Source organism: Rhizobium sp. L1K21 (assembly GCF_024055895.1).
GTDB lineage: Bacteria > Pseudomonadota > Alphaproteobacteria > Rhizobiales > Rhizobiaceae > Ensifer_A.
Genome location: NZ_JAMXLE010000009.1, coordinates 115344 through 158808, shown reverse-complemented (window position 1 = coordinate 158808; position 43465 = coordinate 115344). Strand labels below are relative to the sequence as shown.

41 protein-coding genes (1 of these 41 running past the window's edge) are annotated in these 43465 nt (G+C 56.3%); 28 read left to right on the top strand and 13 right to left on the bottom strand.

Annotated elements, in window-relative coordinates; translation table 11 throughout:
* From NHF56_RS20165 to NHF56_RS20155, 3 genes are all read right to left on the bottom strand, one after another.
* Window positions 1–797, bottom strand: a 797-nt coding sequence (locus tag NHF56_RS20165) for an integrase (protein ID WP_252807969.1), incomplete at its 3' end; no start/stop codon positions are given.
* A gap of 440 nt (window positions 798–1237) precedes the next feature.
* The gene (locus tag NHF56_RS20160; RefSeq protein WP_252807967.1) at window positions 1238–1738 is read right to left on the bottom strand and encodes a hypothetical protein; all 501 of its coding nucleotides are present in this window, start codon (window positions 1736–1738) and stop codon (window positions 1238–1240) included.
* Between the two features lie 373 nt (window positions 1739–2111).
* Window positions 2112–3032 (bottom strand): LysR family transcriptional regulator, encoded by a 921-nt coding sequence (locus NHF56_RS20155; RefSeq protein WP_252807965.1) that lies wholly within the window; start codon window positions 3030–3032, stop codon window positions 2112–2114.
* A gap of 119 nt (window positions 3033–3151) precedes the next feature.
* Here NHF56_RS20155 and NHF56_RS20150 point away from each other — a divergent pair, with 119 nt between their 5' ends.
* From NHF56_RS20150 to NHF56_RS20960, 7 genes are all read left to right on the top strand, one after another.
* Window positions 3152–4675 carry an ABC transporter substrate-binding protein gene (locus NHF56_RS20150; protein ID WP_252807963.1) on the top strand — a complete coding sequence of 508 codons (1524 nt, stop codon included), beginning with the start codon at window positions 3152–3154 and terminating at the stop codon, window positions 4673–4675.
* Between the two features lie 112 nt (window positions 4676–4787).
* The gene (locus tag NHF56_RS20145) at window positions 4788–5756 is read left to right on the top strand and encodes a carbohydrate ABC transporter permease (RefSeq protein WP_252807961.1); all 969 of its coding nucleotides are present in this window, start codon (window positions 4788–4790) and stop codon (window positions 5754–5756) included.
* Window positions 5749–6618 (top strand): carbohydrate ABC transporter permease, encoded by an 870-nt coding sequence (locus NHF56_RS20140; protein WP_252807959.1) that lies wholly within the window; start codon window positions 5749–5751, stop codon window positions 6616–6618. Before NHF56_RS20145 ends, NHF56_RS20140 begins: the two co-directional genes overlap by 8 nt.
* A gap of 13 nt (window positions 6619–6631) precedes the next feature.
* Complete coding sequence (locus NHF56_RS20135; RefSeq protein ID WP_252807956.1) at window positions 6632–7714, top strand: ABC transporter ATP-binding protein; 1083 nt, start codon at window positions 6632–6634, stop codon at window positions 7712–7714.
* Between the two features lie 16 nt (window positions 7715–7730).
* The gene (locus NHF56_RS20130) at window positions 7731–9287 is read left to right on the top strand and encodes a sulfatase (RefSeq protein WP_252807954.1); all 1557 of its coding nucleotides are present in this window, start codon (window positions 7731–7733) and stop codon (window positions 9285–9287) included.
* 174 nt (window positions 9288–9461) lie between these two features.
* The gene (locus NHF56_RS20965; protein ID WP_306431202.1) at window positions 9462–10148 is read left to right on the top strand and encodes a sulfatase-like hydrolase/transferase; all 687 of its coding nucleotides are present in this window, start codon (window positions 9462–9464) and stop codon (window positions 10146–10148) included.
* Window positions 10037–10969 (top strand): sulfatase, encoded by a 933-nt coding sequence (locus tag NHF56_RS20960; RefSeq protein WP_373456350.1) that lies wholly within the window; start codon window positions 10037–10039, stop codon window positions 10967–10969. Before NHF56_RS20965 ends, NHF56_RS20960 begins: the two co-directional genes overlap by 112 nt.
* 98 nt (window positions 10970–11067) lie before the next feature.
* Here the strand turns inward: NHF56_RS20960 and NHF56_RS20120 are convergent, their stop codons facing one another.
* Entirely contained in the window at window positions 11068–13530 is a 2463-nt protein-coding gene (locus NHF56_RS20120; RefSeq protein ID WP_252807952.1) for a glycoside hydrolase family 3 protein, read from the bottom strand.
* A 537-nt stretch (window positions 13531–14067) separates the two neighbouring features.
* Here NHF56_RS20120 and NHF56_RS20115 point away from each other — a divergent pair.
* Entirely contained in the window at window positions 14068–15573 is a 1506-nt protein-coding gene (locus tag NHF56_RS20115; RefSeq protein WP_252807950.1) for an ABC transporter substrate-binding protein, read from the top strand.
* Between the two features lie 65 nt (window positions 15574–15638).
* Here the strand turns inward: NHF56_RS20115 and NHF56_RS20110 are convergent, their stop codons facing one another.
* On the bottom strand, window positions 15639–16577 hold the full coding sequence (locus NHF56_RS20110; protein WP_373456349.1) for a LysR family transcriptional regulator: 939 nt from the start codon (window positions 16575–16577) through the stop codon (window positions 15639–15641).
* A 123-nt stretch (window positions 16578–16700) separates the two neighbouring features.
* Between NHF56_RS20110 and NHF56_RS20105 the strand changes: the two genes are divergently transcribed.
* From NHF56_RS20105 to NHF56_RS20055, 11 genes are all read left to right on the top strand, one after another.
* A complete protein-coding gene (locus NHF56_RS20105; RefSeq protein ID WP_252807946.1) occupies window positions 16701–17642 on the top strand; it encodes an ABC transporter permease in 942 nt (313 codons plus the stop codon).
* On the top strand, window positions 17639–19399 hold the full coding sequence (locus tag NHF56_RS20100) for a dipeptide/oligopeptide/nickel ABC transporter permease/ATP-binding protein (protein ID WP_252807945.1): 1761 nt from the start codon (window positions 17639–17641) through the stop codon (window positions 19397–19399). Before NHF56_RS20105 ends, NHF56_RS20100 begins: the two co-directional genes overlap by 4 nt.
* Complete coding sequence (locus tag NHF56_RS20095) at window positions 19396–20208, top strand: ATP-binding cassette domain-containing protein (RefSeq protein WP_252807942.1); 813 nt, start codon at window positions 19396–19398, stop codon at window positions 20206–20208. Before NHF56_RS20100 ends, NHF56_RS20095 begins: the two co-directional genes overlap by 4 nt.
* A gap of 1 nt (window position 20209) precedes the next feature.
* Window positions 20210–21988, top strand: a complete 1779-nt coding sequence (locus NHF56_RS20090; RefSeq protein WP_252807940.1) for a sulfatase — start codon at window positions 20210–20212, stop codon at window positions 21986–21988.
* 6 nt (window positions 21989–21994) lie between these two features.
* Window positions 21995–23860, top strand: a complete 1866-nt coding sequence (locus NHF56_RS20085; RefSeq protein ID WP_252807938.1) for a sulfatase — start codon at window positions 21995–21997, stop codon at window positions 23858–23860.
* Entirely contained in the window at window positions 23857–25506 is a 1650-nt protein-coding gene (locus NHF56_RS20080) for a glycoside hydrolase family 3 protein (RefSeq protein WP_252807936.1), read from the top strand. Before NHF56_RS20085 ends, NHF56_RS20080 begins: the two co-directional genes overlap by 4 nt.
* A 33-nt stretch (window positions 25507–25539) precedes the next feature.
* On the top strand, window positions 25540–26235 hold the full coding sequence (locus NHF56_RS20075) for a fumarylacetoacetate hydrolase family protein (protein WP_252807934.1): 696 nt from the start codon (window positions 25540–25542) through the stop codon (window positions 26233–26235).
* Window positions 26232–26879: a maleylacetoacetate isomerase gene (gene maiA, locus NHF56_RS20070; RefSeq protein ID WP_252807932.1), complete on the top strand. Its 648-nt coding sequence runs from the start codon at window positions 26232–26234 to the stop codon at window positions 26877–26879. Before NHF56_RS20075 ends, maiA begins: the two co-directional genes overlap by 4 nt.
* Before the next feature lie 18 nt (window positions 26880–26897).
* The gene (locus NHF56_RS20065) at window positions 26898–28004 is read left to right on the top strand and encodes a cupin domain-containing protein (protein WP_252807930.1); all 1107 of its coding nucleotides are present in this window, start codon (window positions 26898–26900) and stop codon (window positions 28002–28004) included.
* Window positions 28001–28609 carry a maleylpyruvate isomerase N-terminal domain-containing protein gene (locus NHF56_RS20060; protein WP_252807928.1) on the top strand — a complete coding sequence of 203 codons (609 nt, stop codon included), beginning with the start codon at window positions 28001–28003 and terminating at the stop codon, window positions 28607–28609. The genes NHF56_RS20065 and NHF56_RS20060 overlap by 4 nt, the downstream gene beginning before the upstream one ends.
* A 109-nt stretch (window positions 28610–28718) precedes the next feature.
* Window positions 28719–29645, top strand: a complete 927-nt coding sequence (locus NHF56_RS20055) for an SUMF1/EgtB/PvdO family nonheme iron enzyme (RefSeq protein WP_252807926.1) — start codon at window positions 28719–28721, stop codon at window positions 29643–29645.
* A 584-nt stretch (window positions 29646–30229) separates the two neighbouring features.
* Here NHF56_RS20055 and NHF56_RS20045 read toward each other — a convergent pair.
* Window positions 30230–31900, bottom strand: a complete 1671-nt coding sequence (locus NHF56_RS20045) for a hypothetical protein (RefSeq protein WP_252807924.1) — start codon at window positions 31898–31900, stop codon at window positions 30230–30232.
* A gap of 179 nt (window positions 31901–32079) precedes the next feature.
* Window positions 32080–32343 (bottom strand): WGR domain-containing protein, encoded by a 264-nt coding sequence (locus NHF56_RS20040; RefSeq protein ID WP_252807922.1) that lies wholly within the window; start codon window positions 32341–32343, stop codon window positions 32080–32082.
* Between the two features lie 138 nt (window positions 32344–32481).
* On the opposite strand from NHF56_RS20040, the gene NHF56_RS20035 reads away from it, so the two are divergent.
* The 4 genes from NHF56_RS20035 (at window position 32482) to NHF56_RS20020 (ending at window position 33721) form a co-directional block, all read left to right on the top strand.
* The gene (locus tag NHF56_RS20035; protein ID WP_252807973.1) at window positions 32482–32691 is read left to right on the top strand and encodes a hypothetical protein; all 210 of its coding nucleotides are present in this window, start codon (window positions 32482–32484) and stop codon (window positions 32689–32691) included.
* A gap of 83 nt (window positions 32692–32774) precedes the next feature.
* On the top strand, window positions 32775–33044 hold the full coding sequence (locus NHF56_RS20030) for a hypothetical protein (protein WP_252807920.1): 270 nt from the start codon (window positions 32775–32777) through the stop codon (window positions 33042–33044).
* Between the two features lie 66 nt (window positions 33045–33110).
* Entirely contained in the window at window positions 33111–33401 is a 291-nt protein-coding gene (locus NHF56_RS20025; RefSeq protein ID WP_252807918.1) for a type II toxin-antitoxin system ParD family antitoxin, read from the top strand.
* On the top strand, window positions 33398–33721 hold the full coding sequence (locus NHF56_RS20020) for a type II toxin-antitoxin system RelE/ParE family toxin (RefSeq protein WP_252807916.1): 324 nt from the start codon (window positions 33398–33400) through the stop codon (window positions 33719–33721). The genes NHF56_RS20025 and NHF56_RS20020 overlap by 4 nt, the downstream gene beginning before the upstream one ends.
* Window positions 33722–33976: 255 nt before the next feature.
* Here NHF56_RS20020 and NHF56_RS20015 read toward each other — a convergent pair whose 3' ends face one another.
* The 6 genes from NHF56_RS20015 to hpaR form a co-directional block, all read right to left on the bottom strand.
* Window positions 33977–34789 carry an ABC transporter ATP-binding protein gene (locus NHF56_RS20015; protein ID WP_252807914.1) on the bottom strand — a complete coding sequence of 271 codons (813 nt, stop codon included), beginning with the start codon at window positions 34787–34789 and terminating at the stop codon, window positions 33977–33979.
* 8 nt (window positions 34790–34797) lie between these two features.
* The gene (locus tag NHF56_RS20010) at window positions 34798–35832 is read right to left on the bottom strand and encodes an iron ABC transporter permease (RefSeq protein WP_252807912.1); all 1035 of its coding nucleotides are present in this window, start codon (window positions 35830–35832) and stop codon (window positions 34798–34800) included.
* On the bottom strand, window positions 35829–36863 hold the full coding sequence (locus NHF56_RS20005; RefSeq protein ID WP_252807909.1) for an iron ABC transporter permease: 1035 nt from the start codon (window positions 36861–36863) through the stop codon (window positions 35829–35831). Before NHF56_RS20005 ends, NHF56_RS20010 begins: the two co-directional genes overlap by 4 nt.
* Window positions 36863–37825: an ABC transporter substrate-binding protein gene (locus NHF56_RS20000; RefSeq protein WP_252807908.1), complete on the bottom strand. Its 963-nt coding sequence runs from the start codon at window positions 37823–37825 to the stop codon at window positions 36863–36865. The genes NHF56_RS20005 and NHF56_RS20000 overlap by 1 nt, the downstream gene beginning before the upstream one ends.
* A 214-nt stretch (window positions 37826–38039) precedes the next feature.
* On the bottom strand, window positions 38040–38411 hold the full coding sequence (locus NHF56_RS19995; protein ID WP_252807906.1) for a hypothetical protein: 372 nt from the start codon (window positions 38409–38411) through the stop codon (window positions 38040–38042).
* A 24-nt stretch (window positions 38412–38435) separates the two neighbouring features.
* Complete coding sequence (hpaR, locus tag NHF56_RS19990; protein WP_252807904.1) at window positions 38436–38900, bottom strand: homoprotocatechuate degradation operon regulator HpaR; 465 nt, start codon at window positions 38898–38900, stop codon at window positions 38436–38438.
* 120 nt (window positions 38901–39020) lie between these two features.
* Between hpaR and NHF56_RS19985 the strand changes: the two genes are divergently transcribed.
* The 5 genes from NHF56_RS19985 to NHF56_RS19965 form a co-directional block, all read left to right on the top strand.
* Window positions 39021–39410, top strand: coding sequence for a 5-carboxymethyl-2-hydroxymuconate Delta-isomerase (locus NHF56_RS19985; protein WP_252807902.1), 390 nt, complete (start codon window positions 39021–39023; stop codon window positions 39408–39410).
* Window positions 39411–39472: 62 nt separating this feature from the next.
* A complete protein-coding gene (gene hpaE / locus NHF56_RS19980) occupies window positions 39473–40987 on the top strand; it encodes a 5-carboxymethyl-2-hydroxymuconate semialdehyde dehydrogenase (RefSeq protein WP_252807900.1) in 1515 nt (504 codons plus the stop codon).
* A gap of 84 nt (window positions 40988–41071) precedes the next feature.
* A complete protein-coding gene (hpaD, locus tag NHF56_RS19975) occupies window positions 41072–41926 on the top strand; it encodes a 3,4-dihydroxyphenylacetate 2,3-dioxygenase (protein ID WP_252807898.1) in 855 nt (284 codons plus the stop codon).
* A 62-nt stretch (window positions 41927–41988) separates the two neighbouring features.
* Window positions 41989–42969, top strand: coding sequence for a 3,4-dihydroxyphenylacetate 2,3-dioxygenase (hpaD, locus tag NHF56_RS19970; RefSeq protein ID WP_252807895.1), 981 nt, complete (start codon window positions 41989–41991; stop codon window positions 42967–42969).
* Between the two features lie 35 nt (window positions 42970–43004).
* Window positions 43005–43465, top strand: the 5' portion of a protein-coding gene (locus NHF56_RS19965) for an ester cyclase (RefSeq protein WP_252807894.1). 25 nt of this gene lie beyond the right edge of the window; only the first 461 of its 486 coding nucleotides appear in the window; the start codon lies at window positions 43005–43007; its stop codon lies off the right edge, out of view.

Here is a 43465-nt window from a genome sequence, read left to right as displayed (position 1 = left end):
CGGAAGAGGGGGCCGTGGGCAATCTTGGCGAGTTTCATCCAGGTCTCAACGGCAACAACCGGGCAGGTGCGTTCAGACGAACCCCGGCCGATCTCAACTTCACGCCATCCGGTCTTGCCACGCAGCGTAACGACAATGCCTTGATCAAGGATTTCAATCCAGCCGCGGCCATCATCCGTCTGGTCACGCCCGACGTCCAGGGCCACGATCTCGGAGCGGCGCAGGCCGCCGGCAAAGCCGATGAGCAGCATGGCGCGGTCACGCAAACCTCTGAGCGTGCCGCGGTCCAGCGTTTCCAGCATGGCAATCAGCTCTTCAGGCAGCAGCGCTTCTTTTTGACGTGGCGGTGCTGCATGGCTGTTGCGAATACCGGCCAGAACGGTGGCGATATGGCGGTCCTTGCGATCCAGATGCAGGCTGCGTTGGGTATAGTTCCACGAGAGCGATGAAAGCCGCCGCTCGATTGTCGAGACAGCCGCGCCTTTCTGTCCCGCAGCCCCTGACCCAGAGGCCAGTGCCGTGATATAAAGGCCCACTGTCTGCACATTCGGGGGCAGGGGAGACAGTCCCTGACGCCGGCACCAGGCGGTAAAATGCTTCCAGTCTGAGGCGTAAGCCCGGCGCGTATTGGCCGAAGAGGCCGCATCCACGTAACCGCGCGCACGGTCGACCAGGGGTGCCAGGCGGGCAGGGGTGTGTTCCGCGGCGTCTGTGGACAGGCCGGCATCGTTTGAATGTTCCGCTTCCACCGCGCTGAGAGACGGCGCAGCGTGCGGATCGATGTCATTTTCGGGCATTTGCGGCCTCTGAGCGTGGGTTTTCCCTATAATGTACAATATGAACGATAATGCAATCTTATCGGGCTTTTTATGCTGGTTACATCTCGTGCGGAAACATGCGCAAACTGTGATATAAACTGCGCACGTGTTTTATGCTTTCCAGCATGAACTCGCGTCAGATTTAATCCCGCGCAGCAAACTTGCCGGCACTGCATCTGCCCCGCTGGTCTCTACATTTCTACAGCCGCCGCCACCTAGACCATCAATTCCCGCATCAAACCTCGATTATAGGAATCCATCGCGAGTACGGCGTGAAATAGATCTATTGAAATTGGCCTATCTTCGTAAGAAATCACCGTGATGAATACGGCGGCAAAAAGGAATGTTTGACGTTCGCTGGGAGTGATTAGCCGCAAGAGTCGGCATTGTGTTCTTTTTCGCGAATGTCCCCAGCCGCTTCACTGAAGACTATGAGCTTGACCGAATGGGTATCCAACGCATGCTTCCACAGCCTCGATTGCTTCTTTGGTGCCGTCTAAGGAGTAGTCAAAAAACGTAACATTATTCTCGTCGAGGTAGATTGAGAGCACTAAGCTTCTCCACCGTCGAAGGCCTTCAACAAAATCTTCGGACAAATAATTCCAGGTGAGCACGTCGCCAACCTCAGTAGCGAAGACACTTGACTGCCCGGTCCATGTTTTTGCCCCAAGTTTAATTTGTGTCTTGTAGGTCCCTTCTGGAATAAGGCCTTTCTTGAAACGAAAGCCGACGAACTCATCATCAGCGCTGGACGAAACGGTTATCCGCCCGTCGATCCGGTAAGCGCCGCAACCGTCTTTATCTTCCCAGCCGTCCCAATCGGGATTGTCGAAGTGAAAACCTTCCTGCTTTGCGGGGGAAGCGGAAACTGAAGCCAGCGCCAAGAATGCCGAAAGAAAATACTTAGTTTTATTGCGCACGCGAGCATCTCACAATATGCCAGCTGTTTTAGGTAAGTAGAAATTCTCTTTTGCTCGAAAGTCAATATGGGTTATCAGTCTTCGAATATATCACTTTTGCTCAGGTGAGCTTAGTCCTTGTCGACAAAGTGCGGTAGCCAAATTTTTACGGCTGCCAATGACAGGAATGCCTCGATTGATTTTCTGGTCTTGTGGTACCGGGTTGCTGTGCGACGGAACCCCTTCCTGTGCTCGGCGGACACTTCAATCGCCCTGGAGTCGAGGCGCTTTATCTTTGGCAAGCGCCCCAAACAGCGCTCACCCTCTTGATAGGGCTTCCAATGACAAATGGAGACCGGCGACCAGAGCCAATCTAACCGCAAATCTTGCAGTATCATTCGTTTTCGCTGAAATGCTGCTCACATAGCCGTGAGAGTTCCGCAAGCGGCGGCCAATCAGCCATTTCTTCACGGAAAATAATTCCTGAACGGATCATGCGGCCTGCAAACTCCACAGGCAGAGAGACAATCTTCGGAAGGTTCGCGCCCTTGACAGCCGCTTCCGGCAATATGCAGAGGTAATCACCCTTTTGCAGCAGGCCAATTACGGAAACAAAGGATTCCGATCTTATCCTTATGTCGGGCGCCCTTCCAAGGCGCTCTATCGCTCCATGCACCGTTTGAAGCTCATATACCGGGTCCGTGCTGTAGACAATCCACGGGTATTCAAGGAGCCGATCGGCATTGATTGGCTTGTTATTGGCCGCTCCATCAAAAATGGGATGGTCTTCGCGTGCAACCACCCGGTCATAGACGGTTGTGAATTGCCTCGTGATAAGCCGCTTATCGTGACTGGAAGGCAATTCAATTCCACCAAACACGGCATCGACACGTCCTTCAACAATATCCTCAACTGTCGATTTTATGACGCCGCTTCCCACTTCAATCGAGAGTCCGGGGAAGCTTTTTTGCAAGGCAGTGATGATGTCCGGTAGAACCACCGCTCGCCACAATGGGCCGGCACGAAGATGCAGAGTGCCGGTGGTTTGCTGCACGGGCCGGGTTAGATTTTTCTCTGCCAACTCCCACTGGCGGGTCAGCCGACTGACCTCGGAAATAACCCGCGCTCCAAAATCTGTTGCTTGCACACCGCGCGAGTGACGGGTAAGCAGGCTGTCGCCAAAGTATTTTTCCAGCTGTGCAATTGAACGCGTCAAAGCCGGCTGGGTGATATGCAGGCGAGCGGCCGCCCGACGCATGCTCCCTTCTTCCACAACAGTGCGCAAACGCATGAGATGCGTCATCTGATCAAGCATTAGTGATTACCTATTCTTATCGCGGAGGAGATTAATTGAATTATCTCCGAATAGCACATTTGACTAGAGTTAATTTGCAAGCTTCGGCGATTGGAGGTCGTCGTTGAAAGGGAGGAAAAATGTCGAACAGAATTTATGCCGGCTTAAGTCGCCGCACGCTCTTGGGATCTGCGGCCTATCTCGGACTGGCGATGGCTGCGGGACGCGCCTTTTCGCAAGCGTTTGGAGACGGTGGCGGTCTTCCGCCAGCCGATGGTTCTTTGCGGTGGCTCGACTCTGGCGGCCAAAAAGGTGTTTTTATAAAAGAGTACCTTACCAAATACGGTGAAGCCAGGGGTATCGAGGTTGTTTATGACGGCCTGCCCTGGAAAGAAATAGCATCCGTGCTTCCGCTCGGCATCCGCAACGGCTCAGCACCGGACACGTTTAACCTTCCCATCGGAATGGAACCTTCGGTGGCAATTTCTGAAGGTTGGCTCCAGCCCATAGACGATCTCATTCCTGATTTCGACAATTGGAAAAAGGCTTATCCGAATGGATCTTTTGTTGAGGGCATCAATGTCTTTGGCGGCAAGACCTATGGTTTTCCGTTCTCTACGGAGCGCCGCTTCAACAACGCCCTTCTCTTCAATCAGGATATGATGAATGAAGCCGGCTACGATCATATCAATGCAGACCGTGCTCTCACGTTCGATGAGATGCGGGAGGCAGCACGCAAGATTACCGAAAACTCGGGCGGTCGCTCATTCGGCTTTATCATAGGTGGTGCACAGGAGCCACGCTGGGGCAACACGGCCACGATGTTGGCTCAGCGGGGCGGTGCCACCGTCGGAAGCAGCGGCTTGCTAGAAGGCATGGACCTCAAGACAGGTGAATTCGCTTTTGACCATGATGCCTATGTCGCCGGGGTTGAGCTTCTGCTGGCTATGAACTCTGATCGGTCGGTGTTTCCCGGATCATTGACCATCATCGCGCCCCAGGCCCGCGAATTCATCACCCAGGGTGCTGCGGGAATGATTATTCAGGGCCCGTGGAATATTCCGATCTGGGAGGAAAAGACACCGAATTTCAACTTTGGCGTCTCCCCGGGACCCGCCCCCGACGAAGCATCTCTCGACAATCCGGTCTGGGTCATGCAACTGCCGAATTCAACGAACATGATGTGGCTGAACGCCAAGGCCAACAATGCGCAATATGCCGGAGATTTCTTCCATTGGCTGGGCTCACTCGAGGGGCAGTTGGCTTATGCCAACGTGGCAAGCTGTGCAGACCCCGCGATCTTTCCAGAGACGATCAAGCTGGCACAGCTGAGTGAACGCGCCGTCACCATGCTTCAAATGGCCGAAAAACGGGTACGCATTGCGCCGAACCCGTTTGTGCGCAACCCCGAGCTTTCAAAAGTGGCAGCCGCCTATGTCGATCCGACGCCCAATCTGGCGCAGGCGGTGCAGGGTCTGTTTGCGGGGCAGCTCACCGATGTCAAGGCGACGCTGAAAAAGGCATCCGATGCTCGCAACAAGGCGCTTGACGAAGCCATCGCAAAGGCAAAATCCGACGGCGCAAATGTCAGCCGTGACGATTTTGCGTTTGCGGCGTGGGAAGAAACGAGGGACTTCGGTCCCGAGGACTACGCAAAGCAGTGAGGGAAGGCGCAGTCACAAAGGTACCTCCCACCAGGACTGCGGGCCCGCTCGGGATTTTGAACCCGGGCGGGTACCTCCCTGAACGTCCGGAGTAAAAAAGGTCAAATCATCCATGGCGGTCAATCATGAAGTCGCTGCGAGCGTGAAGCTGACGAGAACCGACAGGCTCGCTGCAAGAATTTGGAAATCCAGGCTGGATTATGCCTTTCTCATTCCGGGTCTGCTGGTATTCGGTGCTTTCATATTTTGGCCTATGATCGCCTCCTTCTACTATTCTGCGCTCAACTGGACAGGCTTTGGCGAGAACGCTGAGTTTGTCGGGCTGGCGAATTACCGGGAATTGTTGCAGGACGAATTCTTCTATGCGGCCTTCCGGCGCTCATTTGCTTTCATGCTTGCTACAGTGCCGCTGCAGATGATCCTCGGCCTGATTCTGGCCATTGTCCTGAACAACAAGCTGCTTCGCCTTTCAACCCTGTTCAGGGCGATGATATTCCTGCCGGTGGTCTCTCCGGTTGCAGTTATAGCCATCGTGATGGTGCTCATGTTGAGCCCCTTTAACGGCCCGATAAACGGGTTTCTGCTGGACGCGCATCTGGTGGACCGCGCCGTCGATTTTTTGGGATCGCCACAGATAGCCCTTTGGACACTCGCCGGCATTTTCGTATGGAAATGGACCGGTATTACGCTCATTTATTGGCTTGCTGCTCTGCAGACTGTTCCTGCAGAACTCTATGAAGCAGCCAAGCTCGATGACGTTAAGACGCGGCAGGTGATCTGGCATATCGTGTTGCCGATGATAGCTCCATTCGCAGTGGTTATCGGACTCATTTCTGCAATTGCGGCGCTCAACGTGTTCCCATTAATCCAGGCAACGACACAGGGCGGTCCATTCTTCTCAACCGAGGTGATGGAGGTCTACATCTTCCGCACAGCTTTTGCGCCTGCCTCGGGCCAGTTCCCACGCCTTGGATATGCGTCTGCTGCGGGTGTCCTCTTTGGTCTTTCCATCATGGTTCTTACAATCTTTCAGGCGATCGCGGTGCGGCGGACCCGCCGCAAGGAGGCAGAAGATGTCTGATACGGCGGTAGCCTCTTCGCGATCGCAAAAGGTTTTCCTGACGCCGCGACGCAAGCGTCAGATCACATCCATCATTCTGGCGGGCATTTGCGCGGTCTGGGTCTACCCCCTGATCTGGATGATCGCAGCATCGTTCAAGCCGAATTCGGAACTCTTTTCCAATCAGAGCATGATACCGATTGACCCGACTTTGGAGAATTATATTCGTGCATGGACTGAAGCCAACCTGCAGCGCTATTTCTTCAATACATTGTTCGTCACGGTCGGGTCTGTGGTCATTACCACCTTGGCTGCGGCACTTGCAGGCTATGTGCTTGGGCGCCGTGCTTTCCCGGGAAAGTGGGTTTTGATGGGGTTGATGGTCTTCACCCTGTTTATCCCGCAAGGATACACCATTATCCCCATCTTTCAGCTTCTGACCAACCTGGGCATCGGGCAGTCCCTTTGGGGTCTCATGCTGGCCACCTGCGGGCATAACATTGTTATTTTCATGCTCTTGTTCGCTGGCTATTTCACCCAGATACCCAAAGAACTGGAAGAGGCAAGCCGGATGGACGGCGTCGGCCCGGTCAAGACATTCTGGTATGTCATGCTGCCCTTGGCGAAACCGATCGTCGTGACTGTGGTGGTCATGCAGGCCTTGATGGCTTGGAACGACTTTTTGCTGCCATTGGTCATCACGCTCGCCAACCCCGCGATGCGAACGCTCAGCGTCGGCATCTACTCCTTCAAGGGAGAGCACTTTGTCGATTGGGGTGGCATGACGGCATCCTCGACGATTGCGATTGTCCCGATCGTCCTCCTGTTTTTATTCCTGCAACGCTATTTCATCGACGGCCTCGCCGGTGCGGTAAAAGGCTGATCCGGAGACTGCCATGTCTGGTGTAACCCTTAGAAATGTAAAGAAGAACTTTGGCTCGGTTGAGGTCATACGAGATGTGGATATCACCATTGAGGAGGGTGAGTTCTGCGTGTTTGTTGGCCCGTCCGGCTGCGGGAAATCGACCCTCCTGAGAATGATCGCAGGCTTGGAAGAGACGACCTCTGGCACGATTGAAATCGGCGGGCGTATCGTCAACGACCTGAACCCCAGCCAGCGAGGAACGGCTATGGTGTTCCAGACCTATGCTCTCTATCCACACATGACGGTAGAACGCAATATGGGCTTTGGCCTGCTCATGAATGGGGTGTCCAAGAGCCTTGTGAAGGAGAAGGTGGCGAAAGCAGCCCGCATTCTCCAGATCGAAAAGCTGCTGGATCGAAAGCCCAAACAGCTTTCCGGTGGTCAGCGCCAGCGGGTGGCGATTGGAAGAGCCATTGTGCGAGATCCAGAGGTATTCCTGTTCGACGAACCTCTATCGAATCTTGACGCGGAACTGCGTGTCGCAACCCGGCTCGAGATTGCAAAACTGCACAGCCAGCTCCGGGGTGCCACGATGGTTTATGTGACGCATGACCAGGTCGAAGCCATGACGCTTGCCGACAAGATCGTCGTTCTGAGAGACGGCCGCGTCGAGCAGGTCGGTGCGCCTATGGACCTCTATAACAATCCCGCCAATGTCTTTGTCGCCGGCTTTATCGGTTCGCCAAAAATGAACTTTGTCGATGTCAACCACGGTCAGCTGCCGGACGGTCGCGTGCTTCGGCTCGATGGCCCCAACGCCGCTTCCGTTGCGACGATCGGCTTTCGGTCGGACAGTTTAAAGCCGGCCGATCAGGGGAATGGCATGATTTCCGCGAAAGTGTCGGTCGTGGAGAGGCTTGGAGATGCAGAATATGTCCATTTCCAGACCCCTTGGGAGCAAGAGCTTGTCGCCCGCTTTCCGCCGGAAGCTGAAGTGGGACTAGACGCAACATTCGAGTTCGAATTGTCGGGCAAGATACATTTCTTTGATGCTAACGGCCGCGCGCTTGCAAATGTCATGCTGGCCAGTGGCGCTGTAGCAAAACCTGTGTGAGTGGAGTTAAGCCAATATGCGGCCAAACATAATTTTTATTCTTTCTGATGACCATGCCGCCCGGGCAATCAGTGCTTATGGCGCGGGATTGAACCAAACACCAAACCTTGATCGCCTGGCGAAGGAAGGCATTCGCCACGACGCCTGCTACGTGACCAATTCGATTTGCACGCCTTCGCGTGCTGCCATCCTCACTGGCACCCACAATCACGTGAACTGCGTCACCACCCTGGATACGCATTTGGATAACCGTTGGCCAAACGTCGCCAAGACTCTTCAGCAAAATGGCTACAAGACTGCGATTTTTGGCAAGTGGCACCTGGGTGAGGGCAAGGCTCACGAACCGGCGGGTTTCGATGAATGGGCCGTCGTTCCGGGGCAGGGCGACTACTGGGATCCCGCGTTTATTACCGCTCAGGGTCGCAAGCGTATCGCTGGCTACGCAACCGATATCATTACTGACATGTCGCTCGACTTCATCGGACGGAACAGCGATGGCGAGGAACCGTTCTTTCTGATGTGCCATCATAAGGCGCCGCACCGCAACTTCCAGCCGCACCCGAAATGGGAGCACCTTTGGGAAAGCCAGGATTTACCGCTTCCAGAAAGCTTCAACGACACATACGAGAATAGGGCAAAGGCTGCGGAAGCCGCCAAAATGCGCGTGCGCTCGGACATGAACTGGGAAGATCTGGGTCTCGTTCAGCCCGAGGGTCCGAGCGACGTCGCCGGTGAATTGATGGTTGACGGTTGGTGGGTTCGCAAAGTTCCCGAACTTCGCGCCGGAGAAAGCATCACGGTCGTTGACGCGAAAACCGGTGAGAACTTTACCTTCGACGATCCGCAGGCATTCGCGGAATTCAAATATCAGCGTTACATGAAGCGATACTTGCGGACCGTGCAGTCGATCGACGAAAATATCGGGCGGCTGCTTGATTACCTCGATGAGAACGGTCTCGCGGAGAATACGCTCGTGATCTACTCCTCCGATCAAGGCTTCTTCCTCGGCGAGCATGGGTGGTTCGATAAGCGTTTCATGTACGAGGAAAGTCTGCAAATGCCTTTTCTCGCACGCTTGCCGGGATCAATCCCCGCCGGCGTGACGAGCAGAGACATTTGCTGCAACGTGGATTTTGCCCCAACCTTCCTTGACTATGCCGGTGTCGCAAAGCCGTCCTACATGCAAGGCTGCAGCATGAGACCAGTTCTTGAAATGCAGACTCCGAATGACTGGGAACAGCTCGCCTATCATCGCTACTGGATGCACAATGACGTCATTCATGGTGCCTGGGCCCACTATGGGGTGCGCGATCAGCGCTACAAGCTGATCTATTGGTACAACGAAGATCTCGGTCAAGTAGGCGCGCGCGCGAATGGCGCGCCGCCTGAATGGGAGCTTTTTGATTGCGAGCTGGATCCATTCGAGCTGACGAATGTTGCCGACAAGCCTGAGTACAGCGAAATCTTCAAAACCCTTCTGAGTAAGTTGGATCGCAAGATGGCGGAGATCGGGGATATCCCTCGCCACGATAGTCAGGCGATCCTGAAGGCCAGGCAAGAGAAAGCGGCATAGGCCGGAATAAAAACAGCGCTGGACGCACTTTCGGCAAGTGCTCCAACGCATTCGCGGCGGCGGTTAGAGTGATCCTTGATCCCCGCCCGCCGTCGCGAGCCAGTTTCCGGGCCTCAAGACGCTTGCTGAAACGGCTTCCGAATCCTGCGCTTTGACGACAAAATGGGACTTACGATGCGCCTGATCTTCCTCCTCATGGATTCACTGAACCGCAGCGCCCTGGGTGCGTATAACGGCACGATTGAAACACCGAACTTTGATCGGCTTGAAGCCCGTTCAGTTACGTTTGACCGGCACTATGTCGGAAGCCTGCCTTGTATACCGGCCCGACGAGATATCCAGACTGGAAGGGCGAGCTTTTTCCATCGCTCATGGGGGCCGATGGAGCCCTACGATCAGAGTGTCTGCCAGCTTCTTCGACAGTCAGGTGTCTATAGCCACCTCATCACCGATCACTTCCATTATTTCCAGAACGGTGGCAGCGGCTATCATACCCAATATGACAGCTGGGACTTTGTCCGTGGCCAGGAATACGACACCTGGAAAGCCATTGTTCAACCGCCGCTCGACAGGTTTGCATCAGAATATGATCAACGTCATTACGATGCAGGCAAGAAGAAGATGCGCGTTCAACACATGGTCAATCGTCTCTACGAAAAGACGAGGACGACTTTCCAACGCCGCGCTGTTTTGCATCTGCATTCGAATTTCTTCAGGCCAACAAGGACGCAGACAATTGGATGCTGCAATTGGAACTATTTGACCCTCATGAGCCATTCCATGCTCCAAAGCGCTTTCGCCGCAAGGGTGATAGCACCTGGGAAGGTGGCGTTCTCAATTGGCCGGACTATGTGCCCGTGAACGAAACAGAAGAAGAAATTGCTGAAATTCGTGCGTGCTACGCGTCCCAAATCCGGATGCTGGACGAGTACGTTGGTCGTCTCCTCGACATCATGGACCAAGAAGAGATGTGGGACAATACGGCCATCATCATGTCCACCGACCATGGCTTTCTGCTTGGTGAGCATGGGTGGTGGGGCAAAAGCCGGATGCCCTATTACGAGGAAATGTCACACATTCCGCTGATGATTTGCCACCCCGGTTACAAAAACTCGGCCGGCCGGCGATCACAAGCCCTGACGCAAACAATTGATTTAATGCCGACCATTCTCGATATCTTCGGCATTAAAGCTGGAAAGCACGTGACAGGACAGTCGCTTCTGTCGCTGATGAACGCAGATACCGCATCCTTTGAAGACCGCATCGTTGCCTTCGGGCTTTTTGCAGGACCGATTGGTGTCACTGATGGCCGCTATGTGATGTTGCACTATCCACCGGATGTTCTTGGAGAGGGGCTATTCGAGTACACGCTTATGCCGCAACATATGGTGCGACCGTTTGCGCCCAAAGAGCTTGCAACAGCAAAGCTCGTCAAGCCTTTTGGTTTTACAGATGGGATTCCTTTGTTGCGAATGGATGCAAGGCGTGACGCTGCACGTCCACCCAACCTAGGCGGATCATTCATGGAGCAGGGCTTCCGGCTTTACGATCTGAAAAGCGATCCTGAGCAGCGTACGCCCATCCGTAATCAGGCAGTTGAAGCTCGGCTTTATCAGGGCCTTAGAGACTATATGGAAACGCATGAGGCACCTGGTGAAGCCTATGTCTGGCACGGTCTGTGAGACCAAAGTGCGGGGCATTTCCAGCCGAAGCGTGTTCGCTTCGGCGCCGGAGAATGCTGCAAAAAAGGTGAATAGATCTTTCTCATGCAATCCGCTTTTCAGCGGAACGTTACATCGAGCGTGGATGCAGGCATGTTTATGCTGGCTTCTGCCCGGATGTCGGTGGCTGAAAAGCCGGCCGATATGGTGAAGCTTCCGTCTTCTAACCGCCAAAGGCGCTCGGTCACGTCGAAAAAGGCGAAGGCGCGCAGCGGCAGGTCGAAGGTCAGTTTCCGGCTCTCGCCGGGCGCAAGCCGCACCTTGGCAAAGTGTTTCAGTTCCCGCACCGGTCTGGGGATGCTCGCCTCGTCGTCGCCCGCATAGATTTGTACCACGGTGGAGCCAGCACGTTCACCCGTATTGGCAACGCTGACGCGGGCCGTTGCACCATGCTCTGCGCGCGTGACCTCGAGCGCTCCCATCTCGAATGTCGTGTATGAAAGACCATGGCCGAATGGGTAGAGCGGCTCAATCCCGAGCTTTTCATAGTGGCGATAGCCGATGAACACCCCTTCGCGATAGCGCACCTTGCCATCGAGGCCGGGATAATGTTCGGGGTCCTGGCTGAAAGTCGGGTTGTCGCGCCAGCTCCGCGGGAATGTCTGTGGCAGCCTTCCACCCGGCTCGGCGTCGCCGAAAAGCACATCGGCAATGGCATTGCCGGCTTCTTGGCCCGGATACCAGGCCTGAAGGATCGCGGCGACACGATCCGCCCACGGCATCTCCACCGGTCCGCCTGTTTGCAGAACAACCACCGTATGTGGATTGGCGGCCGCCACGGCCGCGATCAAATCATCCTGCCGTCCGGGAAGCGTTATGCCTTGAAGGTCACTGCCTTCGGTGTCCCATTCGCCTGAGCGGCCCACAAAGACGATGGCTGTCTCCGCATTGCGGGCGGCTTCTGCTGCGGCCTCAATATCGGCGTCACCAAGCGGTCGGCCAATACCGGCTCGAAGGGCTGAAAGGTGAAGCGCTGCCCCATCCTGGCGGGCAAACTCGATGACGATTGAGTAGGTGCGTCCGGATTCCAGTTCGATTTCACCCACCACTTCGTCGCAACCTTCTTCAAAGAAGGTGTGGCCACGCGTCCATCCGTTCCAGGCATCTGCTACCAGCTTGCCGTCGACAAACATTTTCGACAGCCCGGCTGAGTGGATGCCGAGGCGGTGTCGCCCGGTGTGTTCGGGCGTAAACGTGCCGGTCAGACGGGCGGAGAAATTGTCGGAATCGACCCTACCGTCGGCGACCGGCGGTATCCAGAATGTGTTTGCTTCACGTAGCATGTCGACATGCACTGGCTCGCCCGAAAGCGTCTTGTTGGCAAAGAATTCAGCTCGGATGTCGCCCTTCCAGACCGGTTCCCAGCGATGGTTGGTGCAACCTTCTGCGTAGGACAGCCGGCTCTCGCTCAAACGGTCTACGAGTGCCTGCCAGGGCGATATCGCATAATGGGGGTTGAGCTGTGCTGAACCGCCGCCCATGATCCTGGCGATCTTCGCGTTGGGGCCGATCACGGCGATCTTTGCGCTTGATGGTGTAAGCGGCAGGACACCGTTATTTTTTAGCAGGACTGCCGCTTCGGCACCCGCACGCCTTATAAGAGCGCGGTGGGCGGGGCGGTCTTCCGACCGCTCGACAAACGGGCCGCGGTCGGAAAGCGAACCGGTACGGTGCATCAATCGCAGCACGTCGAGTACTCGTGTGCGAAGTGTTTCCTGCGAGACCTCGCCGGTTTCGACAGCCTCGATCAATCGCTCTCCGCGGGTGCGGGCGGGGCCTGGCATTTCAAGATTGAGCCCTGCATTGACACTCGGAGCGGCGGAGTGGGTTCCGAACCAGTCGGACATGACCACGCCGTCGAACCCCCAATCCTTGCGCAACACGTCGGTCAGCAGCCAACCGTTTTCCGAGGCGTAAGTCCCGTTCAGGCGATTGTAGGACGACATCACAGACCAGACGCCGGCCTTTTTAACAGCGTCCTCGAAGGGCCGCAGATAAACTTCACGCAACGTACGTTCGTCGATCTGCGAACTCATTGTGGTGCGCTCGATTTCGGATTCGTTGCCCGCAAAGTGTTTGATGGTTGAGGCTACGTTTCGGCTCTGCAATCCCTCAATGTAGCCGACTGCGAGCGCTGCGGTCAGTTCGGGGTCTTCGGAGTAACATTCAAAATTGCGGCCATTGGTAACCGAGCGATGGATATTGACGGTTGGCGCCAAAGAAACATGTGCGCCCTTCGATTTGACCTCTTCCGCGATCGCGGCACCGATTTCGCGTGCCAGCTCTGGATCGAAGCTTGCGCCGATGGCAATCCCCACCGGAAAAGCGGCCGATTTTGCGCCGCCAACGAGCGAGCCGGAGCCCCGTGCGCCATTCGGGCCGTCCGTCACGCGCAGCTTTCCGATACCCAACCGCTCGATAGCGGGCAACGACCAGAAATCCTCCCCGGAAAGCAGTGATACCTTTTCTCTGAGGGTCATCTGATCGACCAGCGATTCGAGGTCAATTGCTTGCACGTTCATTACACTCTCTCCCAAGGTTTCCGCACCGGCCTTTTTCGCCGGCAATCCTCCTGGATTTCGGTTCGGTTACCGTCCGCAAGAGGGTGTTTGTCGTCCTGGTAGCCAAACGCCCTGCTCCGCTCACGAGATGGATGACTGACCGCAAAATCGGGTGGAGAACATGGCTGCGCGCGCAGCGGAAATATGCCGGGAAAGTCATCTGAACCAACGCCGCCCGGTGTTCCCGGCAAAGCGCGTTCAACCTCCCACATATGATCCAGACTCCTCCGTCTTTCTCAAATGCCTAGCATTGTCGATATAGCCTCGAGAAATACCAAAATTCGTCGCAGCGATAATGCAGGTTAATACCTCTTGTTGATCGAAACGAGTGAACGCCGTCGTCTCGCCAAGTTGCTTGCGGCAACTTGGCATCTCATGGGTCGAGAAAAAAGAAAAGTTTATCACTGGCACTACTAAATGCATTTCTGCTTATTTGTCGTCGATGATAATTGAGAGACCAGCATCTGTCGGAGGACAGATAAAAGGGAGGTTTTTATCATGCGTTTTCGCTTTATAACGGCTGCGGCCGCGCTTCTTTCAACCGTTGTCTTCGCCCCGGTTTACGCCGAGGTTCGAAATGATGCCGATACGCTTGCTCTTGCGGCGCGTATCGACAACAACAGCTTTGACCGTGCCGAACTGATGTTGGGCAACCAACTTCAATATTGGCAGCCGGTCTTCGACACACTCCTGGTCGAGACACCGGAAGGCGAGATCGTACCGAACCTCGCCACCGAATGGAGCTACAACGACGACAACACGGTTTTGACGCTGAAGCTGCGCGACGGTGTAAAATTCACGGACGGCACGCCGTTCAACGCCGAGGCAGTCAAGGCAAATCTGGAATATTTAGCCGCAGGCAATGGCCAGAACGCGTACATGGCGCGCGGTATATCGTCCTTTGAGATCGTCTCCGACAACGAAATCAAGCTGCATCTCAAGGCACCCGATCCCGCCCTGGTCAATAATTTCGCCGTTGCGGCAGGCGCGATGGCCAGCCCTGCATCACTCGGCAAAGCGGGTTCCGACGTCGTCCCTGTCGGCAGCGGAGCCTATATCTATGACACTGAAGATTCGGTGGAGGGGAGCCAGTACGTCTATCATCGCAATCCGGATTATTGGAATGCCGAGGCTTACCCGTTTGATACAGTCACCATTACGCCAATGACGGACACGGTGGCCCGGATGAATGCGATCACTGCAGGCCAGGTGGATGGTACCGTCGCGGACACCCGCGCTGTCGCCCAGGCCAAAGCCATTGGGCTTCAAGTTCACACCAAAGACGTGAATTGGGCCGGTATTATTCTGGCTGATCGTGCCGGCAAGATCGTACCTGCACTGGGCGATGTCCGGGTACGGCAGGCCATCAACATGGCCTTTGACAAGGCATCCATCCTGAAGTTCGTTGATCAGGGTTTTGGTCACCTGAGCGACCAGATTTTCCCGAAATCGAGCCAAGCCTATGATCCGGATCTGGACAGCTACTACCCTTACGATCCGGAAAAAGCCCGCTCGCTTCTAAAGGAGGCTGGCTATGAAGACGGCTTCGAGATTATCTTCCCGGAAATCAAACCTTTTGCCGCCTTTTACCCGATCATCACGCAGCAGCTTGCCGACATCGGTATCACGGCTACGTTCGAAAGTCTGCCGCCGGGAAGCTCGATTCCCGTTATCCGCTCGGGCAAGTATGCGGCTTATGTCTTTACCTTCGGCGCACATGATGCGTGGACGGATATCCAGCAGCACATTACGCCCGATGCCGGTTGGAACGCCTTGAAGTACAGCGACGACAAGCTGAATGAGATGATCAAGACCGCGCAGTTCTTAAGCGGCGAGGACTATGCTGCCGAACTCAGAAAGATCAATCGCTACATCGTCGAGAATGCATTCTTTGCACCTTGGTACCGTCAGGATACGATCTATCTGACAAATGCAGAAACGAACGCAGAAATGCAGACTACAAACACTGTTCCCTTCATCAGGAACTACAGCAAGGCCAATTAAGCTTCAGCTCTTCACGTCAGTCTTTCGGCCCGCCACAAAGGTGGGCCGTTTTCGTTTGAGCATCGTCAGAGCAAGGAAGTCGATGCATCCGTGTTTTCGAGATACTTCCGGCAGAGTTCAACAAAATTGATCATCAGCGGCCAATCCGAAAGCTCTCGCCGGTGAATCAGGCCCAACGGAATATGTTTGCGCCGAAGGTCGATCGGAACAGGCACCAGCCGGGGATTAGCCGTTGAAGAAATGGCAAGGTCAGAAAGGACGCAAAGGGTGTCGCTGTGCTGCAGCGTTGTCAGTACCGTCATAAGGTCTGAACTTTTCATCCAGACATCCGGCTCGCGCCCGAAACGCTTCGAGATCGACCGGTCAGAATCGTCAGCATAAAGAGCCAGTTCGGAATAGATAATCCAGGGATAGTCGAGAATGTAACGTTCAGCACGAGGACCTTCCTTCTTGAGACATTCGAAGATCGGGTGGTTCTCACGGGCTGTAATGTGGATGTTGATGGTGATGAAATCGTGGCTCAGAAGTTGCGGTTGCTGCCGCCTGTCAATTCGGGTTCCACCGAAAACAGCATCGAGTTTGCCCTCATTCAAGTCGGCGATCACGCGATTTTCCAGAAGCGGCGTGATTTCGATCAGCATTTCGGGATGAAGCTTGCGCATTTCTTCGAATACAGGGGTCAGCAGACCGGATCGCCAGGTCGGCCCAAGGCCAAGCCTGAGGGAAACCTGACGTTGCTCGGCGTCTGCATTCAATTCGCGTTCTGAAATTTCGAGATACCGGTTCAGCCGCAACGTGTTGTTCAGCACCCGCTCACCAAATGGCGTTGGCCTTACGCCACGGGCGTGCCGCTCCAGAAGCTGCCGCCCGAAGCTTTCTTCGAGAATGGCGATCGAACGTGACAGCGCGGGTTGCGTCAGGTTCAGCCTGGCTGCAGCGCTATGCATGCTGCCTTCTTCTACGATGGCCTGGAACCTGAACAAATGTGTGAATTTGTCGAGCACGGGAGCTATTAACTTTGTTTATCTCTCAGTCGCCTTTTTTCATTTTTTCTAGCGCTGCGCAATTGATATATGTCGCGCGGCTTTAAATTGGGAGAAAGCCATAATGAGCGGGAGGCTCTTATCATGACAGCTTATTTGCTGCGCAGGGTCGCATTCGGGCTCGTGCTACTCGTGGTCATGTCAACGATTACGTTCTTCCTCGTCTTCAGCGGGACGGAACGGGTGGCGGCCAATATTCTTGGCGAGACTGCGTCGAACGCCGATATTGCGGCACTGACCCAAAAGCTGGGCATCGACCGTCCACTGCTCGTTCAGTACGGAGACTGGGTCGGCAACGCGGTTCAAGGTGACCTTGGTGACGCCTGGACAACGACCGGTTCAGTGACGGAGATATTGGCGAGGCGCATGCCTGTAACCCTGTCGATTGTCTCGACTGCAATCCTGGTTATGGCCGTGGTTTCAGCCATTCTCGGCATTGTCGCTGCGGTTAGGGGCGGATGGGCAGACGGCTTGATACAGGTGATCAGCATCGTCGGTTTTGCCATTCCGAATTTCTGGCTCGGTTTGATGCTGGTTGTGCTTTTCGCATTGAACCTGCAGTGGCTTCCCGCAACGGGTTACGTGTCATTCACGTCGTCGCCAAGCGGCTGGCTGGCCGCCGTTACATTGCCTGTGACCGCACTGGTTCTGTCCGGTATCGCATCGGCCTCTCAGCAGGTGCGCGGAGCCGTGATAGATGCGCTCAATCAAGATTATGTGCGGACGCTGAAAGCCCGTGGCGTGAACATGCGGTCGATCCTGTTCCGCCATGCCTTGCGCAACGCCTTGCCCGCTGCGCTGACCGTCCTTTCTGTTCAGTTTGTCGCTCTGCTCGGCGGTGCGGCGATCATTGAACGCGTATTTGCAATCCCCGGCCTCGGAGAGCTGACAGTACGTTCTGCTGTAATCGGCGACGTGCCCGTGCTCATGGGCGTTGTGGTGACGATGATTATTGTCGTCATTGTTGTAAACCTGCTTATCGACGTGATGAACGCGTGGGCCAACCCGAAGGTGCGCCTGCAATGACCGATATATCATCCACACAGCAAGTCTCGACCCAGGCTCTCAAGAGAACCTCTTTCCTCTGGTCTGTTTTGCGCAATCCGCTCGGGCTTCTCGCCACGATCATACTGCTGGTCGTCCTCTTGACCGCGATCTTTGCTCCGGCGGTGGCTCCATTCGATCCCTCACATGTCGAGATCTTCAAGGTAAACGTGGCGCCCAGTTCCGATTATTGGCTGGGGGGTGACGGGTCCGGTCGCGACATCTTTTCTCGTCTCGTCTACGGTGCACGTAACACACTGGTCGGCGCATCCATTGCTGTTGCCGTAGCTGCTCTGATCGGTGTTACCGGTGGACTGGCTGCCGGCTACTACGGGCGAATTCTTGACGTCGCCTCAAGTTGGGTGGCCGATGGCTTGATGGCTTTGCCGGCGATCATCGTTTTGCTTGCCTTCTTCCAAGCCCTTGGTTCGTCCATCCATCTTTCCATGGCCGTCTTCGGCATCATGCTTTCGCCTGGATTTTTCCGGCTGACGCGGAGCCTTGTTCGATCCGTTCGAAACGAGCTTTACGTCGATGCGGCCAGAGTTTCCGGATTGAGCGATTTCCGCATCATGTGGCGTCACATCCTGCTGGTTATTCGCGCACCTGTTGTCATTCAGGCGTCTATCGTTGCAGGGATCGCGATCGTGATCCAGGCGGGTCTGGAATTCCTCGGCCTGGGGGATGCGTCAATCCCAACATGGGGCGGCATGTTGCAGGATGCTTTTGACAATCTCTATGTGGCACCGATTTCCGTCTATTGGCCTGGGCTGGCTATTGCGATAACCGTCGGTTCGCTGGTCTTGCTCGCCAACGTCATACGCGATCGGATGCAGCAGGGTGACGCCCCTCCCAAGGTATCCCGGCTGCCGAAACCTGAACCCAAGCCTTCGCCGATCTCGAGCGTTTCTGATGATACGCTTCTGGACATTCGGGATCTGGTCGTCGGCTATCCCGGTAAAGGCGAGTGGAAGCAGGTCGTGAAAGCCGTCACCATGTCCGTCAAACGGGGCGAGATCTTCGGTTTGGTCGGTGAAAGCGGCTCTGGAAAGACGCAGACAGCCTTTGCCGTACTCGGTCTTCTTTCGAAGGGTGGCCGTATTCTTTCGGGATCAATCACTTTTGACGGGATCGATCTGACGGCGCTCTCGGCCTCTCAGATGCATGCATTGCGCGGCAAGCGGATCGCCTATGTGCCGCAAGAGCCGATGTCGAACCTCGATCCGTCATTCCGCATTGGCTGGCAACTGGTTGAGCCGATGGTTTCGGTTCTGGGCATCTCCCAAGCCGAAGCCAAGGAACGGGCGCTGGCACTGCTGGCCCGTGTCGGCCTCCCGCACCCGGAGAGGGTCTTCCAGTGTTACCCGCATCAGATATCCGGCGGCATGGCGCAGCGCGTTCTGATAGCCGGAGCGGTATCGTGCAAACCCGATCTCCTGATTGCCGATGAACCGACAACAGCACTTGATGTGACCGTTCAGGCCGAGGTGCTGGAGTTGATGCGCGATCTCCAGGCCGAATATGGAATGTCTATCATCCTTGTGACGCACAATTTCGGCGTCGTGGCCGATATGTGCGATACCGTCGCGGTAATGCGCGATGGCGCTGTCGTCGAGACAGCCGAAGCGCGCAAGCTCTTTGCCGCGCCGGGGCACGAATATACCCGGATGCTCCTCGATTCCGTTCTCGAGGATCCTGATACCCGTACATACTCTCCACCCAAAGAGGCCAGCGCATGACTGCTCCGTTGATCGAATGTGAGAAGGTCAACACCTTCTTTGGGACGTTTCATGCGCTGAAGGACGTCAATCTGACGATCCGTCCGGGCGAAACGGTCGGGCTTGTTGGAGAAAGCGGATCGGGCAAGACGACGATTGGCCGAGCCATCCTGGGTATTGGGCCGGTCACATCCGGTCGCATATCGTTTGAAGGGCAGGACATTGCCGGTGTTGTACCGCGAAATCGCAAAGGTGATGCAGCGCGCATACAAGCGGTTTTTCAGGACCCTTACACCTCGCTGAATCCCTCCATGACCATCGAGGACATCTTGACCGAGCCGGTCGTGGCTCGTCGATTGGCATCAAAAGATGATGCTCGTGCGCAAGTGCGCACGTTGCTCGATCAGGTCGCACTTCCGGCGGATGCGGCGCATCGGTTCCCGCGCGAATTTTCCGGTGGGCAGCGCCAGAGGGTGGCGATTGCGCGCGCGTTGGCGCTGCATCCAAAGCTGATCGTTTGCGATGAACCGGTTTCCGCGCTTGATCTTTCCACGCAGGCCCGGGTTCTCGATCTCTTCATCGAATTGCAGGAAAGAACAGGCGTCGCCTATCTTTTTGTCTCGCACGACCTGGCGGTGGTGCGGCACATCTCTCACCGGGTCGCCGTTATGCGCAGCGGCGAGATTGTTGAATTCGGCGAATGCGACCAGGTAACGGCACACCCCGAACACCCCTATACCCAGCGCCTGCTTCTCGCAGCCCCGGTCGCCGACCCCGTGCGACAGCAGGAACGCCGAGAAGCGTTTCTTTCTCTCGGCAAAGAGGCCTGAGATGCGCGTCATTGTCGTCATGTTTGACAGCCTGAACCGGAAAATGCTGCCACCTTATGGTGGAGACCCGAAGAATGCGCCGAATTTTGCCAGGCTGGCCGAGCGGGCCGTTACATTCGATCATTGTTATGCCGGGTCCATGCCCTGCATGCCGGCGCGACGCGAGATGCATACCGGTCGATACAACTTTCTTCACCGCTCTTGGAGTCCGCTCGAACCTTTCGACGACAGCGTCCCGCAGATGCTCAAGCAGTCAGGTGTTTACACGCATCTGATCACCGATCACCAGCACTATTGGGAAGATGGCGGCGCGACTTATCATAACCGCTATGCCTCCTACGAGTTTTTCCGTGGGCAGGAAGGTGACCTTTGGAAGGCTGATGTTGCTGCCAGCGCTGGCACCAGTCTGACCGATATCGGCCCCAGGATGCGTCAGCAGGACGCGGTCAATCGTGCTGCTATCGAGGCCGGCGGCGTGCATCCGCAGACGGGTGTGTTTGATGCCGGGCTGGCTTTTCTGCGCGACAACGCCAAAGCCGACAACTGGATGGTGCAGATCGAAACCTTCGATCCGCACGAGCCTTTTTATTCCTCCCGACGTCACATGGCCCAGTTCGAAGACCCTCAGGGTGGTGATGGTTCTTTCGACTGGCCACCCTATGCCCGTGTAACCGAGGACGAAGCAACTGAGGAAGTGGCGCGTAACCGCTACCTTGCGCTCCTGGCAATGTGTGATGAAAACCTGGGCCGCGTGTTGGACCTTATGGACGAACAGGACATGTGGGCGGATACAGCGCTCATCGTTTGCACCGATCATGGCTACATGCTGGGCGAAAAGGGGTGGTGGGGTAAGTCCGTCCAGCCCTGGTACGAGGAAACGATCCACACGCCGCTGTTCTTCTGGGATCCACGCACACCGGTGAAGAAGCAACGCCGGAAAGCGCTCGTGCAGACGATCGATTTCGGCCCGACCTTGCTGGATCTGTTCGGTCATCAACCAACGGCCGATATGCAAGGACGTTCGCTTGCCCTGCACATGACAGACGACCAGCCACTGCGTGATGGTGCTCTCTTTGGTTCTCACGGCAGCCATGTCAACGTCACCGACGGCCGCTATGTTTACATGCGCGCACCGGCATCGGCAGCAAATGCGCCGCTTTTTGAGTACACGCTCATGCCTATGCACATGCGAGCGATGGCCTCGCCGGAAGAATTGCGGCAGGCGGAACTCGTGCCGGGTTTTTCCTTCACCAAGGGCTGCCAGCTTCTGCGGTTCCCGGCATGGGGCCTGGGCAATCCATTTGCCCATGGCACACTGCTCTTCGATCTTCAAACGGATCCGGAACAGACGGCTCCCTTGCAGGATGATGCGCTCGAAACCCGCATGGCGACCCTTCTCGTAGAACTTATGCGCGAGAACGACGCCCCGCTTGAGCAGTTCGAACGACTTGGACTGCCGCCGTCCGGTGCAATCGGGCCTGAGCACCTTTTGGTGTCTAGACAGGCGGACCAGGCTGCGCGTTCCAGGCAACGTGCGGTGCGCCGGGATGTTTTCCCGCCTGACGCCATTATCCGATCGGAACCCATCGGCAAGTTGATGCAGGTCGACGCCGCGCAGCAGCTTTTGGTCGAGGCCTTTCCACTGCTGAAGAATGCAGCAACGCGCCCCTATGTCGGTCATAAGACGGTTGTTGAAGTTGCCGCGATGCAGGCAGGTACGAGTGAAGTTGAGCTTGAAACTCTTGAAGCGAAGCTCGCGGCAGTGTTGGCAGAGATCTGAAAAACCATGAGCAAGAAACCGAACATTCTTTGTCTGGTCAGCGAGGACTGCCCGCCCCGCCTTGGCGCTTACGGCGACAGATTGGCACGAACGCCGAACCTTGACGCCCTGGCAGCCCGCGGAGTCACCTTCGACACAGCGAATTCAACATCTCCGGTATGCGCCCCTTCCCGGTTCTCCATCCTGACAGGACGGATGGCCGAAAGCGTCCCTCCCGCGCAGCAGATGACATCGTGGGGCGATATGCCGGCGGGGATCGCCACTTATCCGGAGTTCATGCGCGCGGCGGGTTATTATTGCACCAACAATTCGAAGACCCACTACAATGTCGATCTGGCTGACCCAACGGCGCTGTGGGACGATTGCAGCGGTACCGCGCATTGGGTCAATGGTCCCAAGGACAAACCGTTTCTCGCAATCTTCAACTGCATGTTGACCCATGAAAGCTGCGTCTTCGAAGAAAAGCCGGGCGCGGTAAAGCCTGGCGATGTCACTTTGCCTGCGCATTTGCCCGACTTGCCAGAACTGCGGCAGGACCTTGCGAGCTATTATAATCGCATCGCTGAAATGGACGCCTGGATGGGCGTGCGTATGGCAGAGGTTGAAGCCGCGGGCCTGACGGACGAAACGATTGTCATCTACCATTCCGACCACGCGTCACCGCTGCCGCGTTCCAAGCGCTTCTGCTACGACGACGGTCTTCAAATACCGCTCATCGTTCACGTGCCTGAGAAATGGCGGCATCTGCTTCCGGATGATCCCGGCAGCCATATCGCGACCCCGGTTTCGATGGTCGACCTTTTCCGCACGCTTGCTGCAATCATCGAAGAAGAAGCGCCTGAAGGTGTGCAGGGCGTCCCTTTCATGGGTCCGGAACGCCTCAAGCGGACATATGCGCTGGCTGGGCGCGATCGCATGGATTCGCGCTATGATCTGACACGCACCCTGCGCGACGAACGCTATCGCTATATCCGCAATTATGCGCCGCACCGGCCCTGGGGGCAGTACTATGCATACGCATGGAATGCCGCGGGTTACCGTGCCTATGAAACGGCGTATCTTGCAGGCGATTTGACCAAGATACAGGAGCGGTTCTGGAATACCAAGCCGTCAGAAGAATTATACGATATGCAGGCGGATCCCGACTCGGTGATGAACCTCGTCGGCGATCCCGCCCATGCCGAGCACCTTGAAACGATGCGCGCCGATCTGGATGCACAAATGATCGCAGTTCATGACTGCGGTTTCATCCCGGAACGCTCGGCCACTGAAGTGCTGCCGGCACGCAATGATCCGGCAATCTATCCGATCGAAGATGTCATCGCGCTAGCCAACCGCGCCATTGCACGCGATCCGGCAAATATTCCCGCCTTTATGAAGGCGCTCGCCGACACTTCAGCGGTCGTCCGCTACTGGGGTGCACAGGGTTGCCTGATGCTGGCCGTTAAGGGCCATGCGATGCCGTCCACTCTCGAAAACATTATTGAAGATGAGCGCGACCCGGACGTTCTCATCGCACTCCACGAGGCTCTCGGCCATGCAGGACATGTGGAAGCATCCGTGCGTACATTGACCGCGCTTGCGGACGAGCAACAAACACTGTGGCTCCGGCTCAAGGCACTCAGCGCACTCGCCGCACTGCCCCTGATGCCGGAGATATCGCGATCGGTGGTGGCCTGCGCAGCGGAAGATCCCAGCACAGATTTGCGCGGAACCGCGGCTTACCTTCTGCATCGGCTCGACGGCACTTACACGCCAGAGACCCGCATATTCAATCACGCGCTTTTCTTGAAGCACATGAAAGGCCATTCCGGGATCGGGCCGCAATCCTTCCCCGATATCGAAGACATCAAAGTAAAGAGGAACGGATGACGCTCGACTTATTCCGACTGCGAAAAGCGCCATTCAGTCTCGATCGTGAAGCACTGTCCTGGGTCGAGACGACATTCCATGCACTTGATGATGCCGAGCGCGTCGGCCAGATTTTCAATATGTTGTCGCGTGGTGACGAGGACGGCGAACGTGAGACGTTTCAACACTTCAAGCCCGGTGGGCTGACGCGCTATTTCAAGGATAATGCAGAAGAGGAACGTGCGCGGCTGGCTGAGCTTCAGGCCGATGCGAAGGTTCCGCTGCTGATCTCGGCGGACCTTGAGGGGTCGCGCATGAGCCTTCCCTTCGGTACGCCCGTTCCCAATCCACTGGCCCTCTCGGCGATTGATGATCTTGCCGTGACCGAGGAGGTCAGCCGTATCATGGCGCGCGAAGCGCGCGCTGTCGGGTTGAACTGGTCATTTACACCGCTTCTCGACATCAATGCCGCTACGCGCAGCTCCATTGTCGCGACCCGAAGCTTTGGCAGCGACATGGAGCGGATTCGCCGTCATGCGTTAACGCAGCTAAGGGTGTTCCAGGAAGAAGGAATTGCCGCAACGATCAAGCACTGGCCGGGCGAAGGCCATGATGCCCGCGATCAGCATCTGGTCACCACCATCAATCCGCTGTCGATGCAGGAATGGGCCGCCTCCCACGGAAGGCTCTATCGCGACGCGATTGACGCCGGGGCGCTGGCGGTGATGTCCGCGCATATAGCACTGCCGGCTTATATGCAGGGCGAGGGTGCTGAAGGTGCAGAGCTATATCGACCTGCGTCACTGAGCCCCGAGCTGACGACAAAGCTCTTGCGCCAGGAGTATGGCTTTAACGGCCTCATCGTTTCCGATGCCAGCGAGATGGCAGGTGTAACGTCGTTTATGAGTGCGGTCGATGCCAAGGTTGAAATCGTGAACGCGGGCAACGATATGATCCTTTTTTCAAACGCACCGGAACGGCATTTCGGCGCGATTCTGGAAGCGGTGCAGTCCGGTCGCATACGATCCGAGCGGTTTGCCGATGCAGTGCTCCGGGTCCTCGGCCTGAAGGCGAGGCTCGGCCTGCATCGAGGCGATGCGCTCCCGCCTTTCCCGCCGATCCAGTCGAAGCGCGTTCAAGAAATAATACGTCGCGCTCCAGTTCTGGAGAAGGATGTCCAGAATTTGCTGCCGCTGTCGGCCGACACTCACAAGCGCGTCGCTGTCGTTGCGCCGGGGATCGTCGAGCCTTTGTGGAATTCCACCATGCCGATTGTTTTCCCCGAGCTTCTGAGCGCCGAAGGCTTCGACGTCACGGTACACGAAGTTGGTCACCCGCTCGAACCCGAAGACTACGATCTGGTGATCTATGCCTTTTCGGAGGAGACACTTTTGACGCGCGGTCGCATTTTCCTTGATTGGGCGAAACTCGGTGGCGGTATGCGCGGTTCCATGCAGCGGGTGTGGCACGAGGTGCCAACGCTGATGATTTCCTTCGGCTATCCTTATTACCTCTACGATGCGCCGCGCGTACCGACCTATATCAACGCCTGGGCAACGATGGACGAGATGCAGAAGGCTGTCGTCGATCTTATTCTGGGTCGTGCCGAGTGGAACCGAAACAGCCCTGTCGATGCGTTTGACGGGGCACCTGATGCACGATTCTGATCGTGGCGCGAACTGAACAGAATGGAGACGGCTATGAGCTATGTATTTTCCCCAGCACCGGTAACAACGGTTCCCGTTGTTGGCACCAGTGATCTGTTTCCGGTGCGGCGCATTTTCTGCGTCGGCCGCAACTATGCTGCCCATGCCCGGGAAATGGGCCGCGATCCGGACCGCGAGCCGCCCTTTTTCTTCACCAAGCCGGCTGATGCCGTTGTTGCAGACGAGGCAACGATTCCCTATCCGCCCGAGACCGAGAATTTACACTATGAGGCCGAACTGGTCGTCGCAATCGGCAGGGGCGGGGTGAACATAACGCTGGAGAATGCGCTTGCCCATATTTACGGCTACGCGGTCGGCAATGACCTCACGCGCCGTGATCTTCAGCTCAAGGCCCGCGAACAAGGTCGCCCGTGGGACTGGGGCAAGGCCTTTGATCGATCCGCCCCGATTGCGCCGATCCATCCTGCTTCGTCCGTTGGCCATCCTTCGAGTGGTTCGATCAGACTGACGGTGAATGGCGAGGTCAAGCAGGATGCCGATCTGCAGGAATTGATCTGGTCCGTACCGGAGATCATCTCGATCTTGTCCCACTCTATGGCGTTGCAGCCGGGCGATCTTATCATGACCGGTACCCCCGCAGGCGTTGGCCCGCTTGTTGAAGGCGATGTCTGCGTCGTCACGATTGAGGGGCTTGGGGATCTGACCACCACCATTGGGCCTCGCTCATGACGCTCAAGCTGCATAATTTTTTCCGCTCCTCGACATCGACTCGCCTCAGGGCGGCGTTGAACATCAAGGGGCTGGAATACGATTACGTGGCTTATGTGCTGCGTAAAGGCGAGACCCGCACGCCTGAATATTTGGCAATGAACCCGCAGGGCCTTGTTCCAACACTTGAGCTGGACGACGGCACGACACTGACCCAGTCGCTCGCCATCATCGCGTGGCTTGATGAGATTCACCCTGAGCCTGCATTGCTGCCCTCTGATCCGCTCGGCCGTGCCAGGGTGCGCTCGCTCGCCTATATGATCGCTTGCGAAATCCACCCGCTCAACAATCTGCGCGTTCTTTTCCGCCTCAACGAGCAGTTCGGCGCAGATGAGGCAGCGCAAAAAGCCTGGTTCACCCACTGGGTGGAAACCACGTTCGATGCGCTGGAAACTGAACTGGCGTCCAGCCCACGCACAGGACGCTATTGCCACGGTGACATGCCAGGTCTGGCCGACCTCTGCCTCTATGCGCAGGTTTGGAACAACCGCCGCTTCGATATCGCTCTCGATCGCTGGCCGACCATTGCCCGGATATTCTCGAGCCTAGACGCGCTGCCAGCTTTTGCAAACGCCGCTCCGCCGAGACAACCCGACACTGCATAATCCAAAAGGGAGGATGCCATGACCGAAGAGCTAAGCCACGAAACTGCACCCCACGGAATGCAGCCCGAGGATACGCCGGAACTGCGTGAGCTCTATCAAGGATTTAAGGAAAACCACCTTAACCCGCTTTGGACACAGACGGGCAGCCTGATGCCCATGCATCCCAAACCCAAAGCAGTGCCGCATATCTGGAAATGGTCCGATCTTCTGCCGCTAGCAGAACGTTCGGGCGAACTTGTCCCCGTGGGGCGAGGAGGTGAACGCCGTGCAATTGGATTGGCCAATCCCGGCCTGGGCGGTCATGCTTACATTAGTCCGACCTTGTGGTGCGCGATCCAGTATCTCTGCCCGGGCGAGAACGCGCCGGAACACCGCCATTCCCAAAACGCCTTCCGCTTTGTGGTCGAAGGCGAGGGCGTATGGACAGTTGTGAACGGTGATCCGGTGCGCATGTCGCGTGGTGATCTCTTGCTCACCCCCGGCTGGAATTTCCACGGCCACCACAATGTTGCGCTGGAGCCTATGGCTTGGATTGATGGCCTCGATATTCCCTTCAGCCAGCAGATGGATGTCGGATTTTTTGAATTCGGCTCGGAGCGTGTGACCGATAATGCCACGCCAAACTTCTCCCAAGGTGAAAGGCTCTGGTGCCATCCTGGCCTCAGGCCGCTGTCGCAGCTGCAAAACACCGTCTCATCACCGATCGGTGCCTATCGGTGGGAATTCACCGATCGGGCTTTGACAGAACAGCTCCTGCTGGAGGACGAAGGCAATCCGGCAACCGTCGAGATGGGACATGCCGCGATACGCTATGTCAATCCGACCACTGGCGGCGATGTCATGCCCACCATCCGTTGCGAATTCCGCAGACTGCGTGCAGGCACCCAAACTGCCGTGCGTCGCGATGTCGGGTCGTCCATTTTCCAGGTCTTCGAGGGGCAGGGCTCGGTCGTCTTGAATGGTGAGAGCCGCAAACTCGAAAAAGGCGACATTTTCGTCGTTCCTTCTTGGGTCACGTGGTCGTTGGAAGCTGAGACGCAATTTGACCTCTTCTGCTTCTCCGACGCACCCATCATGGAGCGACTGAGCTTCATGCGGACGGCCATCGGAGACGAGGCAAAATGATCGAAAGCGACGAAAGAGCCCGTTTGGCACTGCGCGCCCGGCAAGGTGCCGGCGCGCGCTACGATGCAAAGGACGCCCCTGCCGAGACACTTCTGCTGGCCCGACGAGGAACGGCTTACTTCGCACGAAAGCTGAACGAACTTCCCGATGGCGAGTTCGTTTTGCCGTCCGGCCGAGACGGTTGGACGCGGGCCATGCTCATCGCCTATGTTGGCCTTCATGCCCGCGCGCTGGCCTCAATGATCGAAGCCGCTCGCACGGCGAACAATGCGGTGCCCCTTGTATTTCCGGCCGAACGAGACCTTCAGCGCATTCGCACACTGTCTCCCACGGCCTTGCGCCACCTCTTTGACCATTCTGCCAAACATCTTGATGTGGAGTGGCGGGATTTGTCCGACGCCGGTTGGAACTGCAAATGCACTATGCCAGGGCAGATGGCACTTTCAGAAACGCCGCTCAAGCGGGCACAAGTGCTGTGGAACGCCGGTGCTTTAATTGATGGCAGAGCGCAGAAGCGGGAACTTTTTGATTGCAGGCAAGAGCCGAACAGCCTCTTCAGTCTTGCCGGCGAAGCTGGTTATAGTGAAATCTTCAAGGTGATATAGGCAAGCTGGATACGATAATGGCGGAAATCGGCGGTAACTTCGGACATGACAACTGTGCCGTATCGGCGGCGCGAAGTGGAGGCCACCTCTCATGAGTTGCTGCGGCAGTATGACCCGCACGGGCAAAGGCTCTGCCATCCAGGCGGATCGCCCGAAAGTGGTTGCAGAAATAGCGAACAGCGCTCCCCCGGAGAAAGTCTATTTCAAGGGAGCTCACAGTTTCACCGGAACCGCGCATCCGGCCATTCCGCAGGACGGCGAGGGGGTGATACGCAAATATCGCCTGAAGCCCTTCGAAGTTGAGACCGTGCCGGTAACCGTCGCCCGCTTCGCCGCTTTCGTGATTGATACAGATTATGTGACCGTTGCCGAGCGCTTCGGTTGGGGACTTGTTTTTCGTGGGCTGCTCGACGATCCAAATTCGGTGCCACCAGGTGGTGGTGGAACGCCGTGGTGGGGCGTTGTGGACGGAGCCTGCTGGTATGCGCCGGAGGGCCGCAACAGCACAATCGTCTCTCGGGCTGATCACCCCGTGACCCATATAGCGTTCGAGGATGCCCAGGCCTTTGCCGCTTGGGCCGGTGCCCGGCTGCCCTCTGAAGCAGAATGGGAGCATGCCGCACGCGGAGGGTTGGAAAACCCGAAATTTCCGTGGGGAGACAAAGAGCCCAACGATGCGGACTACTTTCCCTGCAACATCTTCCAAGGCCGTTTTCCCGAGTTCAACAGCATCGCCGATGGCTGGATGGGCACATCGCCGGTGACGGCCTTCGAACCAAACGGCGCGGGTCTCCACGACATGGCCGGCAATGTCTGGGAATGGACGGCGGAGCCTTTCCGCATTCGTTCGGCCAGCAAGACAGCTCAGGTCCGAAATGCGCATGCCCGGCAATATGACGAACGACTTCTGAAAGGCGGCTCCTTCCTGTGCCATATCGACTACTGCTATCGCTACCGAATTGCCGCCCGTCTGGCCGGTGCCGCAGACAGTGGCGGATGCAATTCGGGTTTTCGTCTGTTTTATGATGCGGCATAGAGCGAGTGCATTTTACAAATAATGCCGCGTGCTCATCTGATTAGATTTCGGGCCGCCTCTCAGTCAGAGCGCAGAGATGTTCCTGTTGATATGCCGCAGCATACGCTTCAGCGTCGTAGCCGCCTCGGGGTCAAGACCTTCAACTGCGGTGTTACTCATACACCGCTGCAAGCGGCATCAGTTCGTCGGCCAGTTGCGCACCCCGCGGTGTCAGGTGGATGTCGATTTACACTTGAAACTGGGACGCGGGCAGCTTTTGGAAGTGTAACGTTTTGCTGGCTACGCGAAGGCGATATCCAGGCGTAGCCCAATATGAAGCATCATCGCCACACTGTCGTGGGATATGTTGAAATGGCGGGCTGCCTCCCGCTGGCTCATGCCTTCTGAACAGGCCAGACGGACTTTCCGATGAAGTTCCACGGTGTGTATCTACTCGCCCTCCCCTGCAATAACGAGAAAGGCAAAAGCGGGCGACTTTTGCATCGCCGTTCTCAGCCGCTAACGATAATTACGCGCGAGCTTCCGGGTAGAGCCGGGAGGGGCTCAAGCTCAACGGGAACGGCCCAGGGAAGAATACAATCCCTCTACTCTCTTGGGTCTTCATACTGCCAGTCCGGCTCGAAACTGACAAAGCGTGCGCTGATCCATCCCGTCTGGCCATCGGCCTCAGCCTTGACCCAAACGGCCTGATCATCGTCGGTGATCGCACATTCCAGCAGGTTGATGTCTAATTGATCAGGTAGTGTGGCTATCTTTTCTGCAGCGACGGACGGCTGCAGGCGCATGCTCACCCGGCTATAGGTCTTGGCATTTGTCCAGCTTCCGGTATGCGTCAGGTTACCCTCCTTGGGCTGCAACACTGTGCCGGTAAAATTTCCCATGGAGCACCCGGTCACATCGGCAAGCAGGCCGGTCGTCGCATAATTGACCGGAGGATATTCGACTTCGCACCAGTCATCTTCTGAAATCGAACCGCTCGCGGTTACGCAAGGCGCTGCGTTGTTATCCGTCATTTCTATCAAGAGATTACCGTTGGGAGAAAGCGCCATAATGCATTTTTCGCCGGTCAGGAAACGTCCTCCCAATGCCTTGTCTTCTCTACCCTTGAAGAGTTCTTTGACCGAACTGCCCAGCGGAGGCACAAAATCGCCGTCCCCCAGAAATGATGGTGAAGGACCATTGCGCCCCAACCAAAGGAGGCGCGTGCACATGTCAACAACCTTTGAATCGGGCAAGGAATCGGCGTTTAAAGCATCAGACAAGCCACCATAGGCCACGGGTTCAAAGCGCAGCTTGTAGGCAAGGTCATTGGCTTCAACAACAAAAAAACTGTCGGATTCCCGATGCTTAAGCGCTTCAACCAACAGCTCAGGCGGGCTGACGCCCTGAGTGATCAGGCTCATGTAGGCGTTTACAATATCATAGGTGAGGTTCATGACCTCCTTTACATTACCCTGTTGGTCTTCAAGCTCTTTCGGAAGAATACCCATGTGAAAGCCAACTTCGCCGCCGGCCTCGATATTGTTCAACAGGGATAGGGAGAAGATCAACGCGCATGCGGAAAGGCACTGGTGGCCCTTGAGCACATATGTACCACTGAATGCAGGATCATCTTGTCCACCAAATTGGCCTTCCAAAAACAGACCGATTTTGATCCCCTCCAGGAAGTTCCCACCAGGGCTGTCCAGGGCTATCCTGAAATCATAAATTCCAGTTTCTTCGTAGGTCTTATCGATAAAGGCCTGCAATTTTTCGGTGTCGCCTCTTTCAATGACCCCCGACAACCGGATGACCCGAAAGCCCCCGGAGGAAGCGAATTTGGCGTGAGGGCGTTCGAGACCTTTTCTATTCTGCGGAAGATCAATATCGGGGTCGTATTCGCCATCATACTGACTTGAGGGAAGATAGATTGACCGAAGACCGGTGATTTGAGAAACCAGATCCTGCCTCAGCTCCAGATTGGCCGAGGAGGAAGGTGTTGCGCTGCATACCAAAATCGCGAAACAGATGGTTGCCCATCTTCCGAACTCCAACAATGTGCGCATCAAAAATCCCCCAATAAAATTGCTTACAACTACTGCGTAAATTACCGAAAACGCACAAACAAGAATTATCGGCTTGAGCGGTATTGCCAGAGCGTTATAGCACGGCAACTTGATAGGGATCCGGCTCGCGGACTTCATCAGAGCCAGCGGAAATTGATCCCGCACAAACGGGCCGGACAAAAGACCGTTGGCAAGAAAGATCACAGACACAAAGAAACCACCTTCAAATCAGGGGCTGTCCACAAATGGCAATACCGTAGTTGGCAACCATTTAAGTGTATCATGAATTGCATAATTGGCCTGCTCATTTGAACCGGTTATTTTCAGGATGGGGGTTGCAAGCCCATCGCGAACATATGCGGCCCATGCGGCAATTGCCCTTGAAAACCCTACTCGCCCAAAGAGGTCAGCGAACCCGGCCGATATCCTCGCCCCCTCTTTTTTCGCAGGAGGCCGAGAAACAGCTCGACCGCAGCAGCTTCGCTCTCGAAATGATGGACTTTCGATTGCCCTTTGGCGCCAATGCGCCCCCATTGCCGGATGAGACAGATTTCCCCGAACAGATCTGGCTCGATCGACAGGCGATAAAAGCGTGCCATGTTTTGGCTTGCGTCTTTCCGTTCGATATAGAGCTGATAGGGCTGGGCGATCATGGTTTGAGCCTGGCATAGGCGGGATTGATCGTCCAACGACGTTTATGAATCGGTGGCGCTTGATCGATTCATGTCAATGATGGATAGCTCGCGGAGTGAAGCAAAGCCGGCAGATCAGAGCGCGGGAGAGGAACAATGATGGACGAGAATATTCAGATCGAAACCCGCGGTGACTTTGGTCTGTGGGCCATTGAAGTCGCCAGTCAGATCGTCAACGAACAGGGGTTCGAACTCGCCAGGGCCGCGCGTGATGGCACCGAAGACGACATTCGCGGCGCAGGCAATGCATTGGGCCAGGCCATCACGACCGCATTGATGGAGGTCTATGACGGACTTTTGCAGGAATAGTCCTCGTCCATGTGATGCCGTGGAGGCTGGACGATGAGGGGAGGGTGCCGGACAGGGCGACAAGCTCCTCCTCTTGATCGAATATGCCGAAGAAGGACAATACGGCCAGCGCTCGGCCGGCAACCTTGCCCGCAACGATTTTCCCCTGTCGCGTTCCGCGCCATTCCTTGCGCGAAGCAAAATCGCTACGGCTTGCGGTTCTCCACTTCGTTTCGACCCTTCGGGTGCAAGCCTCTCTGGTGCTGGCCGTCTTTAGCGTCGATCGGCAATGCGAAACAAGGCGCTACGACATGACCGACAATGGGGGTATTCTCGGGCGGGCAGTGCCGGTTCTCACATTTGGAGCCGATTGAGGGTGTCAATATTGGCCACCCTTTGCTATAGTGCGATCTGATGGATTCTCTAAACGGAGTGAACCTATGCCTGCCGCGCACGCCCGTAACGTCGCCCTGACACCGCAATTGTCGTCCTTTGTCGATGATCTCGTAGCTTCCGGCGAATACGCCAATGCCAGCGAGGTCTTACGCGAAGGACTGCGCGTCCTGAAGGAACGCCGTGAAGTTCAACTGGCTGAACTCACGGAAATTCGCACAAGGATTGCCATCGGTGTTGATCAGCTTGATCGGGGTGAGGGCGTTGCGCTCACGGCTGAGCAGGCGACGGCCAGGATCATGGCGAATGTGGTCAGGAAGCGGACGGCACCGGCGTGAAGACGGTCGTCTATTCGCCTGCCGCCTTGGCGCGCCTGGAAGACATTGCCGATTATACCTTTGAGCAATTTGGGGAGGCGCAGGCCGAAGCCTATGTGCGTCGTCTGACGCTTCGAGTTGATACACTGGCGGCCGGAGAAGGCCCTGCTGCGCGGCCCTGCGGCGTGCTGATGGGAGGCGATCAGGAGGCCACCAATCTCTGCTATTACCGTGAGGGGAGCCACGTCCTGATCCTGCGCGAACGTGCCGACATCCTGGATGTGGTGGAGATTTTCCACGAACGCATGGATATCGAGTGCCATTTGCGGCGTCTGACGTAATCGAGGCTCAGGTGATGAATGGCAAAAAGGCTGGGCACCATGGAGGTGGCCTGGCAAAGCTGGTTCATACCCTCACACCGTAATATTGCACGCGGACCGCCGCCCAGACGCACCAAAACACAAATCCCCATAGCTCGGAGTATTCCGCCCGCGGGTTCCTGCAAGAGGGGCTTTCGTACGCCTAAAGGCACCCGAACCCTTCATCTTTGCGGACGTTCAAGCTGCCAGCTTCCCCGCTGAAAAGCAGACCTTCATTCAGCAAGACCGAAGCTCTGTTGTGATCACCGTGCCGCGTCGCGCCAGTTCCACGTCAAAATGCGGTGGTGCGTACGGGGTGATGGGAACGAAATGACCTTTCACCCGGAAGACCTCTTCAATCAGGTCTGATTGTGCAAGATCGTTCGGTTCGCCGTCAAACATCAGCTGGCCGTGTTTCAGGAGAGAAATCCGGTCGCAGATGGCCATAGCCTGGTTGAGGTCGTGGATCGACATAACCACGGCGACGTTTTTTTCACGGCTGAGGCGGTAGACGAGATCGATGACTTCAACTTGAAAGCCAATATCGAGATAGGTTGTCGGTTCGTCCAGAAGCAGGATTTCAGCCTCTTGCGCCAGCGCTGCAGCAATCCATGCGCGTTGCCGTTCGCCGCCTGAAAGTTCGCGCAGAGGACGTGTGGCAAAGTCTGACAAGCCGGTGTTTTCCAGCGCCCAGTGGATCGCATCTTCATCGCGGCTTGTATAGCGGCCCAAGAGGCCGACATGGGCAAAGCGGCCCTGACGCACCAGTTCAATAACGCTGATTTCATCGGGAGCGACCGGCTGTTGGGGCAGAAAGGCCAGCTCCTTGGCGATCTGTCGACGGGACAATTTGGCAATCGACTTGCCGTTAATTGTAATGCTGCCCTTTGTCGGCTTGGTCAGGCCCGCAATGGCTTGCAGGGCCGTGCTTTTGCCAGAGCCATTGGGGCCGATGAGAGCACGCACTTCACCGGGTTGCAGTGACAGATCAAAGCCGTCGAGCGCTTTGCGCTGGCCATAGGTTACTGTGAGGGAGGAACAGGACAGCATGGGTAGTCTCACGGGATTTTGCGTAAAAGAAGGATGAGAAGGGGCGCGCCGCAAATGGCGGTGACGACACCAATCGGAATTTCTTCCGCCTGGCCGAACAGCCGCCCGGCAAGATCGCCCAGTGTGACAATGACAGCGCCGAGCGTGATGGTCATGGGAAGCACGAGCGCAGTTGCGCCCCGGCAGAAAAAGCGTGCCAGATGCGGCACGATCAGGCCGACAAAAACAATTGGCCCGACGACCCCAACCGCACTTGCCGCCAGCAGGCATGAGAGGAACAATGCAAAGGAAAACTGGCGGCGGTAGGACAGGCCGAATGACTGGGACACGGCTTCATCAAAACGCAGAAGCTCAAGCGGCCTGCGAATGAATGGCAGGGCGACGAGCCCTACAATGGTGAAGGGCAGCAGAAACAGGGCGTGTTGCCAGTTACGCGCATAAAGGCTGCCTGACAGCCATTCCAGCAGCACTTCAATGCGGGCCGAACCCCAACCGGCGATAAGACCGATGGCCAGCGCGTGAAGTACTGCCCCCACGGCAATGCCGCAGAGCGTGATGCGCAGCGGGCCGATGTTGCGCATGAAAGCCAGCGCGTAAATGACGCCGCCGGCGGCCAAACCGCCCAGCATTCCGATGAAGGGCAACCATTCCAGCGGGAGGGCTGGAAGGGCGTGCGACCCTGAATTTTGCAGATAAACAGTGAACAGGAGGAAGAGTGTGACGGTGAGGGTCGCCCCTTGCAAAATGCCCATGATGGACGGATCGGCAAGTGGGTTGCGGGTAATGGATTGCAAAAGCAGCCCCGCAACGGCGAAGTGAATGCCAGCCAGCACGCCTGTTGCAATGCGGGGTAGGCGAATATCAATGATGATCGAATGGGCGGACGCCGCTCCATTGCCCAGCAAGGCGTCAATCACCTGTTGTGGGGGAATATCGACGACGCCAAGGAAAATGGAAAGCGCCACGGAAAGCATCGCCAGCGAAAGCGAGACAATCCAAAACCATGGTGAAACGGTGAGGCGGAGGTTTTGAGCCGTTGTCATGCGCCCTGCCTTTGACCTGCAGAAAAGCCGGGTCGCTGCACAAGATAGATGAAGACGGGGCCACCGATGAGTGCAGTGATCATGCCAACGGGCAATTCCTGAGGTGCGGCTATGCTGCGTGATACGATGTCTGAGGCAGCCGTCATCAAGCCTCCAATGGCGGCGGAAAGAGCAAGCGCCCAGCCCGGACCATAGGGCTTCAAAAGTCGCGCAATATGCGGGGCAGCCATGCCGACAAAAGCAACAGGTCCAGCCACAGGTGCGATGCCTGCAACGGGGAGTGCCGCTATAAATACTAGGACAGGACGCCAAAGCGAAATGCGCAGGCCCATGCCTGCAGCCGCCTCATCGCTGAGCGAGAGAAGTCCAATTGCGCGCTGACAGATCATGGCCGCTACAGAGCCAATCATCACCCATGGCAACATGCTGTAAAGATGCGCCCATGAGCGACCCTGAAAGCCGCCAGATAGCCAGAAGGTCAGCGTTGCAGCCTGCGGACCACTGACCAGTAAAATGGCGGTGGTGATGGCGCCGAGGAAAAGGGAAACGGTGATGCCGCCTAGTGCCAGATGCAGCGGACGTGCAGAACCACCACCAGCAACCCAAAAGGTGACGGCCACTGCACTCAGCCCGCCTGTGAGGCCGATCAGCGGATAATACAGGGTGGAGAGCCAGGGCAGATAAACGAGTGAGAAGACGATTGGAACAACCGCACCGGAGGTAACGCCCGTAAGTCCCGGACCTGCGAGCGGGTTGCGCGTGAGGCTTTGCAGAAGATAGCCGGATATCGCGAGGCCCGCGCCTGCACAATAGGCGATGATGCTGCGGGGTAGGCGCAAGACCCAAACGAGAATGGAATTGAACTTACCGTCGGGCGCGATGAGCGCAGCAAAAACGTCTGCGGCTGCAAGCGGTTTAGAACCCGCTTGCAGCCCAAAGAGGATCACCAGCACGGCAACGACAATGGCTATGACGGTCATTGTCAGCGACCGTGCGCGGCTTCCCGGCAAGGCGTTTGCCCTGCCACTCATTAGTTTTGAAGGGTGGCTGGAATGATCTTGGCCGCTTCAGCCCGCACATCGACTTCCGGGAATGTTTTCGGGAAGAGATAGTGAGCAGCTTCACGCAGCACGATCTCGCGGCCAATGGGTCCGTTGGCTTCAACCCATTGGTCGCCCACATAGTGAACGCGGCCATTCTTCACGGCAGATAGCTGGCTCCAGATCGGGTTGCTTTCATGCGGGCGATCCGGCCCATAATCGTAAACGAAGATCACTTCCGGGTCTTTTTCCAGCATGGCCTCCAGGCTCAGTTCCATGCCGAACTTGCCGTTGGTCTGCATGGTGCCCGCGATGTTTTCGCCGCCAAGGGCTGCCACGATAGAGGCTGTTGTGTTTTCAGTATGGAACGCAAACGGCACTTCGCCACCCCACATCACAACAAAGCGGGGATGGGAGCCTTTCGGGGCCTCTTCAACATATTTCGCAAGCTGCGCCTTGAAGGCTTCGTTCAGTTCTACGCCGCGCTCTGGTTGTCCGAGGATTTTGGAAAGTTCGGCCACATCCTCATAGCTCTTTTCCAAAAGCTCCATGTTGTAGGCAAGGTATGGTGCAATGGCGTTGAGTTGATCAGCATTGGCTTCGGTGTAGCGGCGCATGGCTACGATCAGGTCCGGCTTGGCTTCGGAAAGCAGTTCCAGATTTGGCTTCGCGCGCTGGCCAAGCTGGGTCATATCCGCCGTCAGGCCGAGAAGGAAATCCGGGTGGCGGTCGGCGACCATATAGGTGGTCGCAACGGGCTTCAGGCCCAAGGCAAGCGCAACGTCGGTTGCAAAATAGGAAATGCTGGCAATGCGCTGAGGCTTGGCGGGGACATCGACGCTCACGCCTCGGTCATCTTCCACAGTCACCACGTTGGCGGCAAATGCTGAAAGTGGGGTGATTGCAAGCGCGGTTCCGGCAAGGGCGCGCATCAGAAATTGGCGGCGGTTCATGATCGAAATCTCCTCAAGTGCTTGCTGAAACGGTATCAAAACATTGGTGTTGGCCTCTGCCCCTCATCCATTAGGAAAAGTGGAGTAGACAACTCAATATAGGTGTCGGATGCCTATCAATTAAACTTGATAATTTCAAGAAGGTTTTTCACAAAGGAGGAATATCTGTTTCAGGAGCCGGGTTCATTGGGTGCAAACCGGCACCTGCTGGCTGTTATGATGCTATACGCGAAACGGCGGCTTGATCGTGAACAGTCCGACTTGAATGCAGCTCGGTAATAAACCGCCGCCACAAAAGCAGGCTGGTTGCGCCGAAGCCAAGGCATAGACCAAACCAGACGCCATAGCTTTGCCAGTTGAGCACGTAGGCACATAAGGCCATCGCGGGTATGCCAATCATCCAATAGCCAACCAGCGTGTTTGTGAAACCCGCCTTGGTGTTGCCAAGCCCGCATAGCAGGCCAACGCAAATATTTTGCGAGCCTTTGAAATACTGATGCGCAATGGCAAACCATAGAAGCGTGGCGGCCATGGCCAATACGGCGGGGTCGTTTTCCTGACCCAGGAAAGGCCGGGTGCCTGGCAATCCTGCTGCCGCGGAGCTCTTTGTTCAGCCGTTTGCCAGCTCATTAAGCATGTCGAGCAACAACTCGAGTTTGTCATGCCCATACCGTTGTTCCAGCCGCTCGTAGATAACACGGCTTTCCGGCATCACCTTATAGATGATGTCAATGCCTGCGGGCGTGATCTCGAGAAGAACACGGCGGCCGTCCTTATGGTCCTTCCGCTTATGGATCAAGCCACGCTCTTCCAGAGTACGGATAATACGGGTGAGGCTTGGAGCCAGAATGAAGGCCCTGTCGGCCATTTCAGATGCGTCAATGACACCTTGCTCTCCGAGAATTCGGATCACGCGCCATTGCTGCTCAGTCACGTCATGCGCGGCGAGCATAGGGCGGAAGCTTTCCATCACAGCTTCCCGCGCCCGCAAGAGCGCAATAGGTAACGACCGCTTTGTGTTGCGTGGCAGCAGTGCGTCAGGCGCCATGCCGGCCTTTTTCGCGTTCTCATTCATGCTTGCTCTATGCGTCATGTATTCGGCGAATGCAATGCATCTCAAAAATCCCAGATATTCTCCTTGACATCAACCAATAACAATTTAACATGTTAAATAAAGGCACAGAGGAGGGGGAGGATGCCTCATCTCAGTATGGAATATTCGGCTAATCTCGACGGCTTGGTCGATTTTCAGGTTCTGGCAAGGGTAGTGCAGGAATCGATTTTATCGACTGGCCTGTTTGAATTGGGTGCTGTGCGGGTGCGGGCTCTCCGCTCCGAAGCCTACGCAATTGCCGATCTTCTGCCGGAAAATGCGTTCATCGACATGTCCTTCCGCATTGGTCACGGGCGTAGCGCCGCAGAGAAAAAACAGGCGGGTGAGGCAATTTTTGCCGCAGTCCGCACGCATTTGGCCAAGTTGTTCGAAACGCCGCATTTCATGCTTTCGCTGGAGGTCCGCGAGATCGATCCGGCGCTCAGCTGGAAAATGAATGCCATTCATCCGCGAATACGCGGGCAGAAATAACGAAACGATCAGAAACTGAATATGCGGGCTTGATGCCGCCGCGCCCGCTCAAGGAGAATGACATGTCAAAACTCGCAGAGAATATCGAAAAGGCCAAGGCCTATCTGAAGCAATTCGAAGGCGTCGTCATGAACCGTATTGGCGGTGAAGACGTGCCTGCTGCTGATGGTTCTACATTCGAGACGATTTCTCCGGTCGACCTCAAGACGCTTGCGACCATCGCGCGCGGCAAGGGCGAGGATATCGACCGGGCTGCGAAGGCAGCCAAGTCCGCGTTTCCGGCATGGGCGGCAATGCCCGGTGAAGAGCGCAAGAAGATCCTCCACAAGGTTGCTGACGCGATTGTCGCACGCGCCGAGGAAATTGCCTTCGTTGAATGCATGGACACGGGACAGTCGCTGAAGTTCATGGCCAAAGCCGCCCTTCGCGGCGCTGAAAATTTCCGTTTCTTTGCTGACCGCGCGCCGGAAGCTCGCGATGGCAAGGCCATCCGCGCGCCGGGTCAGGTTAACATAACGTCGCGTGGGCCAATTGGCCCTGTCGGCGTGATCACGCCGTGGAACACGCCCTTCATGCTGTCAACCTGGAAGATTGCGCCTGCGCTGGCGGCTGGCTGCACGATTGTTCACAAGCCGGCCGAATTTTCGCCGTTGACGGCGCGTTTGCTGGTTGAAATCGCCGAGGATGCCGGTTTGCCGAAGGGGGTTTGGAACCTCGTCAATGGCATGGGCGAGGATGCTGGCCGCGCGCTGACCGAGCACCCGTTGATCAAGGCCATAGGCTTTGTTGGCGAAAGCCGCACCGGTTCGATGATCATGAAGCAGGGCGCCGACACGCTGAAGCGGGTTCACTTCGAGCTTGGCGGCAAGAATCCCTGCATCGTCTTTGCCGATGCCGATCTGGAGCGCGCTGCTGACGCTGCCGTCTTCATGATCTATTCGCTGAATGGCGAGCGTTGCACCTCCTCATCGCGGCTTCTGGTCGAAGAAACGATCTATGACAAGTTCACCGCCATGGTGGCCGAGCGCGCCAAGCGCATCAAGGTTGGCCATCCGCTCGATCCCGAAACGGTCGTCGGTCCGCTGGTTCATCCGGTTCATGAGAAAAAGGTTCTGGAATATATCGGCATTGGCCAATCCGAAGGTGCAACAATTGCCGCAGGTGGCGCGAAGTTCGATGGTCCCGGCGGCGGCTGCTACGTTTCGCCGACCCTCTTCACCGGCGCAAACAACAAGATGCGCATTGCCCAGGAAGAAATCTTCGGCCCTGTGCTGACGGCAATTCCGTTCAAGGATGAAGATGAGGCTCTGGCCCTTGCAAACGACGTTCAATACGGCCTGACCGGCTATCTGTGGACGTCGGATGTCACCCGCTCGTTCCGCTTCACCGAGCATCTTGAAGCTGGGATGATCTGGGTTAATTCCGAAAATGTACGTCATCTACCGACACCGTTCGGTGGGGTGAAGAATTCTGGCATCGGCCGCGACGGCGGTGACTGGTCATTCGATTTCTACATGGAAACGAAGAACGTCGCGTTCGCGACAAGCGCTCATCACATTCTCAAACTTGGTGGCTGAGCGTCGCATCGAACACGATTTACCGGCAAGGGTGCAGGACAGTCCGTGACCTGCACCATGATGGAGGCCCCAAGGAGGAAGACTATGGGTGAGATTGTTCTAGCTGCAAAATGCACGCATGTGCCGACCATGTTGATGTCGGAGCAGGACGGGCCTGTCAAAGGCAAGCGCCAGGCCGCTATCGATGGTCATCTCGAGATCGCTCGCCGCGCCAAAGCGCTCGGTGCCGATACCGTGGTAATCTGCGACACCCATTGGGTGATCAATGCCGGCTTTCACATCAACGCGAATGACCATTTTAAAGGTCTTTTCACTTCGAATGAGTTTCCCCAGTTTATCAGGGACATGGAATACGAATACGTAGGTAATCCTCAGCTCGGTGATGCAATCGCAAAGACTGCATCGGATATGGGCGTTTATACGCTCGCTCATCATCTCGACAGCCTCGAAATGGAGTACGGCACATTGGTGCCCATGCGCTTCATGAGCCGCGAGCACAACATGAAGGTCGTGTCTGTCGCCGCATGGTGCACGGTGCACAGCCATGACGAAAGCCGGGTGATCGGCGAGGCGATCCGCAAGGCGGTTGAGGCGAGCGACAGCAAGGTTCTCCTCGTTGCGTCCGGCTCGCTTTCGCACAAGATCTGGCCGAACAAGGACTATGCAGCCAACAACGGCACTTTCACGATCAGCTCGGAATTCAACCGTCAGATGGACCTGCACGTGCTGGAAATGTGGAAGAATGGCGACCACGCAACCTTCCTGAAGATGCTGCCGGAATATGCCAGCTTTTGCTGCGGTGAAGGCTCCATGCATGATACTGCGATGCTCTACGGGGCGCTTGGCTGGGACAACTATCGCCAGAAGTGCGAAGTCGTCACCGAATATTTCCCCTCGTCCGGCACCGGGCAGACCAACGTGATTTTCCCTGTTCAATAAAACGGAAAATGAAAATGGCGAGGGATATGGGCTCTCGCCAAAATAACCGAATTGGAAAGAAAATGCCCCTGCCAGCTCCCAACCTATATCCGCCATTCAATATTGTTCGTTTGAGCCATGTCGAGTTTGGCGTAAAGGATCTTGCCAGATCCCGTGCCTTCTATGTTGATACACTCGGACTGCAGGTAACGGATGAAACATCCGATGCTATTTATCTGCGCGCCATGGAAGAACGTGGTCACCACTGCATTGTCTTGCGCAAATCCGAAGTGTCAGAAGCCCGCGATCTGGGCTTCAAGGTCTACTCTGAAGAAGACCTCGACAAGGCCGCACATTTCTTCGACGGGAAGGGTCTCGGTGTGGAGTGGGTCGAGCGTCCCTATCAGGCGCGCACCTTCCGCACGTGCGACCCGCATGGTACGCCGCTGGAATTTTATTCCAAGATGGATCGCCTGCCGCCGATTCATCAGCAATATGCGCTCTACCGGGGCGTAAAGCCGCTGCGCATCGACCACTTCAACTGCTTCTCACCGAATGTCGATGAATCGGTTGCTTTCTATAATGAGATCGGCTTCCGCGTGACGGAATACACAGCAGATGAGGAAACCGGCCGCCTCTGGGCAGCATGGACGCACCGCAAGGGTGGCGTTCACGATATCGCCTTTACCAATGGCACCGGTCCGCGCCTGCACCACACCGCGTTCTGGGTTCCGACCCCGCTCAACATCATCGACCTTCTCGACCTGATGTCGACGACGGGTTGGGTGGCAAATATCGAGCGTGGACCGGGCCGTCATGGCATTTCCAACGCCTTTTTCCTTTATATCCTGGATCCGGATGGTCATCGCATCGAAATCTACTGCTCGGATTACCAGACCGTCGACCCGGATCTGGAACCAATCAAGTGGGATCTCAAGGACCCGCAGCGCCAGACGCTTTGGGGCGCGCCTGCACCGCGTTCATGGTTTGAGCATGGCAGCCTCTTTGCAGGCACGCCGGCACGCGAATCCGATCTCAAGGCGCAGCCGATCATCGCGCCTTGATAAAGCTGCTTCAACTTGAAACCGTGAGGACTAGCGTGAAAAAATATCTTTCTTTGGGTGCTGCATTCGCCGCACTTCTGAATTCGTTTGCCGTAGCTCAGGCCGCTGATGAAGCGTCCTGCGTCGCGTTGACACGTGCCTTCTGGATCAACGTCTTTGATAAACGCAATGCTGATGTGGCGATGGATTATCTCTCGCCGAACTACATCCAGCACGTTGCTCCGCCACAGCCGCCCATTTCCGAATGGGTAGACACGTGGCGTGGCGTGTTTGCGACGCCACCGACAGGCCCGGGTAAGGATTTCCCGGAAGCCCAGTCGGACTACAAAACCGAGATTGTCAGCATTGTGGGCGACGAGATGTTCGCCGCATTGCGCGCTCACGATACCGGTCACTGGGATGCCGGTCCTGACAAAGGCAAGGCTTTCGATTTCCACTACTATGACATCTTCCGTTGCGAAAACGGCAAACTGGCAGAACATTGGTATTCGGAAGA

What these genes read in the sequence shown, in the direction of transcription:
- NHF56_RS20155 (WP_252807965.1), bottom strand. Translation starts at nt 3,032, where the DNA reads ATGCTTGATCAGATGACGCATCTCATGCGTTTGCGCACTGTTGTGGAA.
- NHF56_RS20150 (WP_252807963.1), top strand. Translation starts at nt 3,152, where the DNA reads ATGTCGAACAGAATTTATGCCGGCTTAAGTCGCCGCACGCTCTTGGGA.
- NHF56_RS20145 (WP_252807961.1), top strand. Translation starts at nt 4,788, where the DNA reads ATGGCGGTCAATCATGAAGTCGCTGCGAGCGTGAAGCTGACGAGAACC.
- NHF56_RS20140 (WP_252807959.1), top strand. Translation starts at nt 5,749, where the DNA reads ATGTCTGATACGGCGGTAGCCTCTTCGCGATCGCAAAAGGTTTTCCTG.
- NHF56_RS20135 (WP_252807956.1), top strand. Translation starts at nt 6,632, where the DNA reads ATGTCTGGTGTAACCCTTAGAAATGTAAAGAAGAACTTTGGCTCGGTT.
- NHF56_RS20130 (WP_252807954.1), top strand. Translation starts at nt 7,731, where the DNA reads ATGCGGCCAAACATAATTTTTATTCTTTCTGATGACCATGCCGCCCGG.
- NHF56_RS20965 (WP_306431202.1), top strand. Translation starts at nt 9,462, where the DNA reads ATGCGCCTGATCTTCCTCCTCATGGATTCACTGAACCGCAGCGCCCTG.
- NHF56_RS20120 (WP_252807952.1), bottom strand. Translation starts at nt 13,530, where the DNA reads ATGAACGTGCAAGCAATTGACCTCGAATCGCTGGTCGATCAGATGACC.
- NHF56_RS20115 (WP_252807950.1), top strand. Translation starts at nt 14,068, where the DNA reads ATGCGTTTTCGCTTTATAACGGCTGCGGCCGCGCTTCTTTCAACCGTT.
- NHF56_RS20105 (WP_252807946.1), top strand. Translation starts at nt 16,701, where the DNA reads ATGACAGCTTATTTGCTGCGCAGGGTCGCATTCGGGCTCGTGCTACTC.
- NHF56_RS20100 (WP_252807945.1), top strand. Translation starts at nt 17,639, where the DNA reads ATGACCGATATATCATCCACACAGCAAGTCTCGACCCAGGCTCTCAAG.
- NHF56_RS20095 (WP_252807942.1), top strand. Translation starts at nt 19,396, where the DNA reads ATGACTGCTCCGTTGATCGAATGTGAGAAGGTCAACACCTTCTTTGGG.
- NHF56_RS20090 (WP_252807940.1), top strand. Translation starts at nt 20,210, where the DNA reads ATGCGCGTCATTGTCGTCATGTTTGACAGCCTGAACCGGAAAATGCTG.
- NHF56_RS20085 (WP_252807938.1), top strand. Translation starts at nt 21,995, where the DNA reads ATGAGCAAGAAACCGAACATTCTTTGTCTGGTCAGCGAGGACTGCCCG.
- NHF56_RS20080 (WP_252807936.1), top strand. Translation starts at nt 23,857, where the DNA reads ATGACGCTCGACTTATTCCGACTGCGAAAAGCGCCATTCAGTCTCGAT.
- NHF56_RS20075 (WP_252807934.1), top strand. Translation starts at nt 25,540, where the DNA reads ATGAGCTATGTATTTTCCCCAGCACCGGTAACAACGGTTCCCGTTGTT.
- maiA (WP_252807932.1), top strand. Translation starts at nt 26,232, where the DNA reads ATGACGCTCAAGCTGCATAATTTTTTCCGCTCCTCGACATCGACTCGC.
- NHF56_RS20065 (WP_252807930.1), top strand. Translation starts at nt 26,898, where the DNA reads ATGACCGAAGAGCTAAGCCACGAAACTGCACCCCACGGAATGCAGCCC.
- NHF56_RS20060 (WP_252807928.1), top strand. Translation starts at nt 28,001, where the DNA reads ATGATCGAAAGCGACGAAAGAGCCCGTTTGGCACTGCGCGCCCGGCAA.
- NHF56_RS20055 (WP_252807926.1), top strand. Translation starts at nt 28,719, where the DNA reads ATGACCCGCACGGGCAAAGGCTCTGCCATCCAGGCGGATCGCCCGAAA.
- NHF56_RS20040 (WP_252807922.1), bottom strand. Translation starts at nt 32,343, where the DNA reads ATGATCGCCCAGCCCTATCAGCTCTATATCGAACGGAAAGACGCAAGC.
- NHF56_RS20035 (WP_252807973.1), top strand. Translation starts at nt 32,482, where the DNA reads ATGGACGAGAATATTCAGATCGAAACCCGCGGTGACTTTGGTCTGTGG.
- NHF56_RS20030 (WP_252807920.1), top strand. Translation starts at nt 32,775, where the DNA reads ATGCCGAAGAAGGACAATACGGCCAGCGCTCGGCCGGCAACCTTGCCC.
- NHF56_RS20025 (WP_252807918.1), top strand. Translation starts at nt 33,111, where the DNA reads ATGCCTGCCGCGCACGCCCGTAACGTCGCCCTGACACCGCAATTGTCG.
- NHF56_RS20015 (WP_252807914.1), bottom strand. Translation starts at nt 34,789, where the DNA reads ATGCTGTCCTGTTCCTCCCTCACAGTAACCTATGGCCAGCGCAAAGCG.
- NHF56_RS20010 (WP_252807912.1), bottom strand. Translation starts at nt 35,832, where the DNA reads ATGACAACGGCTCAAAACCTCCGCCTCACCGTTTCACCATGGTTTTGG.
- NHF56_RS20005 (WP_252807909.1), bottom strand. Translation starts at nt 36,863, where the DNA reads ATGAGTGGCAGGGCAAACGCCTTGCCGGGAAGCCGCGCACGGTCGCTG.
- NHF56_RS20000 (WP_252807908.1), bottom strand. Translation starts at nt 37,825, where the DNA reads ATGAACCGCCGCCAATTTCTGATGCGCGCCCTTGCCGGAACCGCGCTT.
- hpaR (WP_252807904.1), bottom strand. Translation starts at nt 38,900, where the DNA reads ATGAATGAGAACGCGAAAAAGGCCGGCATGGCGCCTGACGCACTGCTG.
- NHF56_RS19985 (WP_252807902.1), top strand. Translation starts at nt 39,021, where the DNA reads ATGCCTCATCTCAGTATGGAATATTCGGCTAATCTCGACGGCTTGGTC.
- hpaE (WP_252807900.1), top strand. Translation starts at nt 39,473, where the DNA reads ATGTCAAAACTCGCAGAGAATATCGAAAAGGCCAAGGCCTATCTGAAG.
- hpaD (WP_252807898.1), top strand. Translation starts at nt 41,072, where the DNA reads ATGGGTGAGATTGTTCTAGCTGCAAAATGCACGCATGTGCCGACCATG.
- hpaD (WP_252807895.1), top strand. Translation starts at nt 41,989, where the DNA reads ATGCCCCTGCCAGCTCCCAACCTATATCCGCCATTCAATATTGTTCGT.